Origin of the sequence: Flavobacterium ardleyense (genome assembly GCF_042686085.1) — a bacterium.
Classification (GTDB): Bacteria; Bacteroidota; Bacteroidia; order Flavobacteriales; family Flavobacteriaceae; genus Flavobacterium; species Flavobacterium ardleyense.
Window position 1 is genome coordinate 634384 of record NZ_JBHUOL010000012.1, and the last position, 57671, is coordinate 692054.

57 protein-coding genes and 1 tRNA gene (2 of these 58 only partly in view) are annotated in these 57671 nt (G+C 33.2%); 25 read left to right on the top strand and 33 right to left on the bottom strand.

Going from position 1 to position 57671, the window contains the following annotated elements:
• The 5 genes from ACFSX9_RS08580 to ACFSX9_RS08600 all read right to left on the bottom strand — a co-directional run.
• Positions 1-2002 carry the 5' portion of an efflux RND transporter permease subunit gene (locus ACFSX9_RS08580; protein WP_379806645.1) on the bottom strand. 1166 nt of this gene lie to the left of the window's left edge, so the window shows 2002 of its 3168 coding nt (coding positions 1-2002); it begins with the start codon at positions 2000-2002; its stop codon lies beyond the left edge, outside the window.
• A gap of 21 nt (positions 2003-2023) precedes the next feature.
• Positions 2024-3091 carry an efflux RND transporter periplasmic adaptor subunit gene (locus tag ACFSX9_RS08585; protein ID WP_379806647.1) on the bottom strand — a complete coding sequence of 356 codons (1068 nt, stop codon included), beginning with the start codon at positions 3089-3091 and terminating at the stop codon, positions 2024-2026.
• Between the two features lie 69 nt (positions 3092-3160).
• Positions 3161-4498 carry a TolC family protein gene (locus tag ACFSX9_RS08590; protein ID WP_379806649.1) on the bottom strand — a complete coding sequence of 446 codons (1338 nt, stop codon included), beginning with the start codon at positions 4496-4498 and terminating at the stop codon, positions 3161-3163.
• On the bottom strand, positions 4488-5102 hold the full coding sequence (locus ACFSX9_RS08595) for a TetR/AcrR family transcriptional regulator (RefSeq protein ID WP_379806651.1): 615 nt from the start codon (positions 5100-5102) through the stop codon (positions 4488-4490). The genes ACFSX9_RS08590 and ACFSX9_RS08595 overlap by 11 nt, the downstream gene beginning before the upstream one ends.
• Positions 5103-5104: 2 nt before the next feature.
• The gene (locus ACFSX9_RS08600; RefSeq protein WP_379806653.1) at positions 5105-5617 is read right to left on the bottom strand and encodes a YceI family protein; all 513 of its coding nucleotides are present in this window, start codon (positions 5615-5617) and stop codon (positions 5105-5107) included.
• 141 nt (positions 5618-5758) lie between these two features.
• Between ACFSX9_RS08600 and ACFSX9_RS08605 the strand changes: the two genes are divergently transcribed.
• Both ACFSX9_RS08605 and ACFSX9_RS08610 read left to right on the top strand, forming a co-directional pair.
• Positions 5759-6733, top strand: coding sequence for a polyprenyl synthetase family protein (locus ACFSX9_RS08605; RefSeq protein WP_379806655.1), 975 nt, complete (start codon positions 5759-5761; stop codon positions 6731-6733).
• Positions 6734-6808: 75 nt separating this feature from the next.
• Positions 6809-7162: a hypothetical protein gene (locus tag ACFSX9_RS08610; RefSeq protein WP_379806657.1), complete on the top strand. Its 354-nt coding sequence runs from the start codon at positions 6809-6811 to the stop codon at positions 7160-7162.
• On the opposite strand, the gene ACFSX9_RS08615 is transcribed toward ACFSX9_RS08610, so the two are convergent.
• Both ACFSX9_RS08615 and ACFSX9_RS08620 read right to left on the bottom strand, forming a co-directional pair.
• Positions 7159-7518, bottom strand: coding sequence for a hypothetical protein (locus ACFSX9_RS08615; protein WP_379806659.1), 360 nt, complete (start codon positions 7516-7518; stop codon positions 7159-7161). The two genes, ACFSX9_RS08610 and ACFSX9_RS08615, sit on opposite strands and share 4 nt — an antisense overlap.
• Positions 7519-7528: 10 nt before the next feature.
• Positions 7529-8074 (bottom strand): hypothetical protein, encoded by a 546-nt coding sequence (locus tag ACFSX9_RS08620; protein ID WP_379806661.1) that lies wholly within the window; start codon positions 8072-8074, stop codon positions 7529-7531.
• Positions 8075-8190: 116 nt separating this feature from the next.
• Between ACFSX9_RS08620 and ACFSX9_RS08625 the strand changes: the two genes are divergently transcribed.
• From ACFSX9_RS08625 to ACFSX9_RS08635, 3 genes are all read left to right on the top strand, one after another.
• Positions 8191-10962 carry a 2-oxoglutarate dehydrogenase E1 component gene (locus tag ACFSX9_RS08625; protein ID WP_379806663.1) on the top strand — a complete coding sequence of 924 codons (2772 nt, stop codon included), beginning with the start codon at positions 8191-8193 and terminating at the stop codon, positions 10960-10962.
• 61 nt (positions 10963-11023) lie between these two features.
• Positions 11024-12244, top strand: coding sequence for a 2-oxoglutarate dehydrogenase complex dihydrolipoyllysine-residue succinyltransferase (odhB, locus tag ACFSX9_RS08630; protein WP_379806665.1), 1221 nt, complete (start codon positions 11024-11026; stop codon positions 12242-12244).
• Between the two features lie 107 nt (positions 12245-12351).
• Positions 12352-13572 (top strand): TCR/Tet family MFS transporter, encoded by a 1221-nt coding sequence (locus tag ACFSX9_RS08635; protein WP_379806667.1) that lies wholly within the window; start codon positions 12352-12354, stop codon positions 13570-13572.
• A 6-nt stretch (positions 13573-13578) separates the two neighbouring features.
• Here ACFSX9_RS08635 and ACFSX9_RS08640 read toward each other — a convergent pair whose 3' ends face one another.
• From ACFSX9_RS08640 to ACFSX9_RS08665, 6 genes are all read right to left on the bottom strand, one after another.
• Positions 13579-14016 (bottom strand): retropepsin-like aspartic protease, encoded by a 438-nt coding sequence (locus ACFSX9_RS08640; RefSeq protein WP_379806669.1) that lies wholly within the window; start codon positions 14014-14016, stop codon positions 13579-13581.
• Positions 13976-16579, bottom strand: coding sequence for a CHAT domain-containing protein (locus ACFSX9_RS08645; protein WP_379806671.1), 2604 nt, complete (start codon positions 16577-16579; stop codon positions 13976-13978). Before ACFSX9_RS08645 ends, ACFSX9_RS08640 begins: the two co-directional genes overlap by 41 nt.
• A complete protein-coding gene (locus ACFSX9_RS08650; protein ID WP_379806673.1) occupies positions 16542-18539 on the bottom strand; it encodes a PKD domain-containing protein in 1998 nt (665 codons plus the stop codon). The genes ACFSX9_RS08645 and ACFSX9_RS08650 overlap by 38 nt, the downstream gene beginning before the upstream one ends.
• An 82-nt stretch (positions 18540-18621) precedes the next feature.
• A complete protein-coding gene (locus tag ACFSX9_RS08655; protein ID WP_379806675.1) occupies positions 18622-19629 on the bottom strand; it encodes a hypothetical protein in 1008 nt (335 codons plus the stop codon).
• A gap of 68 nt (positions 19630-19697) precedes the next feature.
• Positions 19698-20399, bottom strand: a complete 702-nt coding sequence (locus ACFSX9_RS08660) for a fibronectin type III domain-containing protein (protein WP_379806677.1) — start codon at positions 20397-20399, stop codon at positions 19698-19700.
• Between the two features lie 22 nt (positions 20400-20421).
• Positions 20422-21012, bottom strand: coding sequence for a hypothetical protein (locus ACFSX9_RS08665; RefSeq protein ID WP_379806679.1), 591 nt, complete (start codon positions 21010-21012; stop codon positions 20422-20424).
• A gap of 193 nt (positions 21013-21205) precedes the next feature.
• Here ACFSX9_RS08665 and ACFSX9_RS08670 point away from each other — a divergent pair, with 193 nt between their 5' ends.
• The 11 genes from ACFSX9_RS08670 (at position 21206) to ACFSX9_RS08720 (ending at position 28868) form a co-directional block, all read left to right on the top strand.
• Complete coding sequence (locus tag ACFSX9_RS08670) at positions 21206-21787, top strand: RNA polymerase sigma factor (protein WP_379806681.1); 582 nt, start codon at positions 21206-21208, stop codon at positions 21785-21787.
• Between the two features lie 4 nt (positions 21788-21791).
• Positions 21792-22517 (top strand): tetratricopeptide repeat protein, encoded by a 726-nt coding sequence (locus tag ACFSX9_RS08675; RefSeq protein ID WP_379806683.1) that lies wholly within the window; start codon positions 21792-21794, stop codon positions 22515-22517.
• Positions 22518-22553: 36 nt separating this feature from the next.
• Positions 22554-23321 (top strand): TatD family hydrolase, encoded by a 768-nt coding sequence (locus tag ACFSX9_RS08680; protein WP_379806685.1) that lies wholly within the window; start codon positions 22554-22556, stop codon positions 23319-23321.
• Between the two features lie 61 nt (positions 23322-23382).
• Positions 23383-24519, top strand: coding sequence for a 1-acyl-sn-glycerol-3-phosphate acyltransferase (locus tag ACFSX9_RS08685; RefSeq protein WP_379806687.1), 1137 nt, complete (start codon positions 23383-23385; stop codon positions 24517-24519).
• Positions 24509-25537: an asparaginase gene (locus ACFSX9_RS08690; protein WP_379806689.1), complete on the top strand. Its 1029-nt coding sequence runs from the start codon at positions 24509-24511 to the stop codon at positions 25535-25537. Before ACFSX9_RS08685 ends, ACFSX9_RS08690 begins: the two co-directional genes overlap by 11 nt.
• Positions 25538-25612: 75 nt before the next feature.
• Positions 25613-25700, top strand: a tRNA-Ser gene (locus ACFSX9_RS08695).
• 81 nt (positions 25701-25781) lie between these two features.
• Positions 25782-26576 carry a MotA/TolQ/ExbB proton channel family protein gene (locus ACFSX9_RS08700; protein WP_379806691.1) on the top strand — a complete coding sequence of 265 codons (795 nt, stop codon included), beginning with the start codon at positions 25782-25784 and terminating at the stop codon, positions 26574-26576.
• Positions 26577-26596: 20 nt separating this feature from the next.
• Positions 26597-27028 (top strand): hypothetical protein, encoded by a 432-nt coding sequence (locus tag ACFSX9_RS08705; RefSeq protein ID WP_379806693.1) that lies wholly within the window; start codon positions 26597-26599, stop codon positions 27026-27028.
• Positions 27029-27031: 3 nt separating this feature from the next.
• Positions 27032-27649: an ExbD/TolR family protein gene (locus tag ACFSX9_RS08710; protein ID WP_379806695.1), complete on the top strand. Its 618-nt coding sequence runs from the start codon at positions 27032-27034 to the stop codon at positions 27647-27649.
• 14 nt (positions 27650-27663) lie between these two features.
• Positions 27664-28140, top strand: coding sequence for an ExbD/TolR family protein (locus ACFSX9_RS08715; protein ID WP_379806697.1), 477 nt, complete (start codon positions 27664-27666; stop codon positions 28138-28140).
• 71 nt (positions 28141-28211) lie between these two features.
• Positions 28212-28868 carry a porin family protein gene (locus ACFSX9_RS08720; protein WP_379806699.1) on the top strand — a complete coding sequence of 219 codons (657 nt, stop codon included), beginning with the start codon at positions 28212-28214 and terminating at the stop codon, positions 28866-28868.
• Here the strand turns inward: ACFSX9_RS08720 and ACFSX9_RS08725 are convergent.
• The 8 genes from ACFSX9_RS08725 to ACFSX9_RS08760 all read right to left on the bottom strand — a co-directional run bounded on the left by ACFSX9_RS08725 (position 28863) and on the right by ACFSX9_RS08760 (position 39861).
• Positions 28863-29474: a hypothetical protein gene (locus ACFSX9_RS08725; protein WP_379806701.1), complete on the bottom strand. Its 612-nt coding sequence runs from the start codon at positions 29472-29474 to the stop codon at positions 28863-28865. The genes ACFSX9_RS08720 and ACFSX9_RS08725 overlap by 6 nt on opposite strands.
• Before the next feature lie 6 nt (positions 29475-29480).
• Positions 29481-30947 (bottom strand): RNA polymerase factor sigma-54, encoded by a 1467-nt coding sequence (rpoN, locus tag ACFSX9_RS08730; RefSeq protein ID WP_379806703.1) that lies wholly within the window; start codon positions 30945-30947, stop codon positions 29481-29483.
• An 85-nt stretch (positions 30948-31032) separates the two neighbouring features.
• Complete coding sequence (asnS, locus tag ACFSX9_RS08735; RefSeq protein WP_379806705.1) at positions 31033-32478, bottom strand: asparagine--tRNA ligase; 1446 nt, start codon at positions 32476-32478, stop codon at positions 31033-31035.
• A 116-nt stretch (positions 32479-32594) separates the two neighbouring features.
• The gene (locus ACFSX9_RS08740; RefSeq protein WP_379806707.1) at positions 32595-35006 is read right to left on the bottom strand and encodes an efflux RND transporter permease subunit; all 2412 of its coding nucleotides are present in this window, start codon (positions 35004-35006) and stop codon (positions 32595-32597) included.
• A gap of 75 nt (positions 35007-35081) precedes the next feature.
• Positions 35082-37565 (bottom strand): DUF5686 family protein, encoded by a 2484-nt coding sequence (locus tag ACFSX9_RS08745; RefSeq protein ID WP_379806709.1) that lies wholly within the window; start codon positions 37563-37565, stop codon positions 35082-35084.
• A 103-nt stretch (positions 37566-37668) separates the two neighbouring features.
• A complete protein-coding gene (frr, locus tag ACFSX9_RS08750; RefSeq protein ID WP_379806711.1) occupies positions 37669-38232 on the bottom strand; it encodes a ribosome recycling factor in 564 nt (187 codons plus the stop codon).
• A gap of 25 nt (positions 38233-38257) precedes the next feature.
• The gene (gene pyrH / locus ACFSX9_RS08755; protein ID WP_379806713.1) at positions 38258-38965 is read right to left on the bottom strand and encodes a UMP kinase; all 708 of its coding nucleotides are present in this window, start codon (positions 38963-38965) and stop codon (positions 38258-38260) included.
• A gap of 113 nt (positions 38966-39078) precedes the next feature.
• Positions 39079-39861 carry a patatin-like phospholipase family protein gene (locus tag ACFSX9_RS08760; RefSeq protein ID WP_379806715.1) on the bottom strand — a complete coding sequence of 261 codons (783 nt, stop codon included), beginning with the start codon at positions 39859-39861 and terminating at the stop codon, positions 39079-39081.
• A gap of 64 nt (positions 39862-39925) precedes the next feature.
• Here ACFSX9_RS08760 and ACFSX9_RS08765 point away from each other — a divergent pair, with 64 nt between their 5' ends.
• Positions 39926-40531 carry a thioredoxin family protein gene (locus tag ACFSX9_RS08765; RefSeq protein WP_379806717.1) on the top strand — a complete coding sequence of 202 codons (606 nt, stop codon included), beginning with the start codon at positions 39926-39928 and terminating at the stop codon, positions 40529-40531.
• Here the strand turns inward: ACFSX9_RS08765 and ACFSX9_RS08770 are convergent.
• The 8 genes from ACFSX9_RS08770 to ACFSX9_RS08805 all read right to left on the bottom strand — a co-directional run bounded on the left by ACFSX9_RS08770 (position 40523) and on the right by ACFSX9_RS08805 (position 44985).
• Positions 40523-41137 (bottom strand): YiiX/YebB-like N1pC/P60 family cysteine hydrolase, encoded by a 615-nt coding sequence (locus ACFSX9_RS08770; RefSeq protein ID WP_379806719.1) that lies wholly within the window; start codon positions 41135-41137, stop codon positions 40523-40525. The two genes, ACFSX9_RS08765 and ACFSX9_RS08770, sit on opposite strands and share 9 nt — an antisense overlap.
• A 1-nt stretch (position 41138) precedes the next feature.
• On the bottom strand, positions 41139-41675 hold the full coding sequence (locus tag ACFSX9_RS08775) for a hypothetical protein (protein ID WP_379806721.1): 537 nt from the start codon (positions 41673-41675) through the stop codon (positions 41139-41141).
• A 3-nt stretch (positions 41676-41678) separates the two neighbouring features.
• A complete protein-coding gene (locus ACFSX9_RS08780; RefSeq protein WP_379806723.1) occupies positions 41679-42011 on the bottom strand; it encodes a type II toxin-antitoxin system RelE/ParE family toxin in 333 nt (110 codons plus the stop codon).
• Complete coding sequence (locus ACFSX9_RS08785) at positions 41987-42151, bottom strand: hypothetical protein (RefSeq protein ID WP_379806725.1); 165 nt, start codon at positions 42149-42151, stop codon at positions 41987-41989. Before ACFSX9_RS08785 ends, ACFSX9_RS08780 begins: the two co-directional genes overlap by 25 nt.
• A gap of 78 nt (positions 42152-42229) precedes the next feature.
• On the bottom strand, positions 42230-42922 hold the full coding sequence (gene truB, locus ACFSX9_RS08790; protein WP_379806727.1) for a tRNA pseudouridine(55) synthase TruB: 693 nt from the start codon (positions 42920-42922) through the stop codon (positions 42230-42232).
• Positions 42922-43737, bottom strand: a complete 816-nt coding sequence (locus ACFSX9_RS08795) for an undecaprenyl-diphosphate phosphatase (protein ID WP_379806729.1) — start codon at positions 43735-43737, stop codon at positions 42922-42924. Before ACFSX9_RS08795 ends, truB begins: the two co-directional genes overlap by 1 nt.
• An 84-nt stretch (positions 43738-43821) precedes the next feature.
• Complete coding sequence (locus ACFSX9_RS08800; RefSeq protein ID WP_379806731.1) at positions 43822-44064, bottom strand: DUF3098 domain-containing protein; 243 nt, start codon at positions 44062-44064, stop codon at positions 43822-43824.
• A 45-nt stretch (positions 44065-44109) separates the two neighbouring features.
• Positions 44110-44985, bottom strand: a complete 876-nt coding sequence (locus ACFSX9_RS08805) for a cell division protein FtsX (RefSeq protein WP_379806733.1) — start codon at positions 44983-44985, stop codon at positions 44110-44112.
• Positions 44986-45176: 191 nt separating this feature from the next.
• Here ACFSX9_RS08805 and ACFSX9_RS08810 point away from each other — a divergent pair, with 191 nt between their 5' ends.
• The 4 genes from ACFSX9_RS08810 to ACFSX9_RS08825 all read left to right on the top strand — a co-directional run bounded on the left by ACFSX9_RS08810 (position 45177) and on the right by ACFSX9_RS08825 (position 50352).
• Positions 45177-48161 (top strand): leucine--tRNA ligase, encoded by a 2985-nt coding sequence (locus ACFSX9_RS08810; protein ID WP_379806735.1) that lies wholly within the window; start codon positions 45177-45179, stop codon positions 48159-48161.
• Between the two features lie 232 nt (positions 48162-48393).
• Positions 48394-48999, top strand: a complete 606-nt coding sequence (locus tag ACFSX9_RS08815) for a hypothetical protein (protein ID WP_379806737.1) — start codon at positions 48394-48396, stop codon at positions 48997-48999.
• A 101-nt stretch (positions 49000-49100) separates the two neighbouring features.
• Positions 49101-49523 (top strand): hypothetical protein, encoded by a 423-nt coding sequence (locus ACFSX9_RS08820; RefSeq protein ID WP_379806739.1) that lies wholly within the window; start codon positions 49101-49103, stop codon positions 49521-49523.
• Between the two features lie 133 nt (positions 49524-49656).
• Positions 49657-50352, top strand: a complete 696-nt coding sequence (locus ACFSX9_RS08825; RefSeq protein ID WP_379806741.1) for a zinc metallopeptidase — start codon at positions 49657-49659, stop codon at positions 50350-50352.
• Positions 50353-50459: 107 nt separating this feature from the next.
• On the opposite strand, the gene ACFSX9_RS08830 is transcribed toward ACFSX9_RS08825, so the two are convergent.
• Together ACFSX9_RS08830 and ACFSX9_RS08835 are read right to left on the bottom strand one after the other, a co-directional pair.
• Positions 50460-50930: an Lrp/AsnC family transcriptional regulator gene (locus tag ACFSX9_RS08830; RefSeq protein WP_379806743.1), complete on the bottom strand. Its 471-nt coding sequence runs from the start codon at positions 50928-50930 to the stop codon at positions 50460-50462.
• Between the two features lie 103 nt (positions 50931-51033).
• Positions 51034-52404: a saccharopine dehydrogenase family protein gene (locus ACFSX9_RS08835; RefSeq protein ID WP_379806745.1), complete on the bottom strand. Its 1371-nt coding sequence runs from the start codon at positions 52402-52404 to the stop codon at positions 51034-51036.
• A gap of 124 nt (positions 52405-52528) precedes the next feature.
• On the opposite strand from ACFSX9_RS08835, the gene ACFSX9_RS08840 reads away from it, so the two are divergent.
• On the top strand, positions 52529-52915 hold the full coding sequence (locus ACFSX9_RS08840; protein ID WP_379806747.1) for a DUF423 domain-containing protein: 387 nt from the start codon (positions 52529-52531) through the stop codon (positions 52913-52915).
• 69 nt (positions 52916-52984) lie between these two features.
• On the top strand, positions 52985-54613 hold the full coding sequence (gene pckA, locus ACFSX9_RS08845; RefSeq protein ID WP_379806749.1) for a phosphoenolpyruvate carboxykinase (ATP): 1629 nt from the start codon (positions 52985-52987) through the stop codon (positions 54611-54613).
• Between the two features lie 128 nt (positions 54614-54741).
• On the opposite strand, the gene ACFSX9_RS08850 is transcribed toward pckA, so the two are convergent.
• Both ACFSX9_RS08850 and ACFSX9_RS08855 read right to left on the bottom strand, forming a co-directional pair.
• The gene (locus tag ACFSX9_RS08850; protein WP_379807073.1) at positions 54742-55491 is read right to left on the bottom strand and encodes a uroporphyrinogen-III synthase; all 750 of its coding nucleotides are present in this window, start codon (positions 55489-55491) and stop codon (positions 54742-54744) included.
• Positions 55492-55508: 17 nt separating this feature from the next.
• Positions 55509-56177, bottom strand: coding sequence for a DUF4271 domain-containing protein (locus ACFSX9_RS08855; protein ID WP_379806751.1), 669 nt, complete (start codon positions 56175-56177; stop codon positions 55509-55511).
• Between the two features lie 104 nt (positions 56178-56281).
• Here ACFSX9_RS08855 and ACFSX9_RS08860 point away from each other — a divergent pair, with 104 nt between their 5' ends.
• Both ACFSX9_RS08860 and ACFSX9_RS08865 read left to right on the top strand, forming a co-directional pair.
• On the top strand, positions 56282-57004 hold the full coding sequence (locus tag ACFSX9_RS08860; protein ID WP_379806753.1) for a polyprenol monophosphomannose synthase: 723 nt from the start codon (positions 56282-56284) through the stop codon (positions 57002-57004).
• Positions 57004-57671 carry the beginning of a dihydroorotase gene (locus ACFSX9_RS08865; protein WP_379806754.1) on the top strand. Its footprint extends 679 nt past the window's final position, so the window shows 668 of its 1347 coding nt (coding positions 1-668); it begins with the start codon at positions 57004-57006; the stop codon falls past the right edge of the window. Before ACFSX9_RS08860 ends, ACFSX9_RS08865 begins: the two co-directional genes overlap by 1 nt.

Genomic DNA, 57671 nt, shown 5'->3' on the forward strand with positions numbered 1-57671 from the left:
CTCCTAATAAACCCATAGGAACTGTTTTTACTTTTGCGCCAACCAATACGCTTTCTAATTGACGTTTGATTTTTGCAGCATATATAAAGGAGTTGTCATCACGTTTCGATTTTTCAACTAACGAAATTAAAATTTCAGATTTATAAGCTGTTGATTGTGAAGCTCCCATTCCACCACTGGTTTGACCCACGGTGGTAATCATATCTACAATATTTTTATCTTTCTTTAGGTATTCTTCTGCTTTTTGAGTCATAAAGTTCGTTTGTTCAACCGAAACGTCTTTTGGCATTTCAATTTGAACTAAGAATTCACCCTTATCGGTTTTAGCGAAGAATTCACCTCCAATAAAGCCGCCACCTAATAAGCCAAACACCGAACCAAAGAATACAAGAGCAATCAATGCTAAAGTCGTTTTCTTGTGGTGTAATGCCCATTTTAAAATAGTCGTTACAGTATCTGTAAAACGTGCTAAATATGCTTCGAAACCTAAAATAACTTTACCAAATATTGATTTGTTATTCAAAGCTTCTAATTTTCCATATCTTGAGAATAACCATGGCACAATTGTAAAAGAAGTCAGTAAAGAAAGCAACGTAGCAATAATTACCGTTACACAGAATTGTGTAATTATATTAGAAACTAATCCAGTACTTAATGCAATAGGTAAGAATACCACCACAATTACTAAAGTAATAGCTGTAACAGTAAATCCAATTTCTGCTGCACCATCATAAGCTGCACGCACTTTGTTTTTACCCATTTCCATATGACGGTGAATGTTTTCTAATACAACAATAGCATCATCGACCAGAATACCAACTACTAATGATAATCCCAATAAACTCATTAAGTTTAAAGTATAGCCCATTACGTAAATTCCAATAAATGTTGCAATTAACGAAGTAGGAATACAGACCATTACAATAATAGCGTTTCTGAAACTGTGTAAGAAAAACAACATTACAATCGCCACTAAAATAACAGCTAAGAATAAATCGTGCATTACAGAGTTTGCAGCCGTTAAAGTAAACTGACTGCTATCATTTGCTACTTTTAATTTTAATTCCGATGCTTTATAATCGTTTTCAATTTTAGCAATTGCTTCATTAACTTTTTCACTTACTGCAACCGCATTCGCATCGGATTGTTTAATAACTTGCAGTAAAATTGAACTCTTTTGGTTAATTCTTGAAATTTTAGAAACATCTTTTTGCGCATCTTGCACATCAGCTACATCACCTAAACGTATTTGAACACCTTTATTTGAAGCAATTACTAAATTTCGTAATTCTTCAATCGATTTATATTTTCCAGACAAACGAATTGTTGTGCTGTTTTCTCTCGTTTTAATATTTCCGGTTGGAAAATCTAAATTTGAAGATAAAACGGCTTGTTGAATTTGCGGAACAGACAAGCCGAAACCTTGTAATTTTGTAGCATCTAAGCTTACTTTAATTTCTCTTTCTTGACCACCTATTAAATTTACTTGCGCAACACCAGGAACACGAGAAACAATAGGTTGGATTTTTTTATCCAATAAATCATAAAAAGTACTTTCGTCCATTTTTGCAGTCGCACCAATAGTCATAATCGGTAAATCACTTAATGAGAATTTACTCAAAGACGGCGGATCTACATCATCTGGTAAATCTTTTAGTACGGCATTAATTTTACGTTGTGCATCATTTAAAGCATTATCAGCATTAGCATCCGAAGTTAATGTAATCATTACAACCGAAATACTTTCATATGATTTTGACTCTAATTTCTTGATGTTTTCCATCGTGGAAACGGCATCTTCAATCTTCTTAGTTACTGTGTTTTCAACTTCACTTGGCGAAGCTCCTGGATAAATAGTGGAAACAGTAACCACATTGATTTCAAACTTTGGAATCAATTCATAGCTCAACTGATTGTAACTAAATAGTCCACCTAGCAATAATATTGTGAACAATACAATGATTATTGAAGGTCTTTTAATTGATATATCTACAATTTTCATAGTTCTACTTTAATTAGGATCTTATTTTACAATAGAAACTTTAGTGTTATCACTCAAGTTAATTTGACCACTTGTTACTACTACATCGTTATTTTTTAAGCCACCTAATATTTCTACTTTATCCCCAAAAACTCTTCCTGCTGTTACTTTTTTCAAAATAGCAATTTCGTTTTCAACAACAAATACTTGATTACTGCTCACACTTCCCACAAATGCATTTCTTGGAATAGTCATTAGTTCTGCTTGTTTTTCATTGTTCGAGCCAAATAAAACTGAACCATACATTCCTGCTTTAATATCATTATTAGGATTGTTTGTAATAGCAACTTCAATAGGGAAATTCAAAGAAGCATCAGCTTTTGGAGCAATAAATGTAACTTTACCTGTGAATTCTTTATCAGGATACACACTAGCTTTTACTTTTACTGATGAGCCTACTTTTAATTGTGCAATTTGGCTTTCACTAACCGCAACTTTTAATTTTAATGAACTTAAATTTACGATCTCAAACATTTGCGTTGGAGGCATTGCTGACAACATTGTTCCTACTTCAATATATTTTTTATTGATGATGCCGCTAAATGGCGCTTTTACTCTTGTGTCTCCCACATTTATATTCGCCTGCGTTAATCTAGCTTTTGCATTCACCATATTAATTCTCGCTTGGTCTAATTGTTGTTTTGTTACACCACCAGTACTAAAAGCACTTTCAAAACGATTGTAGTCATTTAATGTGTTTTGGTAGTTAGCATTTGCAGTTTGAGCTTCAACGTTTACAACATCACCTCTAATTACTGCTAAAGTCTGCCCTTTTGCCACAGCATCACCTTCTTTTACTAAAATACTAACCACTTTTCCAGAACGTTCCGCAGCAAAGTTTAATTCTTGTGCAGGTGCAAAATTTCCATTTGCTATAAAGTTATCTTCAATAGGTCCTGTAGCTACAGAAGCTACGCGAACTGCCACAGTACTATTTTCTTGCGCTACAATTGCAGTTGCAGCAGCATTTTCTTTTTTGTTATTTATTAGCGTAAAGACAGCTGCTCCAACTAATAATACAGCTAAACCGATATAAATTATTTTTTTCATTGGTATTTTTTTTATTTGTTTGAAAGAGTGTAGCGTATCAATAGTTGAAATCTACAATTCAATAGTAGGTTAGTTTAATAAGGTTTTTAATTCTCCTTTAGATTTGATAATTTGAATTTCAGCTAATTTGTATTCTAATTGTGCTGCTGTATAATTGTTTTGAGATTCTGTTAAAGCATTTTCAGCATCTAACAACTCCGTTAAAGAAGCTAATCCGTTGACATAGTTATTTTGTGTGTTGTCTAAAACTTCTTTGGCCAATTTCATGTTTTGTTCCTGAGTGCTTAAATTGATAACACTGTTGTTAATTTGCGTTTTGGCATTTTCAAATTGATAGTTTAAAGCTAATTTGGCATCATTAATATCTTCAGCAATTTTTTCTAAACTAATGTTAGCTTGATGCACTTTTGAACTAGTAGAAAAACCGTTAAAAAGAGGAATTCTTAAGCTTAATCCAATAGAGGAGAAGTCAGACCAATAAACGCCGTCAGAAGGTTTTGCTAACCAAGGAAATTCTTTACCTAAACCTTGATAGCCATAATTAGCATTTAAAGAAAGCGTTGGATAATATTCAGCCTGAAACGCTTTTTTTTGGTAACTTAATAAGGTTTCTTGTTTTTTTAATAAAGCCATTTCTGTACGATTAGAAACATCTGTATTTTTTTCGAAAACAACAGCGGTAACTTCCATAGTGTTTTCTGGTAATTTTATGGCTTGCTCAATTGCCATTCCTATAAAAAACTTTAGCGTATTTTCTTGTAATTGAACAGCATTTATCAATTGTTGTTTTGCTGCTTCAAGGTTACTGACTTTTACAGAAATTCGATCTAAATCGATTTTTCTAGCTAAACCATTTTTGAATTGACCGTCAATAATATTTTTTACTTTGTTCGTTGATTCTAAATTGCTTTCTGCAATTTTTAGCTTTTGTTGGTACACATAAACTTGGTAATAGCTTGAAGATACTTTTTCAATCAATTGTTCTTCTGTTAATAATTGATTGATTTGATAAAACTCACGAGTAGATTTAGCAGCTTTTAATCCTGTAAATACCTGTTGATTAAATAAGTTTTGAGAAAAGCTTGCTACAGCATTACTATTCCATTCCTGACCAAAAGGCACTAAAATTACTTGTCCAGGTTGTCCAAAAAACTCTCCAGGTAACGCGCTTTCTTGTAAAATTGGATTATACGTTAATCCTCCTGATAAATTTATTTGCGGTAAAGCCATTGCTCTAACTTCTGCAATTTTATACTTGCTATTTTCTACTTCTAACTTCGCTTTTTTTGCATCGGATTTATTTTCAATGGCATATTGCAAAGCATCTTTTAAAGTAAGTTCTTTCACATCTTGCGCTTTTAAAACAAATGCAAATAGCATAAATGCGATTATAAAACTATTTTTCATTTTTGATATTGTTATTTATTTGTTTTTCTAATTCTTGTATGCCTTTTTCTGTTGCAATAGCTCGAGTATGATATTCTAAAGCCTTCAATTCTAAAACGGTTGCTTCTCTTTCTAAAAATGTATTTTCATTGATGTGAAAAAGAATTACATAATAAAATTCTACAACGGTTTCAATGTCAATATTCGTCCTGTAAAAACCTTCTTTTATTCCTTTTAGAACGTTTTGTGAAAAAGCGGTGCGGTAGGTTTTAATTTCATCGTCCATCATTTTTTTATAAATTTCAGGATAATGTTTTTTTAGTTGGAAAGCTGGAGAATGGTCAACTGCTTGAAATATCTCTTTAAATTTTTTACGCATTTCATAATTCTCTTCAATAGCATTGAAGTTTTGTTGCGTGACTGCGCTCATTAAGTCGCGAATCTTCTTTTTTACTACTTGAGTTCCTTCCTCAATTAACACTTCTTTATTGCTGAAATATTTGTATATCGTTTTTTTTGACATACTCATTTCCGTTGCAATATCATCCATAGTGACGCTCTTAAAACCAAGTTTCAAAAACATTTCGGTTGATTTTGCTATAATTTTATTTTTTATTTCACACATAGTTAATCGCTTAAAAATTCGAAGTTTCCTGTTGCATTTATATTTTTTCCAAAGGCTAAACCGTTGATACTTATCTGTTCGTCAACGCCTAAACCGAAATCTTTTTTATCAATTTCTGTTACGATTTCAAAAACAACTTTGGATGGTCCAGTTTGATGTATTTCAGTTTTTACAAAAGCTTCTAGTTCCACGATTTTTGTGATATCGTTTAAAGTCACAGAGACTTTTAAAAAACTAAGATCATCATTGATTCTTTCATAGGAAAGAGATTTGAATTGAAGGAATGTTTCTTTTCTTCGCTTCGACAAACCTTGAGAATCTAATCGTGTAATTTTATTGTCGTCCTCTAAGATTAAGTCAAATTGTAAAGAAACACTTGATACAGTATTGTCTTTTACAACTACAAATCCAGATGAATTGTCAATTTTATTTTTTAAATAGGAATCAATGTTTTTTCTAATCTTGATTAAGAAGTAGGATTGATCTTTGTTTAGTTTTAGAGTTAGCGCTTGCATTTTGATTTATTTTAACGGTACAAATGTATGAAGGAAACTTTAAACACCAAAATAGTTTCCAATGTTTTTTAATAAATTTAACATTTGTGTAATCTTGGTTGTGCGCATTATTTGAAGTAATTTAGCCAAAAATTAAATTCTATGCATTCGATCTCCTATTATCAAGAGAAAATGGCTAATCATTTTTCTCAAATTGTAGCTAATAAAGAGCCTAAAAATTTATATGAGCCTATTTCATATATTTTATCGCTTGGCGGAAAAAGAATGCGTCCGGTTTTGACATTGATGGCTACAGAAGTTTTTAATGCAGATTGCGAGCAAGCTATTCCGGCAGCGACAGCAGTTGAGGTTTTTCATAATTTTTCTTTGATTCACGATGATATTATGGACGATGCGCCTTTGAGAAGAGGCCATCAAACAGTACATGAAAAATGGGATTTAAATACCGGGATTTTGTCTGGAGATGCGATGTTAATTTTAGCTTACCAGTATTTTGAGGAATATGAACCAAGTGTATTTCAAAAATTAGCTAAATTGTTTAGTAAAACTGCTTTAGAAGTTTGCGAAGGACAACAATATGATGTGGATTTTGAAATACGTGATGATGTTACGATTCCAGAATATTTGAAGATGATTGAATATAAAACCGCAGTTTTAGTGGGTGCGGCAATGAAAATGGGAGCAATTGTAGCTAAAACGTCAGAAGAAAACGCAAATTTAATTTATGATTTCGGACTGAATTTAGGCATTGCCTTCCAGTTGCAAGATGATTATTTAGATGCTTTTGGTGATCCAGAAACTTTCGGGAAACAGGTTGGTGGTGATATTATAGAAAACAAGAAGACCTATTTATATTTAAAAGCAATAGAATTTGCAAAGCCAGAAGATAAGCAACAATTAGTGCATTTGTTTTCGATTCAACCAAACGATAGTACAGATAAAATTGAGTCAGTGAAAGCTGTTTTTAATAGCTCGGGAGCGAGTGAAGCGACGAAAGGAGCAATTAAGAAATTTACTTTTAAAGCTTTTGATACGTTAGAAAAAATGGATATTGAAGCCGAAAAGAAAGCAATTTTGAAAGCTTTTGGAGAGAATTTAATGGGAAGAAACGTATAAAACTTCAATTATTTAAATCCCAAATTCCAATGGGAAAGTAAATGTTTGGAATTTGGAATTTAACTTTTGCAATTTATGAATTACAATCCACCAGTAACTATTGATGCTTTGATTTCGCAGGCAGAAGAAGAGCATTTGTACTTCAAACTGATTGAGCAAGCCAATAAAGATTTTAATTTGGCCAATGAAGCATTAGACGCTCCAATGGATATTTTTCCATTCGAATTTCAGCATTTGGTAAAAGATAAAATCTACAAACTCCTGCAACATAAGTTTACTGAATATCTAAATTTACTCTACATTATCGATGTTTCGGAAGCAGAAATAAAAAACTTAGACGGATCTGATTTGATGGAATTAGCTGAGCAAGTCGCTTTTTTAGTGCTAAAACGCGAATGGCAGAAAGTCTGGTTCCGAAACAAATATTAATTCTTCTGTAAAATTAAATTTAGAGTTCCCATAATTAGAGCTGCTCCAATATTAGTGGAACCATATGGATTGAAGGAATCAATTCGATTTAAATCCATTATATTAATTGTCGAAAACGTTTTTGTATTGCTTAAAAAATAATTATCACCCACTTTTGTGTAGTTACTGTTAATCCGGGTAGCTGAATTATAACTACTGAAGCTATAATTGTTGTTGGCAAATGAGGATTTCCAAATAAATGGCTTGAAAGTCGTTTGATCATTAAGTTTATAGCTTTTTAAATTTGCATGAAGTGTGTCACTTTGTGCAAAACCAAAAGTGCAAACAAAAAACAGTAAGTATAATATAGATCTCATAATTTATTCTTTAAAAAAACACGCGTACAAAAGGCATAAAAGCTTGTCCGTAAATGTTGTCACTGTCTTTATGTAAAACATTATAGCGAATACCAAACGTAACGTTTTGATTGCGATAACCAGCACCTATAAATAAAGCAGTGTTCCAGAAATCCTCTGAAGCGCTTCCGAAATTGTCTTTAAAAGTTCGGTTGACTCTAAGTTGTTCTAATTCAGTTGAAAGCTGTAATTCTTGAATTGGGTTAAATAACGCTATTAAACTTCCTCCATACATATTAGCTTGGTAGAAATCTTTTTGTTTTACGTAGTTGTACTGCGCGCCTAAACCTGCTGCTATATAGGGATTAAAGTTGTAGATAGCTGATGGCGCTACCATAATGTCAGTATAGTTATTTCCCAGCCCTAAACCTAGTCCGCCACCAAACTGAACACGATTCCAAAAATCTCCTTTTGTGCTGATTTCTGGAGTTTCTTGTGCAGAAATTTCAGATTTAATTCCAAATAAAAACACAATAGTAAGTAAAACTGTTAAATTAATTGTGAAATTCTTTTTCATAATTCGATTTTAAAAAAATTAATACTATAAAAGTATGAAAATCATTGATAGATTGACATAAAATGTTTTACTTTTGCGTAACATTTTTAATTAAAAGGTCTTTCAAACAACACAATATGGATAGGTTTTCCTTTTTAAACGCAGCACATACAGCATTTTTCGCAGATTTGTATGAACAATATCTTCAAAACCCAGATAGCGTAGAGCCAAGCTGGAGAAGTTTTTTTCAAGGATTTGATTTCGGACAAGCCAATTATGGTTCTGAAGAAGTAGGACAACAAGTAGCTTATATTGCCTCTGGTGATTCGGCTGAAGTTTCTGAAAAAATGCAAAAAGAATTCAATGTTCTTAAATTAATTGAAGGATATAGAACTCGAGGACATTTGTTTACCAAAACAAATCCAGTAAGAGACCGAAGAGTTCACGGACCAGCTTTAACCTTGGAAAACTTCGGATTATCACAATCTGATTTAAATACGGTTTTTGATTCCGCAAAAATGGTGAATATGCAACCAAGTACTTTGGCAGCTATCATCAAGCATTTAGACCGCGTTTATTGCGAGTCAATCGGTGTTGAATTTGCTTATATCCGTGATGAAAAAGCGCAAGAATGGATTAACAATAGATTATATATAAACGATAATCACCCTTCTTTTTCTTCAGATCAGAAGAAAAATATTCTTAAAAAATTAAACGAAGCAGTTTCTTTTGAAACTTTCTTACATACCAAATATGTTGGTCAAAAGCGTTTTTCATTAGAAGGATGTGAGGCTGCAATTCCTGCTTTAGATGCATTAGTAGAAGCTGCTGCAGAAAAAGGAGTGGAGCAATTCATAATGGGAATGGCACATAGAGGTCGTTTGAATGTTTTAGCGAATATCTTTGGTAAAAACACTCAAAACATCTTCTCTGAATTCGACGGAAAAGACTATGATGAAGATGCTAATTTCGATGGTGACGTTAAGTATCACTTAGGATTAACATCAGACAGAGTAACTTCTTCAGGTAAAAAAATAAATTTAAATTTAGCACCAAATCCTTCGCACTTAGAAACAGTAGGTGCCGTTATTGAAGGAATTGCTAGAGCAAAACAAGATAGAAATCATCCAGATGATTTTTCAAAAGTATTACCTATTGCCGTTCATGGTGATGCTGCAATTGCAGGTCAAGGTATTGTTTATGAAATTATTCAAATGGCAAACTTAGATGGTTATAAAACCGGTGGAACAATTCACTTAGTAATTAATAACCAAGTAGGATTTACAACAAATTATTTAGATGCTCGTTCATCTACTTATTGTACGGATATTGCAAAAGTAACAATGTCGCCAGTATTACACGTTAATGCGGATGATGCAGAAGCTGTGGTGCACGCAATGTTATTTGCTTTAGATTATCGTATGGAATTTGGCAGTGATGTATTTATTGACCTTTTAGGATATAGAAAATACGGACACAACGAAGGTGACGAACCTCGTTTCACACAGCCAATTCTTTACAAAGCGATTTCAAAACATAAAAACGCAAGAGATATTTATGCAGCGAAATTAATCGCAGAAAATGTTATTGGTGCTGATTATGTAAAAGGACTAGAAGAAGATTATAAAGCGAAGCTAGACGAAAACTTAGAAGCTTCTCGCAAGAAAGACTTAACTTTGATTTCTCCATTTATGCAAAATGTATGGGAAGGTTACAAAAAAGTTTCTGACGATGTAATGCTTCAAAAATTTGATACTACATTTGATAGCAATCAACTGACTGAAATAGCTAAAACTATAACAGAACTACCTGCTGATAAAAAATTCATTAGCAAAATCACTAAGTTAATTGGTGATCGAAAAAATATGGTTGAAACCAATAAGTTAGACTGGGCAATGGGCGAATTATTAGCTTATGGTTCATTAATTTCTGAAGGTTTTGACGTGCGTATTTCAGGACAAGATGTGGAAAGAGGAACATTCTCTCACCGTCATGCTGTGATTAAAGTAGAGGATTCAGAAGAAGAAGTAATTCTTTTAGATAATGTAAAAAATAAAAAAGGAAACTTCCATATTTATAATTCACACCTTTCAGAATATGGAGTTTTAGGCTTTGAATATGGATATGCATTAGCATCGCCAAAAACCTTGGTAATTTGGGAAGCACAGTTTGGAGATTTCTCTAACGGTGCTCAGATTATGATCGACCAATATATTTCTGCAGGCGAAGACAAGTGGAACAACCAAAACGGATTGGTAATGTTATTGCCTCATGGTTATGAAAACCAAGGAGCAGAACATTCATCAGGTCGCATGGAGCGTTATTTACAAAGTTGTGCAAAACACAATATGTATATCGCTGATGTAACTTCCCCAGCTAACTTCTTCCACTTAATGAGAAGACAGTTAAAAACAGAGTTCCGTAAGCCATTAGTAGTTTTCTCTCCAAAAAGTTTATTACGTCATCCAGATGTTGTATCTTCAATGGATGATTTAGCAAATGGACAATTCCAAGAAGTAATCGATGATCCGAAGATGGCTGATAAAAAAGCAATAAAATCATTGGTGTTCTGTACTGGAAAAGTATATTTCGATATTATTGCTGAAAGAGAAGTATTAGGAAGAAATGACGTTGCGGTTGTTCGTTTAGAGCAATTGTTCCCATTAGCAGTAGATCAAATCAAAGAAATTATAGCAAATTATCCAAATGTGGATGATTATGTATGGGCACAAGAAGAGCCTAAGAATATGGGAGCTTATAGCTATATGTTAATGAATTTTGATTTAGTAAAATTACGTTTAGCTTCGCCAAAAGCATATAGTGCTCCAGCGGCAGGAAGTTATGAACGTTCTAAAAAACGTCAGAAAAATGCAATAGCAATGGTTTTTGATAGAACATTATTTCAATAAAACAACAACTCAAACATTACCCGAAGCTAGTCTAAGGGTAAACTTTTTAAACTAAAAAGATATGATTTTAGAAATGAAAGTTCCTTCTCCAGGGGAATCAATTAAGGAAGTAGAAATTGCTACGTGGTTAGTGAAAGATGGTGATTATGTAGAGAAAGACCAAGCAATTGCTGAGGTTGATTCTGACAAAGCAACATTAGAATTACCCGCAGAAGCAAGCGGAATTATTACATTAAAAGCAGAAGAAGGTGATGCAGTAGCAGTTGGTGCAGTTGTTTGTTTAATCGACACAGCAGCAGCGAAACCAGCAGGTGGAACAGCTCCTGCTAAAGAAGAAGCAAAAGTGGCGGAAGCGCCAAAGGCAGAAGCTCCAAAAGCGGCTCCAGTAGCAGAAAAAACATATGCTTCGCAAGCGCCCTCTCCAGCAGCTAGAAAAATATTAGACGAAAAAAACATCCAGCCTTCAGAAATTGTAGGAACTGGAAAATCAGGAAGAATCACTAAAGATGACGCTGTAAATGCAGTTCCTTCAATGGGAACGCCAACAGGCGGAAGTCGTGGTTCTGAAAGAACAAAATTATCAATGTTGCGTAGAAAAGTAGCTGAACGTTTAGTGGCTGCTAAAAACGAAACGGCAATGTTAACAACTTTTAACGAAGTTAATATGACGCCAATCAACATGATTCGTAATCAATACAAAGACGAATTCAAAGCAAAACACAATGGTGTTGGTTTAGGATATATGTCTTTCTTTACAAAAGCAGTAACAAGAGCTTTACAATTATATCCAGATGTAAATTCAATGATGGATGGTGATTATAAAATAGCTTATGATTTTGCCGACATTTCAATCGCGGTTTCAGGACCAAAAGGATTGATGGTTCCTGTTGTTCGTAATGCTGAAAACTTAACGTTTAGAGGTGTTGAAGCAGAAATCAAAAGATTAGCAATTAGAGCTCGTGATGGTCAAATTACGGTTGATGATATGACAGGTGGAACCTTTACTATCACAAATGGTGGTGTTTTCGGATCTATGTTATCTACTCCAATTATTAATCCACCTCAATCTGGGATTTTAGGAATGCACAATATTATTGAGCGTCCAATCGCAGTAAATGGAAAAGTTGAAATTCACCCAATGATGTATGTGGCTTTATCCTATGACCACAGAATTATTGACGGTCGTGAGTCTGTTGGTTTCTTAGTGGCTGTGAAAGAAGCATTAGAAAATCCAATGGAACTTTTATTAGACAACAATCCTAAGAAAGCTTTAGAATTATAAAAGCAGCATTGTCATTCTGAATTTATTTCAGAATCTAAATAAAAAAATCCCAAATCCCAATATGGAGTTTGGGATTTTTCGTTTCTTTGTGTTCCCAAAAATTTTTTATGCAAAAATCTAAAAAACAAGCAGCAGTAGGTTTCATCTTTATAACAATGCTGATTGATATTATCGGATGGGGAATTATTATTCCGGTGATCCCAAGTTTAATCAAAGAACTAATTCATAGCGATATTAGCGAAGCAGCGAAATATGGTGGCTGGTTGACATTTTCTTACGCGATTACTCAATTTGTTTTTGCACCAATCGTTGGGAATCTAAGTGATAAATTTGGACGAAGACCTATTTTATTAGTCTCTTTATTTGTATTCTCATTAGATTATATGTTATTAGCTTTTGCACCTACCATCACTTGGTTATTCATTGGTAGAATCTTAGCCGGAATTACTGGAGCGAGTATCACCACAGCATCTGCTTATATTGCAGATATTAGTACTTCGGAAAACAGAGCGAAGAACTTTGGGTTGATTGGCGCTGCTTTTGGACTAGGATTTATTATTGGACCTGTAATTGGGGGTTTATTAGGCCAATATGGATCAAGAGTTCCATTTTATGCGGCAGCAGTTTTATGCATGCTAAATTTCTTATATGGTTATTTCATTTTACCAGAATCGTTAGACAAAGAAAATCGTAGAAATTTTGAATGGAAACGTGCAAATCCTATCGGAGCATTTCTGCATTTGAAAAAATATCCGAATTTAATCGGACTAATTATTGCCATTTTTATTTTGTACGTGGGTTCTCACGCCGTGCAAAGTAACTGGAGTTTTTATACCATGTATCGTTTCAATTGGGATGAAAGAATGGTAGGGATTTCATTGGGAATTATCGGATTATTAGTTGGTCTTGTACAGGGTGTTTTAATTCGATGGATTAATCCAAAAATCGGAAATATAAAAAGCATTTATGTAGGACTTTCACTTTATACGGTGGGAATGTTTTTATTTGCTTTCGCGTCAGAAAGTTGGATGATATTCCTGTTTTTAATACCCTATTGTCTAGGAGGAATTGCGGGTCCAGCCTTGCAAGCCGTAGTTTCAGAAAATGTAAAACCATCAGAACAAGGAGAGATTCAAGGAACTTTAGCAAGTTTAATGAGTGCTTCGGCAATTATTGGTCCGCCAATGATGGCTTATGTGTTTTATTTTTTTACGCATGACGATGCTCCTTTTAAATTTCCAGGAGCTCCATTTGTTTTAGGTGGAACTTTAATGTTAGTCAGCACAGTTTTGGCTTATCGAACTTTAAGAAAAAACCATCGTAAATAATTAAAATTATTTCAAATACAAGTATTGACTGCTATAATCAATAATAGCTTCTCCTTTTAAAAGTATATCAGCACCAATTATTCCATCAACAGGTTTGGTTTTATATTGTTTAAGCGCTTCGTTAACATGACTCATATCAAAAACGATAAGATGAAACTTGTCGTCTTTCCAGCGTCCGAGTTGAATTTCATTGTTTTTAGCTAACCGCGTTTCCATTCCTGTTGCACCAGCTCCAGCCGCTTTTGTGTCGGAAAATTCAGCATTCAGTAAAAACCGTTCAATACTTTCGAAACCTGCACAACTGGTACTAGCACCGGTATCTAAAATAAATTTCCCTTTTACGCCATTTATTTTAGCTATAATTAGTAAATGCTGGGTTTTTAATACCTGGAATTTTATTTTTTTATATTTTTTTTCCTTTAAAAAGTCTTGAAGTTCTTCCATAAATCAAAAATAGAATAATAATTGCGATAAGTCCAAAAATCAGATAATAAAGATTGTAGTTTTCGTCGGAATCAACTGCGCCATAATATACAAAAGCACTCCAATAATAAGGAGATTTTTTAGCATTTACAATGTCCGAATTCTCTAAATACGCTATTTTTGAATTGTAATTGGCTTCAAAAAAGGAATCGCTTTCTGCATAATCTTCATAGAAATTCGTCATCAATTGGGCGGAAGCATAATCGTTAATTTTCCATAAACTAAACAAAATATTCTCGGCACCCACATATTGAAAAGCTCTAGCAATACTCATTGCACCTTCTCCTTTTTGCAGTTTTCCAATTCCGGTTTCGCAAGCACTCAAAACAACCAGTTGCGGATGACAATCTTGTAAAGCATACAATTCGTTCAGCAACATTAAATCATCATAAAAAACCAAAGTTGCTGGTTCCGAGAAAGAACCACTTGTTCCATGCGTCGATAAATGAAGAATACTAAATTGACTAGAATTTTTTAAGAAGTTGGCTTTCGTAGCCTTTTCGTTCATAAATAATTTCGCCTTAAACGGAATTAATGCTTTTGCTTCTTGTTTAGAATATAGTAATTCGGCATTGCTGTTTTCGAAAACCGGAAAAAATCCAACGATAGTATTTTGCTTTTCTTTTGGTGTGTTTTTGATGTAAAAAGTAGCGTTGGTTTGATAAGCCAATTTATTTTGACGGACCAAAAAAGGAATTTCAGTATAGTTTTTTGAAGTAGTTTTTTGCGTTACTAAAGCATCAAAAGCGACAAAATTGAGTAAACCATCAGGAATGATAATGGTATTTTTGTTCTTTTCTAAATCCGAAAAATGCAAAGCATCAAACAATTCGAAACTCGTTTTAGTAAACAACTGGATATTGTTATTAATAAGCGAAGCATCATCAAAAAAGTGAATGAAGCTTTTTAGGTTCTCAGCAAATTTACCTTCTAATTTTATCTGGTTCCAAACCATTTTATTGTCAGAAACTTGAAACTGATAAACCGATTGATTTCCCCAAAAGAAATATACCAATTGGGCTTTGTCCTTTTTAATTTTAGAATACAATTCGGAAATAGAAAGCTCTTTTTCAATCTCCGTTTTGAATTGCTTCTGAATTTTCTCGTTGCAATTTTTCAATTCAATCGTTATAGCAGCTAATTTTGAATTGATATTTTCAATTTCATTCGGGTTTTCACCTGTAATTTGTAAACGGATTAGCTGATTGATTAGCGTTTCTTGCTGACCAATCAATTGCTTTTGAAGTTGTAAATCTTTATTTTTTGGATGTAATTCTGCTAATGTTTTTAAATTGGATTGTTCTTTTAGAATTACGTTTGTACTTCTTTCGGCATACAAAAAAGCTTTATCGATGTAGGAATTGTCTCTTGTTTTTTGATAAGTAATCCAGAAAGTGTTCAAACATTGTTCGGTACGTTTTCGATCTTCAAATTGTTGAATAATTAGCGATTCCTGAGAAACAAGGTTTTCTTTTATCAAATCACTAACATAAAAACTCAAATCATAATAGTCGATTTTCTGTTTTGAGTTGGTTTCAATTTCGGCTAAAGCATCAAATATCGTCAAAAATGTATTTTCGGGATATAAACTAGTTTTTTTGGGTAAACCCGAATTTTTTTCTAGTGGTAATAAGGTTTTTAAAGCTTGATTCAAGAGTTTTCTTTCCGAATTTAAATCATTCTTAAAGCGATAAATCGAAGCTTCTTCCACATATAATTTTGCCACATCACGAGCTGAGAAGTTTTTGGATTTGAAAAATGAAACTTTTGCTTTCGCGAAATAACTTATCGCTTCGGTAAAATTATTATTTTGAAGAGCTAAAAAAGATTTGGTTTTTAAACTTTGATAATCATTCGAATCAGTTTGGCTTTGAATTAATGAATTCGCATTGGAATAATTCTTTAAACCAATATAATTCACGCTAAGTTCTTCTTTAATTTTTTTATTTTGAAGCGAAGTAACTTCTTTGTTTTTCGATGCTTTTTGAAGTAAATCAATCGCTGTTTGATGGTTGCCAATGCTTTTGTAAACAATTGATAAATTAATATAACCTGAAATTATAGTCGCTTGATCTTTTTGTTTTTCGGCAATGAAAATATATTTTTTAATGATATTTTCGGCTAAAGTATAATTTCCGGTTTTCGTATATAATGTGCCTAGTGGTTTTAAGCAATATTCAATAATGTCGTAATTGGAAAGTTTATTCGTATCGTATAATTTCCAAGCTTTTTCATAAGATGAAATGGCATTTTTCTGTAGGTTATTATTCATTTCGAACGAACCTTTGTTACAGTTCAATATTACTAAAGCTAGCTTTTCGTCTGGTGATTTTACTTGTTTCGAAAATTCGTTTTCTTTCAAATTCAATAAAATAAAAGCCGATTTCGAAGGATTCGCAACAAATGCATCAACCGCATCATAAATTTGGTCTTCTAAAGTTTGGGATGAAACTATAGAAGTGAAAAAGAAAACTAGAAAAAGTAATTTAAAATTTCCAAATCGCATAAAACTGCCACGAATCAAAATCGTTTTTAAAGTTTTTATAATATCGAACGCCTAAACTTGGACCAATTCGTGCAAATCCAAAGGTTACATCCGCAAATAATTGGGTTTGCACTTCTGATTTTTCTGTGGTTGAACTATTAGCTTCTTTTTTCAATGGTACAATTTCTTCACCAGGACGAAAACCAGTTGACTTATAATATTGAAATGTCTCTGTTGACACTACTTTTGAAGAAACTACCGTTGATATTTGTGGTCCAAATCCCACACCAATGTTATTATTTATGTTGTATCGAATTGAAATAGGAACAACTTCGGTAACGATTCTACTAACTTCGCTCGATGTCGATTTTCTCTGGAAACCAATATCAATAACATCGCCATTTGGATCTTGATAGGGTGGATTAAATTGATATTCTGTAAAATCGGAAGTTGTGGAATTGCCGTTATAATTTAGTTTGTTGAAATAAAGTTCGGATTGCCAGTACCAGCGATAGGATTTGAAAGGCGAAACAGTGGCGCCCACAAAATAACTTTTGGCATGATCTAATTTTGGAAAATAATTGTATCCCGTTTTAGCGCCAATAGAAATTCCAGGATTAAATCGGGTAACCGAATAATTTGTAATAATTGGATCGTTTTTGTCAAAAATAATTGCTGTTCGACTCTTGGTTTTTATCTTATGGAAATCTTCACCGAATTTCAAACTATAAGCAACAAAACCTTTAGTAGAATCTTTTTCGGTAACATTTTTTTGTTCACTTCCGGGAATATAAATATTCTTAAAAGTAAAAATAATTTGTTTTGAATTCACAATCGTGTCTAAACAACTGTAGCGTACTTCCTCATTTTTGGGACAAATTGGACATTCAGGATATTGTTTTTCTATTTTGAGGGTTGTTTTGTTAAACATATCAGGAACATCGGTTTCCAAGCGAATCATTCGTGCCGGACCTTCACCATTATTTTGAAAACGAGTTTTGAATTTCACTCTTTTAAATCGGACCAAGCGGTAATTGATAAATAAACCATTAGTCGACATTTTATTTGGATCGTGAGAAGTCACAATCTCCATCTCCATATCTTTTACTTTGTGATTTTCATAATTAGAATTCGGAACATAAATACTTCGTACTTTTAAAATAGCACTTGTATCTTTTATCATTTCCGGAGTAGTTTTTAGCGTGAAAAAGATTGTACGTTGTTCATTCGGACTCATATTGTTGAACGTAATCGTTTTTCCTTTTTTGAATTTTTGTTTAGCCTCTTCTAGAGAAATTGCCAGGTTTTTTCTTGAAGTAGTATCTTGAAAATTTTTAGTTGAATAAACTAAATTTTCAACAGAAGCATATGAAGAACTGTTGGGTTCAAAATTTTCATTGTACACCAAATCGCTTGCCATTTCTTCAATGGTTTCGTCGTTATAATTTCGAGTTTCAATCAAATTGAAGTTGTCGTTTTTGAATTCTTTTTCATTGTAATAGAAATATATTTTTCCATTGGCAACGTAATTTTTATCATTTTTGTAGCTCAAAATCACTACAAAATCTTCATTTGGTAATGGTTCTCTGTTTCTTTTTAAAACAATGTTATCATCCATAGACTGAATTTCATTTTCAGAAGTATCAGCTTTGTCATTTGTTTTGACTTTTTGTGGTCGAGTAGTAGGTGTTTTTCCGGAATCATAATTGTTGGTTGCCCATAATTTTACTTCATATTCACCTGGTTTTTTGTAAGTGTGTTTTGGTTCGTCTTTTGTAGAATAATTACCGTCGCCCATTTCCCAATAATAACTATAAAATGCTTTTGGAGCACCAGCAATTTGATTTAATTCTGGTTTGTCAGATTTAAAAATAAAGGTATTGTTGTTTTGAACTGGAAGTATTTTTGCGACACGAGTAGTGGTGTCTTTTGCAATAGTTTGCGAAAAAATAATACTAGAAGACATTAAAAGTAATGTTATGAAGATATTTTTCGGCATAATTAATTTTTTAGAAACATTAAATATAAGAAAAAGTGATGAACAAATCATCACTTTTCCAGTAAACATATTCATAGCAATATTATGGTAGAGCATTTATAGCTGCTATTAGTTGGGCTTCTGAACCTACAACGGTTTCAGACAAAGTAAAGTTATAAACCGCATTATCAGAAATTGTAACTGATTTTATGGCATAACGCCATTGACCATTGTCCTCACTTGCAAAAATGATATGACATGGTAAACCAACAGGGATTTGACCATAATGTTCTGAGAATAATTTTGTCGTGGCACTATAAGTATCTAATTTAGCTAATGCATTTCCTTCTCCGTCATAGTGAAGATAAACTGCGCTGTTGTCGTAATTATATCCGGCAGGAACGCTTGCTAAGATTTGAGTTTTTGGTCCGGAAAAATCATAAAATTTATCTACGTTTGTCCAGCCGAAGCTATTGAAAAAAGCGTAATATGTTGGGTTCCCTGCTGGTCCTTCTAAAAATAAATTATCACGTCCAGTTGCATCTTGACCTTGTTCTTCCCAAACTAAATCACCGGCAGCATTAATCGTTCCATCCCATAAAATCATATCTGGGTCTGGTGCAGTTAAATTTGCAGGAATTCTTAGATTCATGCCACAATTTAAAACCAATTGTTGGCCGTTTTGTGTTGCATTAATATAAAAAGCTCCACCTGTTATAATCATTGCCATATCACCATTTGGTAATTTTCCCATTGTAGTTTTATTGGTAACTAACATATCGCCACCGTCGAAAATCTCAATGTACTTAATATCTATTAATCCGTTTACAGGGTTGCCGTTCAAAGTAAGGCAACTTGCATTGATGTCAATTTCAACTCCATTAGCAGAATTTAAAGTCGTTGTACCATTTGCGGCAACAATTTGAAAGTTTTGCGTAGCATTATCTAGTGCAATTTCTCTTATTGAATTAAATTCCATTGCTGTTGGAGGCGTGTTCGTAACATCATTGTCGTCGTTGGAGTCGCAACTCATAAAAGTAAATGATAAAGCAAATAGCATTGCAAATATTGGTTTTGCTATATAAAGTTTGTTTAATTTAATAGTTTTCATGATTTTTTTAATTTATTTGTTATTGTATAAGTATATTAATTTAGCTGTTTTTTTGTCGCATTTAGCGCTTAATATTCTACTGCACTAAATATTTGATCTGGGTAAGATCCAAAATTATAAGTACCAGTCATAGTATTATTTAATAAAGTACCTGTAAATTGATAGCTAGTATTAGTATTCTCGGAAGAATCCATATCATACGTTAGCGTATTACCATTTAAAGACCAAGTTCCATATGTTGTATAAGTTCCAGGGGAAGAAGGTTCGTCATAGACAGTTGTTCCATCAGTGTTAAATGTAACATCTGCGTTCCAAGTTTGACCTGAGTTAGTTAATAAGAAATTCCAAGTTGAAGCATTTAAAGTAGATGTGCTAAAATTTTGATTTAATCCATAACTTGTACCCGCACTATTTGTTGCATATACTCTAAAATGATAATTTGTATTTGCAATTAAATTATTTATTGTACTTGAATAAATATTTGAAGTCTCGGTTGTTTTACTGTCATTTATCGTTGGATTACTGTTCGTACTCCAACAAACACCTCGAGCTATGACAGTGCTACCTTGGTCAGAAGTAACCTCGCCATCAATTTTAATAGAAGTATAAGTAATTGCTACATTTTCATCTGTAGTTGTACTAATTACTAAAGGAGCTTGACTTTCATTGTTGTCATCATTATCGCAACTCATAAAAGTAAATGCTAAAACAAATAGCATTGCAAATAACGGTTTTGCTACAAGGTATCTTTTTATTTGATTTGTTTTCATAATTTCTAAAATTTACTTTTTATTAATTTAATTTAAAGCCTACTCCAATTACGGGAATCGCAAAGTCATTGCTAGGTCCACCTGTTCCATAGAAACTTGTGCCTATAAGTGTAGCGTTTGGATTAAGAGCAATAGGGAATACAATTGGGGCGAAGCCTGGATGTCTGTAAAGATTTCCGATAATTTCATCTGCCGAAGTATAGGTATTTGTAAATGTGCGTCTTACTGCAATTGTATCTCCAGCGTTTAATACTAAAGGAACAGCTAAAGGTTTATATTCAATAGCGGTTTGTGAAAAGCTTAGTGTTTCAGTAACTGTCACGTTAGTCGTCATGTTTTCAACTTCCATTTCATAAGTTCCAATGTAAGCCGCTGCGTTTTGGTAACCAATGCTGCAAATTTCTCCAGAAGCATTAACAATCATTGTATATTCATGCGTTAATAAATCCATTGTTTCTTCAAGTTCATAGCCATTAGCTGTAGTAAAAACATTTGAACCTGCTAAACTCAAGTACGTTTCATCGCATACATTATTGGTTGGATCATTGTCATTGTCGCAACTTGTGAAAGAAGAAACGATTAAACATAATAGAAGTGATTTTAAAGTTTTCATAATTTTCAATTTTAAAGTTTATACTAATAGATCAACTGAACTGTACAATTGTTACCCTCTTTTTTCAGTTATTTTTTTTACGCTTTATTTGTTGAGCGTTTACACCTTTATATAAACAGTATATAATATTTGTTACCCCATAAAATCATTATTTTTTTAATTCTTTATATATTAGCTGATAATTAGACACTTTATGACATTTAAAATAGTACATCAAGATCAAATTTATATTGAAGGACTTGCGAATAACAATTCGGAGGTCATTGCACGTATATATAAAAAATTTGCTCCAAAGGTCACTTATTATATAAAGTCAAATTCTGGAAGTGAAGATCAAGCGCAAGATGTAATTCAAGAAGTTTTAATTGCTATGTATAATCAGGCTAAGACCAAAGGATTAGAATTGACCTGTCCGTTTGATGCTTATTTTTTTCTATTGTGTAAAAGAAGATGGCTTAACGAATTAAAAAAATCTTCTAATAGGGAGGTAACAATTGCGGATGAAAATGTATCTATAGACAAAGACGTTGAAAAATTAGCCATCGAAACCGAAGAGCAAGACGAACGACAATCCTTATTTGATGAAATGTTTCAAAAATTAGGAGAAAAATGTCAAGAAGTACTCAAGCTTAGTTTTGTAACAAAAACAATGGAAGAAGTGGCAAGTAAAATGAAGGTTACTTATGCTTACGTGCGAAAGAAAAAATCTATTTGCACTGGACAATTGACCCAAATGATTCAAGCGTCTAATCGGTACAAATCTTTAAAAAAATAACGCAATGCAAGAAGAATTATACATAGAGTTTGAAAAGTATCTTCTTAACGAAATGACTACTCAAGAACAATCTGAATTTGAAAATAAACTTCAAACGGATGATAGTTTTAGTGAACAATTTCAAATTTATAAAGAAACCACTCAATTTTTAAAACTCAAGTTTTCTAAAGAAGCTGGTGATTTCAAAGAAAATGTACACGTAATTGGATCAAGTCATTTCGGAAAACCAGCGAGAAGAAGATCAAAAGTAATCTCATTACAGTCAAAATGGTTTGCCGTTGCAGCAATGTTGGTTGTTTTTATGGGAGTTTGGTACTTCAACCAATCGGGCAATCCTAATTTTTCAGATTATAACAAGTATAACGAAGCCCATTTTATTGAAAGAAGCGATACTAATCAAAATTTAGTCGATGCCCAAACATTTTTTAATGCAAAAGACTATAAAAAAGCATCTCAATCGTTTGCTAAGATTGAAGATTTAACGAATCCTGAATTGCAATTGTATTATGCGATAAGTTTAATTGAATCTGATGATTATGCAAAAGCTTCGGTATTATTAAAAAACATTAGTCAAGGAAATTCCGTTTATAAAGAAGAGGCGATTTGGTGTTCGGCTTTATCTTCATTGAAACAAAAAGATTATAAAACGTGTAAAAAGCAATTGGAACTAATTTCTCAAGAATCAGAAAAATACAATCAAGCTCAAAAACTTTTAAAGGAATTGGATTAAATTGTATTTTTGCAGTTCGCAATTGCCACAATTAAAATGATACTTACCGATACCCATACCCATTTATATTCAGAAGAATTTCAAGAAGACCGTAACGAAATGATGCAAAGAGCTATCGATGCCGGTGTTTCTCGTTTTTTTGTTCCTTCCATCGATTCTAGTTATACCAATAAAATGTATGATTTGGAATCACAATATCCCGAAAATGTATTTTTAATGATGGGATTACATCCTACTTATGTCAAAGAAAATTATTTAGAGGAATTGGCACACGTTGAAAAACAACTAGATTCGAAAAAGTTCTATGCTGTTGGCGAAATCGGAATTGATTTATTTTGGGATAAAACATTCTTGAAACAGCAACAACACGCTTTTCAGCACCAAATCCAATTAGCTAAAAAACACAAATTAGCAATAAATATTCATTGTCGTGATGCATTTGACGAAGTTTTCGAGGTTTTAGAAAGCGAAAAAGCGACTGATTTGTTCGGAATTTTCCATTGTTTTACGGGTGATTTGGGTCAAGCCCAAAGAGCGATTTCGTTAGGAATGAAATTAGGAATTGGTGGAGTAGCCACATTTAAAAACGGAAAAATCGATCAATTCCTGAATCAAATTGATTTGCAACACATTGTCCTTGAGACTGATTCGCCTTATTTAGCGCCAGTTCCGAACAGAGGAAAACGTAATGAAAGCAGTTATACACTTTTAGTTGCTCAAAAATTAGCAGAAATTTATAACCTTCCGGTAGAAGAAATTGCTAGAAGAACGACTGAAAATTCAAAACAAATTTTCGGAATTTAACCTAAATTAAAGTTACAAGTCATAAATATTTTGTTCTTTTGTAGATTGTTTTAAAATTAGTATGACAAGATTCGATTCTATTCGTCCGTATTATGATTCTGAGGTTAATGAAGCATTAAAATCTTCGTTACATCATCCTATGATGAAGGCCATAATGGAATTTACATTTCCAGAAGTTGAAGAAGAAGTTTGGAAAGAACAATTGAGTAAAATAAATTCAATTAGAGAATTCCAAGTTACCTGTGTATATCAATCCCTTCAGCGTATTTTAGAAAGAAGTTCGGAAGGTTTGACTACTTCAGGTTTTGAAAAATTAGCTCCAAATACCTCATATTTATATATTTCCAATCACCGCGATATCATTTTAGATACGTCGTTGCTGAATGTTGCGCTTTATGACCACGGTTTGGTTATGACGGCTTCTGCTATTGGTGATAATTTGGTTCAAAAAGATTTTTTGCTGAAATTATCGAAATTAAATAGAAATTTTTTAGTTCAAAGAGGCTTATCGCCAAGAGAGTTATTACAAAGTTCTAAATTAATGTCGGAATACATTTACCATTTATTGGCGGAAGAAAATCGTTCTGTTTGGATTGCCCAAAGAGAAGGAAGAACTAAAGACGGTAATGATGCCACGCATCCAGGTGTGTTGAAAATGCTAGGAATGGCTTCTGATGAAAAAAGAGGAATGGACTTTTTTAAGAAATTAAAAATAGTTCCTGTTTCTATTTCCTATGAATATGATCCTACGGACGCTTTAAAAATGCCTCAGTTGTTAGCGCATTCAAAAGATGAAGTATATATTAAGGAGAAAAACGAGGATTTCATCACTTTAATGAGCGGAATTATCGGTCAGAAAAAAGGAATTCACATTCATATTGGCGATGTTTTAGATAGCGAATATGAAAAAATAATCGCAGAAACAGATAATAATAATAAGCAAGTTCAAGCTTTGGCCCAAGTAATTGATGATTCTATTTTGCAATCGTACAAATTATGGCCAACAAATTTTATTGCTTACGATATTTTATATAAAACAGATCGATTTACGCATTTATACGACGAAAAAGAGCGTCAAATTTTCGAAAGAAGATTAGAAATGCGAATTGATGTTGATAATGACACCATGAGAGAAGGGTTTTTAGCCATGTATGCTAATCCGGTGGTGAATAAATTGAAATACACAAATGATCTCTAAAGCAAATATATTACTGATCTATACTGGTGGAACCATTGGTATGGTGAAGGATTTTAAAACAGGTGCATTAATTGCATTCGACTTTAAAGAGTTGCTAAACAGAATTCCTGAATTACATCTTTTAGATTGCTCCATTGAAACTTATTCGTTTGAAGTTCCTATCGATTCATCCAACATGAACATTTCTGATTGGCAGAAAATGGCTACGGTTATAGAGGAGAATTATGATAACTTCGATGGCTTTGTAGTGCTTCATGGTTCAGATACTATGTCGTATTCTGCTTCTGCTTTAAGTTTTATGTTGGAAAATTTAGCTAAACCAGTGATTTTTACGGGTTCTCAACTGCCAATTGGCGATCTTAGAACTGATGCAAAAGAAAATCTAATTACAGCCATTCAGATTGCATCTTTGCAGAAAAATAAAAAGCCAGTTATTCAAGAAGTTGGGCTCTATTTTGAATATAAATTATATAGAGGAAATAGAACAACAAAGATAAGTGCAGAACATTTTAATGCGTTTACCTCTCCGAATTTTCCCGAATTAGCAGAATCAGGAGTGCATTTGAAAGTGAATTCTGATCTTTTATGGCAGAAAAAAGCCACTAAAAAGTTAAAAGTTCACACCGAATTTGACGATAATGTTGTAGTTTTGAAATTATTTCCAGGAATTAATCAAGTAGTTTTTAATGCTTTTTTTACTATCCCGAATTTAAAAGGAATAGTTTTAGAAACGTATGGTTCTGGAAATGCCCCTACAGAAAAGTGGTTTGTAGACACGATCGAAAAGGCGATAAATGAAAATATTCACGTAATTAATGTGACACAATGTAGCGGAGGAAGCGTGGCTATGGGGAATTATGAGACGAGTACGCAGTTGAAAAAGATTGGTGTAATCTCAGGAAAAGACATTACTACTGAAGCCGCAATTACAAAATTAATGTATTTATTAGGTCAAAAAGTGTCTGATAATGTGTTCAAAATGATATTTGAAACAGCCATTAGAGGGGAATTGACATAAAAATAACATATTTAATTTTTATACCTGAATTTTTTTACGTTATTTAGCGCCCTTAAAATATAGTGTTATTCTGATAGAGAGGTGGCCGAGCGGTCGAAGGCGCACGCCTGGAAAGCGTGTATACTTCAAAAGAGTATCGAGGGTTCGAATCCCTTTCTCTCTGCTAAATAATAATAAATTTTAAAAAAATTACAAAATTTTTATATCTTTACCCATTAACTAATTAAATTTAAGAACAAAAGCGATGAAAAGATTATTTTCTATTTTAGCAATCACTGGGCTTATGACTTTTGGAAGTGTTCAAGCTCAAGATTCAACAGCAGTAACTGCAACAGAACAAGTGGAAGAAGTAGCGGCATCAGATGATGTAGTTGCAATTTCAACAGATGACGTAGCAAAAGAAGAAGTTACGTTTACTCAAGCAATTAAGAAACGTTTTATTGAAGGAGGTCCTGCGTTCATGGGGATTGTATTATTGTGTTTAATTTTAGGATTAGCAATTGCTATCGAAAGAATCATTTACTTGAACTTATCGACTACAAACACTAAAAAATTAGTTAACGATGTAGAATCAGCTTTAAACTCTGGTGGTGTAGATGCTGCTAAAGAGGTGGCAAGAAATACTACAGGTCCAGTTGCATCTATCTTTTACCAAGGTCTAGACAGATACTCTCACGGTTTAGAATCAGCTGAAAAATCAGTTGTAGCTTACGGTGGAGTTCAAATGGGTCAATTAGAGAAAAACGTGTCTTGGATTTCATTATTCATTGCTTTGGCTCCGATGTTAGGTTTCATGGGAACGGTAATTGGAATGATTGAAGCGTTTGACCAAATTCAATCTGCAGGTTCTATGGAGCCATCATTAGTAGCAGGTGGTATTAAAGTAGCTTTATTAACTACTGTATTTGGACTTATTGTTGCTATTATCTTACAAATTTTCTATAATTACATCACGGCTAAGATTGACTCAATCGTGAATGATATGGAAGATGCATCAATTAGTTTGATTGATATCTTGTCTGATTACAGTAAAAAATAATTTTAAAATATATAACAGTTATGAATTTACACAAAGTGACTAAAATAGCAGCTGTTATTGTCGCAATACTTAGTGTGGTATTCCTTGGAGGCTTAATGGCCACAAGTAATAGCGGAGACTTAGACAACAGTTGGCTTAATCCTCTTATATACTTAGCATATGTGATTCTATCTGCTTGTTTAGTAGTAGTATTATTATTTGTATTAAAGAATTTATTTTCAAACAAAGAAAATCTAAAGAAGTCCTTAATTATGATTGGTGCTTTTGTTGGTTTACTAATTATTTCATATATTTTAGCTGATGGTACGGAAGTTAGATCAGTTACTAACGAAATAATTTCGACTGAAAGCACATCGAAATGGGTAGGGACTGGTATAATGTTGACCTCAATTCTATCTATTATTGCTATTGGCAGTGTAGTGTGGGGAATGTTTACTAAAATTAAAAAATAAACTATGGCTAGAAAAGGAAGAGGTGCACCTCCAGAAGTGAACGCAGGTTCAATGGCAGATATTGCTTTCCTACTTTTGATTTTCTTCTTGGTAACTACAACTATTGGAGTGGACCAGGGAATCAATAGACTCCTGCCGCGTTATGAACCAAATCCAACTATACCGGATATTAATGAAAGAAACATCTTAACTGTTCTAGTAAATAAGGACAATCAGTTGTTAGTCAATGAAAAAATAGTAGCATTAAAGGATTTACGTGAAACTGCTATTGCATTTATTGAAAATAACGGAGATGGAAGTTGTACTTATTGTTTAGGAAAGAAAGATCCTACTTCATCAGACAATCCTAAAGATGCTGTTATTTCATTAAATAATGATGCGCAAACATCTTATGAAACTTATATTGCTGTACAAAATGAATTAGTAGGCGCTTATAATTTTCTAAGAGATAGAGAGAGTAAGAAACGATACGGTATCGCATTTTCAGAGTTGGATTATATTTATAATGATCCAGCTTCTAAAGCGAAAGAAGGACTATTAGAAGATTTGAAACCAAAAGTGGAAAGAATACAAGAATTAGTGCCATTGAGACTTTCAGAAGCAGAACCAAAAAAGAACTAAAAAAGTTATAAACTATGTCTAAATTTAGAAAGAAAAAATCAGGTGACTTACCTGCTATTTCGACGGCCTCATTGCCAGATATCGTATTTATGCTTTTGTTTTTCTTCATGACTGCAACTACTATGAAAGACAGTGATTTGAAAATCGAAAATACGTTACCAAAAGCGAATCAAACGGCTAAGTTGCATAAGAAAGAATTCCTTATGTATATTTATGCAGGTAAGCCAAACGCTAGATATCAAGCATCATTAGGAAGCACAGACCGTATTCAATTATCGGATAAAATGGCTTCTCCTGCAGATATCAGAAATTTTATTATATCTGAGAGAGCAAATAGAGATTCACAAAATGAAAAATATTTGACTGCTTCTTTGAAGATTGATAAAAATGTTAAAATGGGTCTAGTGACTGCAATTAAATTAGAATTGCGTAAAATTGACCAATTAAAAGTGAATTATACTACTGCTCAAGGTGATCCTTTAAACAAGTAGTTTACACATAAATTTTTAAAAAGGTACGCAATAGCGTGCCTTTTTTTATTACTTTTATAAAAAAATAGTTGATGCGTTTTTTAATTGTGTTTTTTATCTTTTTTAGTAGTTTAGGATTTGCGCAATCCAGTGAGAAAGTGGTGGATTCTTTGTTTAGAGAAGATCAAATATATTTTTCTATTTCCTATAATTTTCTTCAGAATAAACCGGAAAACTTCAGTCAATATTCTTTTTCTGCAGGACTTACAACTGGAGTGCTGAGAGATTTTCCAATTTCTAAAAACAGACATTGGTCAATTGCACCTGGAATAGGTTATTCTTACAATGACCTAAAACAAAATATCGACTTTTTAGATGCGTCTTCTTCCTCATCAGATGTAATAGTTCGGAGTAAATTAACTTTGCATTATTTAGAAATGCCGTTAGAAATTAGATGGAGAAATGCTACACCGGAAAGTCATAAATTTTGGCGCATTCACACTGGTTTTAAAGTAAGTTATCTGGTTGGTGGAACATTTAGATATGAATCAAGTACAATTGGAAACGGAAGCTTTAAAGCAACAGAAATTGCCAATAGGTTTCAATATGGAGCTTATGTAGCGTTTGGATTCAACACTTGGAATCCGTACATATACTATGGTCTAAATCCTATTTTTGATAAAAATAAAACAACATTAGAAAATAATGTTACCGCATTCAATGTGGGTCTTAAGTTTTATATTCTATAACCAGAAGCGGTATAAAAATAATTGGGGAAGTAATCCGATTAGTAAACCAACAACTAATTCAGTGTAAGTATGAGCTTTCATGTACAATCGAGATGAAGCGACTAATCCCATACAAACAATACAAAAAGCGAATAAACTTACAAACGGTAATTTATAATAAACGCTAAGACCATATATAAAAGCAGTTAATGCCGTAATGCCAATCATGTGCAAACTGCATTTAAAATTGAGGAGCACAGACGTTAGCGATAGCACAGCGCTAATTAATGCACCTATGAAAAAGTAATACAGTTCAACTGTAATTTCTTTCGAAACACTAAACCTTAGTAAAACCAATAGTAAAACTGCCTGGATTGCAATTGGCATTCTACGTTCTTTTATTGGAGCTTCAGTAAATGAGGTGACTAATCCCAACGAACGGAACAAAAAATAGATAGAAAGAGGTAGCAACAATGTTATTATTGTTATCTGCACTAACATTACATAAATCTGATTTGGGTAAAAGAAATTTTGGGTAATTAAAAAGTAAAACAAAGCGCCATAGACCGAAATAAATATGGGGTGAAAAATATACGAGAAAACAGGTAATATTTTTTTTAAATCCATAATTTGCTATATTTTCTTTCTCAATCGCGCTACTGGAATATCTAATTGTTCTCTATATTTTGCAATAGTTCTTCGTGCAATAGGATAGCCTTTTTCCTTCAAGATATCTGCCAATTGATCATCTGGCAAAGGCTTCTGTTTATCTTCTTCCGAAATTACTTGTTGTAATATATTTTTAATTTCAATGGTTGAAACCTCTTCACCTTGATCGTTAGTCATTGATTCACTAAAGAATTCTTTAATCAACTTCGTGCCGTAAGGTGTGTCTACATATTTGCTGTTTGCAACACGAGAAACAGTTGAAATATCTAAGCCAACCATATCTGCAATATCTTTTAAAATCATAGGGCGAAGTTTAGTTTCTTCGCCATCTAAAAAATATTCTTCTTGGTAATGCATAATTGCATTCATAGTAACATATAAAGTTTCTTGACGCTGTTTAATTGCATCAATAAACCATTTTGCTGAATCTAATTTTTGTTTGATAAATTGAACGGCATCTTTCTGAGCAGTCGATTTATCAGAGGTGTCTTTGTAGCTTTGTAACATTTCTTGGTAATCTTTAGAAACGTGTAATTCTGGAGCGTTTCTTCCGTTTAACAATAATTCCAATTCGCCGTCGACAATTCTGATCGTAAAATCAGGAACGATATGTTCAACCATTTTCTGATTTCCGTCGAAACTTCCTCCTGGTTTAGGATTTAATTTTTCGATTTCATTGATGGCTTTCTTTAATTCTTGTTGTGTTACATCAAACTTCTGCAGTAATTTATCATAATGTTTCTTGCTGAAAGCCTCGAATTGATCGGTAATCAAATTCATAGCCAAATCAACCTCTTCCGAAGGTGTTTTGTGCTTTAATTGCAACAATAGGCATTCTTGTAGATCTCTTGCACCAACTCCAACTGGCTCTAATTCTTGTACCAATTGCAAAATACGTTCTACAGTAGGTTCATCGGTATAAATTCCTTGGGTAAAAGCTAAATCATCAACAATATCCTGAACCGTACGTCTGATATAACCCATATCGTCAATACTACCTACTAAAAACTCAGCGATAACACGTTCAGAATCATTTAAGATAAACGTATTTAACTGATTAATTAAATCTTGGTGAAAACTTACCGCTGCCGCTATCGGCATTGTTCTGTCTTCATCATCGTCGCTATAATTATTACTTTGGTATTTATAATCAGGCGTTTCATCGTTACTTAGGTATTCATCAATATTGATGTCGCCCGTATCGATTTGATCGTTATCATAATCGTCATAATCATCAGTTTCGTTTCCGAAATCATCATCGTTGTCATAATCATCCTCCGACGCACTTTCTTCCAAAGCCGGATTCTCTACTAATTCTTCCTGAAGACGCTGTTCAAAAGCTTGCGTAGGCAATTGAATTAGCTTCATCAACTGAATTTGTTGAGGCGATAATTTCTGAGATAATTTGAATTGTAAACTGTGTTTAAGCATTTTTTTTGTTTAAAGTTTGAAGTTTCAGGTTTCAAGTTGCTTAACTAAAACAACTTGAAACCTGAAACTTGAAACAAATATTTTTTTAGAATTCTGCGTTGTGAGGTGTTCTTGGAAATGGAATTACATCTCTAATATTAGTCATTCCGGTTACGAAAAGCACTAATCTTTCAAATCCTAAACCAAATCCTGAGTGCACTGCAGATCCAAATCTTCTCGTATCTAAGTACCACCATAATTCTTCTTCGTCAATTCCTAAAGCTCTCATTTTTTCTACTAAAACATCGTAGCGTTCTTCTCTTTGAGATCCTCCAACAATTTCTCCGATTCCTGGGAATAAAATATCCATTGCTCTAACGGTTTCTTTTCCTGGTTCAGTATTGTCATTCAAACGCATGTAAAATGCCTTAATTTTTGCTGGATAATCAAACAAGATTACCGGACATTTAAAGTGTTTTTCTACTAAGAAACGTTCGTGCTCACTTTGTAAATCAGCTCCCCATTCGTTAATAATATATTGGAATTTTTTCTTTTTATTCGGAGTTGAATCTCTTAAAATATCAATTGCTTCAGTATAAGAAACACGTTTGAAATTATTTTCTAATACAAAGTTTAATTTTTCTAAAAGAGCCATTTCACTTCTGTCTGCTAATGGTTTTGATTTTTCTTCTTCTAAAAGTCTTCCTTCTAAAAACTTCAAATCATCTTCACATTTTGCAACGGTATATTTAACTACATATTTAATGAAATCTTCGGCTAAATCCATATTGTCTGCCAAGTCATTAAAAGCAACTTCTGGTTCAATCATCCAGAATTCTGCTAAGTGACGCGAAGTGTTTGAGTTTTCAGCACGGAAAGTAGGACCAAATGTATAAATTTGACCCAAAGCCATTGCGAAAGTTTCTCCTTCTAGCTGACCAGAAACCGTAAGATTTGTATGTTTTCCGAAGAAATCTTTTTTATAATCGATATTTCCTTCTTCGTTTTTTGGTAAATTATCTAAAGGCAATGAAGTTACTTGAAACATTTCACCAGCTCCTTCAGCATCAGCACCCGTAATAACTGGTGTGTTTACATAAAAGAAACCTTTCTCTTGAAAATATTGATGCACAGCAAATGCTAATGTAGAACGCACACGCATAATCGCACCAAAAGCATTCGTACGCACACGTAAATGTGCATTCTCACGTAAGAATTCTAAAGAGTGTTTCTTTGGTTGCATCGGAAATTTATCAGGATCACTATCACCTAAAATAGTGATTTTTGTCACTTGGATTTCAACATTTTGACCAGCACCACGACTTTCAGACAACATTCCGGTTACGCAAATAGCAGCACCAGTTGTGATTCTTTTTAAAGTTTCATCCGGTGTGTTTTCAAAATCTACAACACATTGAATGTTATTAATGGTCGAACCATCGTTCAATGCGATAAATTGATTGTTTCTAAATGTTCTAACCCAACCTTTAGCGGTTACTTCGTGTAAAGTGTTTGTGCTTTTTAAAAGGTCTATAACTTTTGAGTGCTTCATCTCTATTATTAATTTAATGCAAACCTACATAAAATTTCAAAATTTATCTAGGGCTTGGCTTGTTAATGTAGGTTCTTTCTTTCCTTAGGCAAAATAATACTAATTGAAAAAATATACTATTTCTTGTTTGATTTTTCCTCGTCTTTTCCTTGTGCTAAAATATCAATTTTCGGCTCAATGAATTCTTCTTTGTTTGCAATTGTTTTTTCCAGTGCAAGTAATAAAGCGGGCAATAAAATTAAGTTGGATAACATTGCGAACAAAAGTGTTGTTGCTACTAATCCTCCTAAAGCTACGGTTCCTCCAAAACTTGAAAGTGTGAATACCGAAAACCCGAAAAACAATACAACCGAAGTGTAAAACATACTAATTCCGGCTTCTTTTAAAGTAGCATAGACCGAACGTTTTATTTTCCAATTATTGGCTATTAATTCCTGACGATATTTCGCTAAGAAGTGAATGGTATCATCTACCGAAATTCCGAAGGCAATACTAAAAACCAATATGGTTGAAGGTTTGATGGGAATTCCAAAATACCCCATTAATCCAGCTGTCATTATCAAAGGTAATAAATTTGGAATCAACGAAACGATGATCATTTTGAACGAACGGAATAAATATGCCATCAATAAGGCGATTAACAAAATAGCAAATAATAACGATTGTACTAAATTACCAATTAAATAATGCGTTCCCTTTTCGAAAACATAAGCTTTTCCAGTTAATGTAACTTCATAGCGTTCTTTTGGAAAGATATGATCGATTTTATCTTGCAAACGCAATTCGATTTTTTCCATTTTATCGGTTCCAATATCACGCATAAAGGTGGTAATTCTAGCGTATTGTCCGGTGCTGTCCACATAGCTTTTAAGCATATTTTCGTTTCCTTTTTGAACCGAATTCTTGATGTAAGATAAAATAAAAACTTCTTCTTGCTTAGTTGGTAATTCGTAAAAATCTGGATTTCCGTTGTAGAATGCTTGTTTGGAATATTTTACCACATTTACAATTGAAACCGGTTTTGATAATTCCGGAATTTCTTCAATAGTTTCCTGAAGTTCTTCAATTTTCAGCAAGGTAGCAGCTTTCAAAGCACCTTTCGGTCTTTTCGTGTCTACTACAATTTCTAGTGGCATTACACCATCAAATTCCTGCTCATAGAAAACAATATCTTCGAAAAAAGCAGCTTTCTTCGGCATATCTTCGATAATACTTCCAGAAACTTTTATTTTTGTTATTCCGATTACGCCTAATACTAAAAGTGAGATTACGAATGCGAAAATAGTAACTCTGCGGTTTTTAACCGTGTTTTCGATCCAATTTAAAAACGAAGCCATGTAGTTTTTACCTAAATGTGCTAAGTGTTTTTCCTTTGGTAATGGCATATAACTATAAGCAATCGGGATGATTATTAAGCACAAGAAAAACAAGAAAACAATGTTTAATGAAGCTACGACTCCGAATTCTTTCAGCAATTTACTATCGGTAAAAATGAAAGTTCCAAAACCAGCAGCCGTAGTTAAATTAGTCATCAAAGTAGAGTTACCCACTTTTGCAATTACACGTTGCAATGATTTGGCTTTGTTTCCGTGATTTCTAATTTCACTTTGATATTTATTAATCAAGAAAATACAATTGGGAATTCCAATAACGATAATTAACGGCGGAATAATTGCAGTTAAAACCGTGATTTCATAGTTTAATAGTCCAAGTGTTCCAAAAGACCACATTACACCAATAATTACAACTGACATTGAAATTAATGTTGCTCTAATACTTCTGAAAAAGAAGAAAAACAGCAATGAAGTGATTCCTAAAGCTGCACCAACGAATAATCCAATTTCTTCAGTGATACTATTCGCGTTAAGCGTTCTGATATAAGGCATTCCCGAAACACGAAGATCCAAGTTGGTTTCCTGTTCGAAAGCATTTATTTTTTCAGCACTTAGATATTTCTCAATGAACTCTTTCCTAGCTTTTGTGTTTACGATTTTCTTATCCAAATAAATAGCAAAACGAACAGCGCCACTTTTTTTATTGAAAAGCATGCCTTCGTAAAAAGGTAAATCGGTGAAGAATTCGGCTTCTTTCTGCTTTAAATAAGCATCTGAAATACTATCATTGTTAATGAACGGAACTAATTTGAATTTTTGCGCAAGCGTGTCTTTGCTTAGCACTTTTAAATCTTCTATAGAAATCGTTAGCTCAACAGCTTTATCTTTTCTGATGTTGCTAACAAACTTCTCCCAGGCTCTTATGTTCTTTTCGGTGAAGAATTTCTCGTCTTTAAAACCAAGCACAATCAAATTTCCTTCTTCGCCAAATTTATCTAAGAACGAATTGTATTGAATATTTACTTCATGATCGTCTGGTAATAAATTGGCTTCGGTAAAGGTAAAGCGTATATTTTTCCACTGAAAAGCCATGAATAGGGTGAAAAGCAAAACTAGAACTAATAAGAAAATGCGGTTTCTTAAAATTTTACTTGCTATATAATCCCAAAAACTGGTGTTTAACCACTTTAACATCTCTCAAAATTTAGGCTGCAAAGGTAAGAAAAAATGCTTAATTTATTGACTTTGAGCGAGAGTTTTAAGATAAATTTAAAATCCTAAATCTAAGAAGTAAGAAACTTTTATAGCAATATTGTCCTCGAATTTAGCTAGCTGATTAGGTCCGTATCTATAGAATGTTACTAATCCAAAGCCTTTGAAAATTTTATTGAACTCAACGCCACTTTCAAAGAAACCATCTTCCATCGTTTTGTACGAAATTCCTAAATGCTGATTGTCTTTGTTGTTAGAACCAATCGCCATTCTTGTCACAATTGTTAATTCAGGATTAATTTTATAGCCAAATCTGATTTTATTAAACGTATGTTTTAATTGCAAAGAAGCATATTTGTTAGAGAAGAACTCGTTAAAATACATGGTTTCAAAACTGTTTTTTCCGGCAAAAGTAATACGTTTTAAAATAGCATCTCGGTTCAAGTTATTCGGGACGATACTGTATAAATGGGTAATCGGCACATCGCCAAAAGCAATACCAGTTTGCAATAAAAGGGAGCTTTTCTGACCCGACAAATATGGCAATTCATAATAGGTTTTAAAATCTATTTTTGAAAACACAAAATCATTTCCTAGTAAATTAGGAAGCGTTTGCGTTAACTGAAGTGTAAATTTAGGATGTCTTTTTTCATATTCAATTTTACCGATTGGCGTTTGCATATAATTGCTAAACGGATTCCACTGGAAAGCCAATTGAACTGCTGTGATTGTATAATCAGTATATGATTTAGCGTCATTCACAAAAGTATAATCAAAAAGAGGCTGGATTTGATTGTGCGAAACACCAAAATAACTGCTCGTTTTTGCGAGCATCTTACTTTCAACATACGCCAGACCCAATTTGTTGTTATAGAATGTGGAAATATTAATTGGCCTTGGATCGTAGATTTTAAATCTTCTTGAATCAGTAACAAAATTAGTTTGTGCAATTTCGTAAATATCATCAGAATAAGAAGCGCCAACCCACGTTTCAGTTTCTTTATGTAGCAAATAAGAAGGCGTAATTCCATATTTGAACTCTCGGTCCTTCAAGCCATAAGCACCATAAAAAGCAACGCGATAGTTTTCCGATAACTTGTCATTTGTGATACCGCCAATTCCAACTCTAAAACCTTCAAAGTTGTTAAATTTTACGATACTTCTTAAATCGAGATCAATAATGTTTATAGGAAAATAGCCGTTGAATATTTTCCGACCTAAGAAAACTTTATGTTCTATCTTTTCTGACAAAGACAAACTATCAATCGTTGTATAGGTTCTAAGTTTTCGCTTATCGATGGTGTCTTTTGCGAAAGTACGCCAATACGCATCGGGCTTATTTAAACTGCTTTCAGGAACTTCAATCTTAACTCTCGGCTTTGTAATTGTAATAGGTTGGTTGATTTCGATGTCAAAAGGAGTTGATTCAATATGTAAATACGCTTGATCTGTTGCGTTTTTACTTTCGACATTATCTAAGGAAGAACTGAATTTAATTGTACCACCTAAAATTTTTAAATCTTCGTAATTGTTTCCTTTTAAGACTTTAAAATCTCTCTTTTTAGGAAACCAGATTTGTTCGTTTTTTCTATAATTGAACGTGTAAGTCGCATTGATGTTTACCACACCATAAATGCGATAAAATGCTTTTGCAATAGCGAAAGTTTCAGTGTCGATATAGAGTAAACCTCTTAATTTGTTGGAATTTAATTTCTTTGGTTGGAAATAAACACGAAACGCTTTTCTACCTTGAATTGAAACGGTGTCAATTAATTTATAAGAATATAATTTACGACCATAATTTGAAATCGGATTTTGAACCGGAATTTCCAAAATCTTAAAAGGATTTTCATAAGCTGAATAGGAAACCAATTTCAATCCTAAATATTCATACAATGGTGTTTCAAAACCAGCCATTCTAGTAGCTAAAACAGTTTCTTTGTACTTTTTGTTTGAATGTTGTATTAAATTTACTTTCTCAGTTTGATACAAATGGTGCTTTTCAACGACTTTTTTGAATTTATAATTGACGGAGTCTAATTTGATAACTGTTTTTCCAAGAAGACGTTTTTTGTAAATTGTGTCAATTTTACTCGAAATACTATCGGGATTTGCGGTAACTTGAAGATATTCGTAATTTTTATATTGAAAACTAGCCAACGCCTTTTCTGGATCGTTATTTTTCTTGTTTTCAATTACTTTTTTAATGATGTTATTAACCTTAATTTCAGAATAGATCTCTGCTTTTTTATCGTTTAAATCCGTTACCAATTTAATAATCATAACGGTTTTAGAATCGGAGACATAAACGGCTTTTTCATAATAGCCTTTGTAATTAATTTTTATCGGAAGTTTTGTATCGTTAACTTCCACTGAAAATTTGCCTTCCCAGTCTGCTGTAATGGTATTTTTGTTGTACGTGACAGAAGCAAATGCAATAGGAACTGCATTGTCAATATCGATAACTTGCCCTTTAATTTTGGTTTGCCCAAAAAAAGTTGAAGATATTATAAAACACAAAAAAAGCCAGAAATATTTCATACGCAAAGGTCTATATTTTTTTAATAGCGATACACCATTTAATCCTTGTTGAATTACAAAGATATTTAAAATAAAAATCCCGACGGTTAATCGGGACTTAAAATTATACTTTCATTATTTCAGCTTCTTTAACGACTAATAGTTCGTCTACTTTTCTAATGTATGAATCGGTTAATTTCTGAACATCTTCTTCTGCTTTTTTGCAAATGTCTTCTGCTGTTCCGTCTTTTTCTTCTTTTTTGATATCAGTATTGGCATCTTTTCGGTGATTTCTAATTCCGATTTTTGCATCTTCCGCTTCTGATTTCGCCTGTTTTACTAAATCGCGTCTTCTTTCTTCCGTTAAAGCAGGAATATTGATGATGATGTTGTCTCCGTTATTCATCGGGTTTAACCCTAAATTAGCAATCATAATCGCTTTTTCTATAGGATGTAACATGTTTTTCTCCCACGGTGTCACTGTTAAAGTTCGGGCATCAGCCGTATTTACATTGGCAACTTGCGATAATGGAGTTTGAGAACCATAATAATCTACAAAAACGCTACCTAGCATTTGAGGCGACGCTTTCCCAGCTCTAATGTTTAAAAATTCTTTCTCTAAATGGGCAACAGAATCTACCATAGCTTCTTTTGCACTGTCTAAAATAAAGTTAATTTCTTCTGTCATTTTTATATTTTTTTACTTCGTACTATTATATTGTAACCGTTGTTCCGATCGTTTCTCCGTTGCATACTTTTAATAAATTACCATCTTTGTTCATGTCAAATATAATGATTGGTAATTTATTTTCTTGACTAAGTGTAAAAGCTGTTGTGTCCATTACATTCAATCCTTTTGCTAAAACGTCTTCAAATGAGATGAAGTCAAATTTAACAGCGTCTGCATTTTTTTCAGGGTCAGAAGTATAAACACCATCTACACGTGTTCCCTTTAAAATTACATCAGCTCCAATTTCAACACCTCTTAAAACTGCAGCGGTATCTGTTGTAAAATATGGATTTCCTGTTCCTGCGCCAAAAATTACGATTCTTCCTTTTTCTAAATGACGAGTTGCTTTTCTTTTGATGTAAGGTTCCGCAATAGCTTCAATTTTTAAAGCAGTTTGTAAACGTGTTTGCATTCCCGCTTCTTCTAAAGCGCCTTGCAAAGCCATTCCATTAATTACAGTGGCAAGCATTCCCATATAGTCACCTTGTACTCTGTCCATGCCGTTACTAGCACCTGCAACACCTCTAAAAATATTTCCACCACCAATTACAATAGCAATTTCTATGCCTGCATCGTGAATTTGTTTGATCTCATCAGCGTATCCAGCCAAACGTTGTGGGTCAATTCCATATTGTCTATCGCCCATTAAAGCTTCACCGCTTAATTTAAGAAGAATTCTCTTGTATTTCATGCTAGTTTATATTTTTACTGAGTTTTGCTTATGCAAGCTCAATTCATTTGTTGTGTGTTTTGTGGTGCAAATATAGTTAATTGCTTTTTTTGAAAAAAAAATGTTTTCAATAATTATAGCTCTAAATGTTCAAACGCTTTTTTAGCTTCGTTATAGCCAATTTCAAAAATCAAATCCATTTTAGCTTTATTGGTTTCAAAAGTACTATAATTCGTTAATTCTTTTGGTTCAATAATTAGATCACAATGGTTAAACTTCAGCATATTTGAATTTGCAGTTAATAACTCAAAAGCTCTATAAGTTACTGATTTTATTGACTTTAAGTTTTTAGCTTCAATATTTTGCACCGGACTTACATAAACCCCAATAATTGATTCACACTTGCCTTGTAGCAAATCTGCAGGGAAATGATTTAAAATCCCACCATCATTGTACATTTTGCCTTTTATAACGTAAGGTGAAATCATTCCTGGAACTGCTGTAGAAGCTAATAGTGCATCTACTATTTTTGTTTCGGGACTAAAAATTTTTAATTTTCCTCTAATCATATCTGTCGCGGTTATGTACGACGGAATTTCTAATTCTTTAAGCAAGGTATTTGCACCAAAAATGCCTTCAAAATATTTTTTAAAGGATTCTGAATCAACGATTCCTGCTTTTTTAAATGTGAAATGCCTCCAGTGGAAAAAATATATCGACTTGAAAAATTCTAATATCTCTTCAGGTTTTTTACCATAAGCATACATAGTCCCTACGATTGCTCCAGCGCTTGAACCTGAAACGCAACACGGTTTAATACCTTGTTCGGTTAAAAACTTTAAAACACCAGCATGTGCAATCCCTTTTGAACCACCTCCTGAAAGAGCCAATCCAATCGATTTTGATGCTAAATCCATTTGTAACATTTCTTACATTTAATTTCCAAAATTAAGGCTAAATTTGTGGATTAAAGATAATATGATGAAAAATACAATAGAACAAACGTTACAAAATAGTTTTTCTTATTCAGATTATAGAAAAACGATCACTGAGTTGATTGAACAAGGTAAATCTACAGGGCACGAACAATCAGAAGACTTGTTGAATTACTCAAAATTAAATGAATCAAGATTGAATCGTTTAGAAAAAACAATTGCAGTTACTGAAGAAGTAAAAAGTGATTTAGAAAAATTAGACAAGAAGTATATTTGGTTAGTTTTAGCAGAAGGTTGGTGTGGTGATGCTGCGCAAATAGTTCCTGTAATATATAAAATGAGTGAAGTTGCAGAAAATGTTACTTTAAAAATAGCTTTGCGCGATGATAATGATGCCTTAATGCAACATTTCTTAACTAATGGAGGAAAAGCAATTCCAAAATTATTGATTTTAGATGCAGCTACTTTAGAAGTTTTAGCCGATTGGGGGCCAAGACCTCAAGGCGCAAAACAGTTGATTTTAGATTACAAAGCAGCACACGGAGTTGTTGACGAAACAGCTAAAATTGAATTACAAAAGTGGTATTTACACGATAAAGGTGTTGCGATTCAAAATGAGATTATGGCTATGCATAAGAAAGTATTAGCGTAACGTTCCTATTATCTTCAATTTATCAGAAGTGGAAATTCCTCCAGGATTGCAACCAAGTTGTCCTTCAGGGATTTCCATTTTTAGGTTTTTATAATAAGTTTCCCAAACTTTGAAATATTCATTTGATTTTGGAGATTTGAAAGTCATCGGTACCAAATCAAATAATGGTTTTTTATACGAATGTAAAAACGCATCATAAATTAATTCAGAACAATAGTATTTCCCGTTGTCATAAAGATATTCCTCGTCATAAGGAACCCCAATTTGCTGCAAGGAAAAAGTAATTGCTTCCGGAATATATTTTCGATATTTACTTTTTAATCTTCCGACAAACATTTCCTCTGAAGTATACGTTTTAAAGGTTTCGTAAGGTGTCATTTTCACTTCTTTTCCACCAGCTTCAATTACATAGATGCTGCCATTTTGAATGTAAACCATTCCTAAATGACTACAATCTCTCCCTTGATAACCTTCTGTAACTTCGTTAATGGCTTCACAAAGTGGTCCACAGTTCATGGATTGAAATATAATATCTCCGGTTTTTAGTTTTACATTTTGTGCAAAACTAGAAACAACAACAAACAATACAACTATAAATTTTTTCATATTAAAAAGTAACTAATGCGATGCCAAGACTAATACTTCCTTGACTATTATTATGCAAATCGATGCCATAAGAAACCAATTCAACGAAAAGTTGCAATTCATCTGCTTCTAAATTCAGTTTGACTCGTTTGAAAGTTCCTGATAAATCGCCTCTTCCAAGAGCGAATGTTTGTCCAAAACCTAAGTCGATTCCTAGTCGGGTTTCTTCTCCTATTTTTGGCATAATTCTTAGATTTGCAAAAACGGGTGTCATTATCAATTTCTCAGATAATTTCATGCCAATCCCAGTATTTGCAGATAATCCAATCCATTGCTTATAATGATAACCGTAGCCGAAATTAACATTAACGCCATCAGGCAAAAACCAACTGTCATTTGTGCTTCCGTCAGGATAAACTTCGCCTCGATTTTTATTTCCTTGCAATGGGACTGAAATTTCAAATTGAGTAAAGTCACCAAAAGGTGAAGGTTGAATTGTTTCTTGTGAAAATCCCGCAAAAGTAAAAAGCAGGGTTAGAATGGAAATAATATACTTCATTATTTATACTGTGATTTTTTTTATGGCTTTTATATATTTAGGGGATCGACTTCCGTGGAAAGCTCTTAAAACTTCAATTTTATGGGCTTTGATTCGATATGTAATTAAGTAAGAACCTAAAATAATATTGCGATACATCTTGGTTTTAGTTTCCAAATGTCGGCATTCGGGATGAAGTAGATATTGTGTTTCTAAGGAAAGAACCATTACTCTAATATCTTCATAAAAAAATAAAGCTGCTTTTTCTCCAAAAGTAGCTTCTCCATATTCGAAAACATCTTGAATATCAGCCAGGTAAAAGGTGGATCTTACTACTTCTTTCTGCTTAATCTCCACGCTTCAAATTTATTATGGAAGTCTTCATCACTCAGAAACTCACCTTCTTCTGCCTCTTTTATTAAGCAAGCAAAATCCTCCTCAGACATTGGTTTGCCCGGAGTTGCAAGGTTTTTAGATTTTTTATCATCCGTTTTCATTGGATTTGAAATTTAATTGGAATAGTAAAAATAAGAAATATTACTTTAAAAACAGCTAATCCTTAACGATTTAAGTTTTTATTCTTTCTCGAAATCTTCGGGAGAAATTCCGTCTTCCACACAATAATCGCCAATTTTAGTACGACGAAGTGCCGATAAATGTCCGCCCGATTGTAAAGCCATTCCAAAGTCATAAGCTAACGAACGAATATAAGTTCCTTTACTACAACTTACTCTGAAATCAATTTGAGGTAATTCAATACGTGTAATTTCAAATTCGTGAATTGTAGTTTTTCTAAATGCAATTTCTATTTCTTCACCTGCACGAGCGTGTTCGTATAAACGTTTTCCATCCTTTTTTATGGCTGAGAAAACAGGTGGTTTTTGATCGATTTCACCAATAAACTGTTTGGTGGTTTCTAAAATTAAAGCTTCGGTAATATGATCTGTTGGAAAAGTAGCGTTAATTTCCGTTTCTAGATCGTAAGATGGAGTAGTGGCTCCGACAGTAATTGTTCCGGTGTATTCTTTGGCTTGCGCCTGAATCTCTGTGATTCTTTTAGTGAATTTCCCAGTACAAATTATTAAAAGTCCGGTAGCTAATGGATCTAATGTTCCTGCGTGTCCGATTTTAAATTTTTTAGGGAGTCCAATTTTATTAATTAAAGTGTATTTTAATTTGTTGACGGCCTGAAATGAAGTCCAGTTCAAAGGTTTGTCAACTAGTAAGATCTGACCTTCTTCGTATTGCTCTATTGATATTTTTGACATTACTTAGTATAAAAATAAATTAACAAAGCAGTTCCGATGATGATTCTGTACCAACCCCAGAATTTAAAACCGTATTTTGTAAGAACGTTAATAAAAGTTTTCACCGCTAACAAGGCGACAACAAATGCTACAACATTTCCAATAAGGAATAAATTAATGTGATTTTGGTCTTGTAAAATCATTTCGTAACCTTTCATTTCAGTCAGCGTTCCTTTACCCCATGTTTTTACAAAAACCGAATAAACAGTTACGGCTAACATTGTTGGGACAGCTAAAAAGAATGAAAATTCAGCAGCAGCTTTTCTGCTTAAACCTTGTGTCATTCCTCCAATTATTGATGCTGCAGAACGCGAAGTTCCCGGCATCATCGCTAAACATTGCCAAAAACCAATGATAACCGCTTTTTTGATAGTAATCTCTTTTTCGTCTTGAATCGTTGGGTTTTGAAACCATTTGTCTACAAATAAAAGGACAACTCCTCCTAAAACTAAAACGGTAGAAATAGCTATTTGATTTCCCAAAACAGCTTCAATTTTATCATCGAAAAGATATCCTAAAACCAATGCAGGTATTACCGCAAATACCAATTTTAAATAGAAATTAAAATTGCTAAAATCAAAGAATCTTTTCCAGTACAAGACTACGATGGCTAAAATGGCTCCAAGTTGTATGGAAACTTGAAACATTTTTAGAAATTCGCTTTCCTCCATTCCTAAAAGAGAACCGAAAAAGCCCATATGGGCAGTTGAGGAAATAGGTAAAAATTCGGTTAATCCCTCTATAATAGCAAGGATTATGGCTTGTAGTGTAGTCATTTATTTTATTTTCAGAGTTCAGATTTTGGCGCTAGTTTTCTATCAGGCATACTGAAACTGAAAACCGCAACTGTGTAATGAAAACTATTTTTTATTTGGATTTTTTAATATGGAGTAAATCGTAATGCCAAAGCCGATTAATACAACGGTTGGTGCTAAACGAATTCTTCTAAAATTAAAGATCTCTTCATTGAAAACGTTCGGGTCTTGGCTACCGCCACCGCTCATTAAAATAAATCCAAGTGCAATTACTCCTAATCCTATTAAAAGTATTTTATAATTTAAAGTGCTGAAAAGAAACTCAGGCTTATTGTTATCGTTTTTCATATTTTTTATTTTACTTCTCAGAAATCATTAATCGAAAACATTAAATTAATACAAATCGTCAGTTTTTAAATTCAAGAAACGTTGGGTTGCAAAGAATGTGCTAATCCAAGTTATAATAATTCCTACTCCTAATACTCCTAAAATTACAATTCCAATAGAAACGTAATCTTTCGCAATACCTAAACTTGGAAACAAGCCATCAACATAAGCTACAACGCCAAGTATTCCGAAAATTGCTAAAGCCGAACCAATTAATCCTAATTTGATGCTCGTCCAAATGAAAGGTTTTCTAATAAAAGATTTTGTTGCGCCTACCATTTGCATCGTTTTGATTGTAAAGCGATGTGAATATACTGAAAGTCGTAATGAACTATTAATTAATAACATTGCCACAACAGAAAGAAGTCCGCTCACAATTAAAATCCAGAAACTAATTTCTTTCACATTGTCGTTAACCAAATCCACTAATTGCTTGTCGTAAATGATTTCGGTAACCATTTCATTTTTACGAATTGTCTTTTCAATTTTTGCGATGCTATCCGTATTCACATAATCTCCTTTCAAATGAATGTCAAAAGAATTTTGCAGCGGATTGAAGCCTAAAAACTCCATGAAATCTTTTCCTACAATATCAACGTTATTTTTAGCGGCGCTGTCCTTGTGAACGAAGGCGTAATTTTTAATGAATTTTGAATTCTTAATGTCTGTGTCAAAAGCACTCAGTGCGCTATCATTCGCTTCATTTTTAAAGAAAACTGTCATTGGAATATTTTCTTTAAAATCATTTGATATTTTTTTAGAATTAATAACAAATAGACCTAATGTTCCCAAAAGGAATAAAACTAAAAAAATACTTAAAACTACCGAAAAGTAAGACGAAATTAAACGTCGCTTGTTGTAATTTTCAAATGATGATGCCATAGAATTCAATTTAAGCTGTAAAAATAGGAAAGATATTTTGTTTACACAGAATATAACAACAAAGTTTTAACTTTAGTATTATAAAACGTAAATTTGCACCTTAAATTCTGTTTTTAGTGATCATTCGCAGTTTGTAGTCAAGTGCGCAATCTAATAATGAAAATTAATAACTAGCTATTGAAAATTGATATATGAAATATTTTCCAAGTGAAATCGAAGCCAAATGGCAACAATATTGGGCAGAAAATCAAACATTTGCTGCATCAAACCAATCAACTAAACCGAAATATTATGTGTTAGATATGTTTCCTTATCCTTCTGGAGCGGGTCTACATGTTGGGCATCCGCTTGGTTACATTGCTTCGGATATTGTGGCACGTTATAAAAGACACAAAGGTTTTAATGTTTTGCATCCACAAGGTTATGATTCATTTGGTTTACCAGCGGAACAATATGCAATTCAAACTGGGCAACATCCTGCTGATACAACGCGAATGAACATTGAAGGCGGTGTAGACAAGGCGGGAAATGTTATTCAAGGATATAGAAATCAACTAGATAAAATCGGATTTTCATTTGATTGGAGTCGTGAGGTCCGCACTTCAAATCCTGATTATTACAAACATACCCAATGGATTTTCATCCAATTATTCAATTCTTGGTACAATAAAGACACCGATAAAGCGGAAGATATTTCGACTTTAACGGCTGTTTTCGAAAAAGAGGGAAATGCTACTGTAAATGCGGTTTGTGATGATCATATTTCACCTTTTGAAGGTTCAGAATGGAATGCTTTTTCATCAGAAGAACAACAACAAATACTTTTACAATATAGATTAACCTATTTGGCAGAAACCGAAGTGAATTGGTGTGCTGCTTTAGGAACAGTTTTAGCGAATGACGAAATCGTAAACGGCGTTTCAGAACGTGGTGGACATCCAGTTGTTCGTAAAAAAATGACACAATGGTCAATGCGGATTTCTGCTTATGCCGAAAGATTATTACAAGGTTTAAACGAAATCGATTGGAGTGAATCTATTAAGGAATCGCAAAGAAATTGGATTGGGAAATCAGTAGGAGCACACGTTGAATTTAGAATTCAGAATTCAGAATTTAGAATTCCGGTATTCACTACTCGTCCTGATACAATTTTCGGAGTTACGTTTATGACTTTAGCACCAGAACACGATTTGGTTGCGAAAATTACAACTTCGGAACAAAAAGCAGCAGTTGAATCGTATGTTGAAGCGACTGCAAAACGTTCGGAACGTGAGCGTATGGCGGACGTAAAAACGATTTCTGGAGTTTTCACTGGAGCTTATGCTGAACATCCGTTTACTAAAGAACCGATTCCAGTTTGGATTGGCGATTATGTATTGGCAGGTTATGGAACAGGTGCTGTGATGGCGGTTCCGTGTGGCGATGAACGTGATTACGCTTTCGCGAATTTCTCCAAAGGAACAAACGGAATGCCCGAAATTAAGAATATTTTCAATCAAGATATTTCAGAAGCAGCTTATGGCGAAAAAGGTGGCTTCGAGCTAATAAATTCTGATTTTTTAAACGGATTAGATTATAAAACTGGTACGAAAAAAGCCATAGAAGCTTTAGAAAATATGCAAGCTGGAAATGCTAAAATAAATTACCGTTTGCGTGATGCTGTATTTTCGCGTCAGCGTTATTGGGGTGAACCTTTTCCAGTGTATTATGTGAATGGTTTACCACAAATGATTGATAAAAAAAATTTGCCAATCGTATTGCCAGAAGTAGAAAAATATTTACCTACAGAAGATGGTCAACCGCCATTAGGAAATGCAATAAATTGGGCTTGGGACAGCGAAAAGTGTTATGTGGTTAGTAATCAGTTAATAGATAATGTAACCGTTTTTCCATTAGAATTGAACACGATGCCAGGTTGGGCAGGTTCGTCTTGGTATTGGATGCGTTATATGGATGCGAAAAACGAAGAAGATTTCGCAAGCACCGAAGCCATAAATTATTGGGAAAGTGTCGATTTATATATTGGTGGAAGCGAACACGCAACAGGCCATTTATTGTATTCTCGTTTTTGGAATAAATTTCTAAAAGATAAAGGTTTCGCACCAACAGAAGAACCGTTCAAGAAATTGATCAATCAAGGAATGATTTTGGGAATGAGTGCATTTGTTTATAGGGTTTTGTGGTCAATAAATGGGACTGACGATTTTGATAATTCAATCTTGCCAAATGTTTTAGTTTCTTCATCTCAAAGAAAAGAAATTGAGTTATTAAAGTTAGAATTAAATAAAATTCTTCTTAAGACATATCCAAATCGTAATGATTTACTGGTTAGAGAAATATCTTTTAGCCCTATCCACGTTGATTTATCATTAATCAATGACATTACTAATGAATTAGATATTGAAGCATTCAAGAAACATCCATTATATACGGATTACGCAAATGCAGAATTCATTTTAGAAGATGGAAAATACATTGTCGGTCGTGAAGTAGAAAAAATGTCCAAATCAAAATACAATGTAGTCAATCCAGATGATATTTGTAATGAATATGGAGCCGATACTTTACGTTTATATGAAATGTTTTTAGGGCCGTTAGAACAACAAAAACCTTGGAGCACTTCAGGAATATCTGGTGTTTTTGGCTTCCTTAAAAAATTATGGCGTTTGTATTATGACGAAAATGGTTCGGTTGTTAAAGACGAAGAACCAACGGCTGAAATGTACAAATCGCTACACAAAACCATCAAGAAAGTAACGGAAGATATTGAGAATTTCTCTTTTAACACTTCGGTTTCACAGTTTATGATTTGTGTCAACGAATTGCAACAATTAAAATGCAACCACAGAGCCATTTTAGAGCCATTAGCAATTTTGGTTTCGCCTTACGCACCTCATATTGCAGAGGAATTATGGCATGCTTTAGGTCATTCAGGTTCTGTAGCTTTAGTAGATTTTCCAATTTTCGAACCTAAATATTTGGTAGAATCTGAAAAGGAATATCCGGTTTCGTTCAATGGAAAAATGCGTTTTACTATTAAATTATCTTTGGATTTAAGCGCAACACAAATTGAAGAAATTGTTATGGCAGACGAAAGAACCATTGCACAATTAGCTGGAAATACGCCTAAAAAAGTAATTATTATCCCTGGAAAAATCATTAATTTAGTAGGATAATTAAGATAAATTCATAGAAATTGATTAAAACCCAACATTTTGTTGGGTTTTTTTGTTAAAAATAAAAGGGTTTTGTATTTGAGTAACATGCTGATATTTAAAATTTTATACAATTTTTTTAAAAAAGTGACGTTTATATTTTGAGATTTTATATATTTGAATTTCAAACAATTAGTTTGTAAAACGTATAGTAACATTCTATTAGATTTTATTAACCCCAAATCGATAAACTATGAATAGAAAATTTAGCACACTTGTTTTGCTGTGCAGTAGTTTTATGCTACTACAAGCAGAAGAAGTGAATCAAAATTTTGTTTCCGGCGAAAAATTGTTGGATCAGTTTTCAGTATTAAGAAATAATTCTTTGCCTTATAAAAATTATAAGGTAGTTGAGGAAAATTGGATTGTGAGCTTTCAGTCTAATTTAGGGAATTATGTAGCGCATGAAAAGACGCAAAAACAAGCTACTCAAAAGCAATTAAAAGCAAAGGAGAACACTATTGCTACATTGCAAAGTCAAGTTGTGGCACTTCAGAATACCAATACGGTTTTGTCAGGAGATCTTAATAGTGTTAGTTTTTTAGGAATGGATTTTAATAAAAAATCATTTACCACTTCTGTATGGCTACTTGTATTTGGCTTTCTTGGTCTTTCCACATTTTTATTTTTTAAATTTAAACGTGCTAATAGTATTACTAGCAGTTCAAAATTAACACTGCAGGAGCTGGAAGATGAATATGAATCTTTCCGAAGAGTAAGTATTGAACGAGAACAAGCTATAAAAAGAGATTTCTTTAATGAAATGAAAAAAATAAAAAAGCTAGAAACTGCTTCTTAGATAAATAACCTTCAGTAATGGAGGTTTTTTTATATTTTTATTTTAAAATTGTAACTTTTTTCAAATTCTGCGTATAATAGAGGAACTAAAACTAGTAAGAAATGGAAAAAATTAATTTTGGAAAATACGCCTTCGGTCTTGTCGCTGTTGGAATTGCATTTGTAGCTTTATTAATGTTTGGTTTGCCACGATATAATGTTTGGCAACAAGAAATGGTAGGAAAAGCAGAAATGGCAAAAGCGGAGCAAAATCGAAGAATTTTAGTAGAAGAAGCTAAAGCCAAATTGGAAGCTGAAAAATTAAACGCTCAAGCTGAGGTGGAACGTGCTAAAGGTATGGCCGAAGCAATGAAATTAGAAAATGGAACTTTGAGCGAAACGTATAACCAATATTTATTCATTAGAACCTTAGAAAAATTAGCGGATAAAGGTAGTTTACCGCAAATTATATATGTGCCTACTAATGGAATGGTTCCTGTAATGGATGTTTCTAAAACATCGCCCGTAAAACAAATGCAAAATTAATAGCAATTATCAGACTAAAGAATTGGTGGCGTTTATTACATCCAGTCGATAAATTGTCAATTTGTCATTTGTGTATTTTGGCTTGCAATTTGTAATAGATTATAGTAAATTTAGAAATTAAAGAAAAACAGCTATGTTAGAATATTATATTATGATTGGAGCAATTGCTCTATTCAGTTGGTTGGTCAGTAGAAAACTGAAAAGCAAGTTTGAATTCTATTCAAAAATTACATTGCGTAATGGAATGAGTGGTGCCGAAATTGCAGAAAAAATGTTAGCTGATCACGGTATCACGGGAGTTCAAGTGATTTCTACGCCGGGGCAGTTAACGGATCATTACAATCCAGCTAATAAAACCGTTAATTTGTCAGAAGCAGTTTATAATCAAAGAAATGCAGCAGCAGCAGCAGTTGCGGCTCATGAATGTGGTCATGCTGTTCAACATGCTCAAACTTATCAATGGTTGACTATGCGCTCTAGAATGGTACCAATGGTAAATGTTTCTTCAAGCATGTCGCAGTGGTTAATTATGGGAGGATTGATTTTAGGTTTTGCGTCAAAATCTGGAATTGGTTTTTATGTGGCAATCGCAGGTTTGGTTTTGATGACAATCGCAACTGTATTTAGTTTTATTACGCTTCCTGTTGAATATGATGCAAGTAATAGAGCATTAGCTTGGTTGAAAAACAAAAACATGTTAAGCCAACAAGAATATGCTGGAGCTGAAGATTCACTAAAATGGGCGGCTAGAACTTATGTAGTAGCGGCTTTAGGAGCATTAGCTTCGTTATTGTATTGGGCAGTTAGAATTTTAGGTTCAAGAGATTAAGTACAAAGTTTTTAAAAATATAAAATCCAAATTCCAATTAAGGAGTTTGGATTTTTTTATTTGTGCACTTCTTGAAGTTTTGAATTTAGAATTTCCGTTTTAGAATTTTACAATTGTATTTGTCTTTCAATTTGTTGGTCCAAAGAAATATAGGTTTCAGTTCTCGAAACACCTGCAATAGGTTGAATTTTCTTATTCAATAACAACATCAAATGTTCGTTATCTCTACAGATGATTTTGATTAAAATACTCCAATTTCCGGTAGTATAATGACATTCTAAAACTTCGGGTATTTTCTTTAATTCTTTTACTACTTCCGGATTATTAGATGCTTTTTCTAAATAAATTCCAATGAATGCCATCGTACTATAACCTAAAACTTTAGTATTGACAATGAATTTTGAGCCTGAAATTACGCCTGCATTTTCTAATTTTCGCAAGCGTTGATGAATCGCAGCTCCCGAAATTCCAATTTTATTCGCAATCTGCAAAATAGGCTTTCGAGCATCTTCCATCAAATCTCTCAGGATTTCCTTGTCGATTCCGTCAATTTCAATTTGTAAGTGATTTATCTTCATTTGCTTTTCTTTGAAAGTAAAAATACAAAATTGATTCGAATTGAAACAAAAAATCCGAAATCAATTAAGCTTTCGGATTTTAGAATATAATTTATTTTTTAAACTAAATCTTAATATTAAGTGGATTGTAGCCCAGATATAAGGTATCCATTTCTTTAAATACGATACCATAAGATTCCAATTCTTTCAAAATAGGTTCGTAAACTTCTTTTGTTATTGGCATTTGAACGCCAGGCGTTGTAATTTCTTTATTTAATATTTTTACTGTAGCTATTGCTACTGGTAATCCAACTGTTTTTGCCATTGCTGTGTAGGTTTGATCGTCTCCTAAACAAACCATTGTAGCGTCGATTTGTTTCTTTTCGCCATTTAATTCGTACCCAAATTTATGATACATAACAATCATATCTTTATCATTTGGTTGCAATGCCCAGCTTTCATGAAGAATTTTCTCCAAGATCTGAGCAGGAGTAGCTTTAACTAAACCAATCTTTTTAGTAGGATTAAATAGATCTAATTCTACTAATTTGTCCCAAATGATATCGTCTTGCTCAATTCTTTGAATGTATCGCAACTTAATTTCAACGGTATCTGTGGGGTGGTAAGGTAAAAATGAATTTGTAAATTCACGATATGTCATTTCTTCAGAATTATCGATCGTATAAGAATCATCAGTCATTCCTAGTTGAACTAAGATATCCCAAGCTCTAGAATATCCAACTCTTCTAATTGTTCCACGATAACAGGTTAATGCATTGTCTAAGCCGTAAACGCTTCTGTATTTTAAGGAATCTCTATTTGCATAGGCTTCAAATCTTCCGTAATTTTCTACATCTAAAAATTCAGTTCTTCTGAATAATTTCGAATACGGAATATATTTGTAATCGCCTTCTTGAATAAATTTTGCAGCTCCACCTTGACCTGCTAAAACTACGTTTCTAGGATTCCATGTGAATTTATAGTTCCAAAGATTTGTGTCGCTTTCTGGGGCTACTAAACCGCCACAAAAGGACTCAAATAAGATTACTTTACCGCCTTTAGCACGAATTTCGTCAATTACCTTCATGGCACTCATATGATCTACTCCTGGGTCAAGCCCAATTTCGTTCATAAAAACCAAACCGTTTACTTTTGCAGCAGTGTCTAATTCTTGCATTGCAGGGCTTACATAAGAAGCAGTAACCATGTGTTTTTTGAACACTACGCAATCTCTGGCAACTTCAATATGTAAATGTGCTGGAAGCATTGAAACGACTATGTCTGCTTTCTGAATTTGGGCCTGGCGTTGTGATTCATTGAAGATATCAAACGCAATGGCAGTAGCATTTTTATGATTTTTTGTTTTTTGTTTGGCTAGTTCTTCGGACAAATCGCCAATAGTTATGTGAAGATTTTCCTTTTCAGAATGTTCTAATAAGTATTTTATAAGTGATGATGCTGAACGACCAGCACCAATTACTAAAATATTTCTCATCTTGTAGTGTGTTGTAAATATAACACGAAGATAATAAAATGTTATATTTATGAAAGTTTTTTTCTAATTTATATCTTATTTTAACATTGAAACTTTTATTACCTTTGGTCTCAAATATAAAATAATGGATAAGAAAATTCTTTTAACCGCAGCGATAATAGGTCTTTTGGCAATAGTATTAGGTGCTTTTGGCGCTCATGCGTTAAAAAAGTCACTTTCTTTAGAACAATTACAATCTTTTGAGGTAGGTGTGCGTTATCAAATGTATCACGCTTTGTTTTTATTATTTATTGGAACATTTGCTTTTTTGGATGAAAAAGAACGAATGGTGATATTTTGGTTAACAATTTCAGGAGTGTTGCTTTTCTCAGGTTCTATCTATTTATTAGCGACAAACGGCATTACAAACATGAAAACTAAATTCTTAGGACCAATTACGCCTATTGGAGGATTCTTGTTGATTTCGGCTTGGAGCTACTTGTTTTACACTATTTTAAGTAAAAAACAATAATTTGAAAGGCTATCTGAAATTAAATTTATAATTTTGCACTTTATTAAACATACACATAACACACAACTTATGAATACGAATGCCAATAATACGAAGTCGATTTCGTTAGAAAAATACGGAATCGTTAATGTATCAGAATTAATATACAATCCTTCATATGAGTTTTTATATGAGGAAGAATTAAATCCGGCTTTAGAAGGTTTCGAAAGAGGGCAGTTATCAGAACTTGGAGCGGTTAATGTAATGACTGGGGAATTCACTGGTCGTTCACCAAAAGATAAATACATTGTAAAAGATAGCGTAACAGAAAACACGGTTTGGTGGAATTCTGATAAAGCAGCAAATGACAATAAGCCTATTTCTCAAGATACATGGAATGCATTGAAAGAAAACACGGTTAGTGAACTTTCAGGTAAAAGATTGTTCGTTGTGGATGCTTTTTGTGGTGCAAACGAAAATTCAAGATTGAAAGTTCGTTTTATTATGGAAGTAGCATGGCAAGCGCACTTTGTAAAAAATATGTTTATTCGTCCTACGGAAGAAGAATTAGCTAATTTCGGTGAGCCTGATTTTGTGGTGATAAACGGTTCAAAAACAACTTTCAAGAACTATGCGGATTACGGCCTAAATTCTGAAGTATATGTTGCTTTCAACTTAACCGAGAAAATCCAATTGATTGGTGGTACTTGGTATGGTGGAGAAATGAAAAAAGGATTGTTCTCTATGATGAACTATTATTTGCCTTTACAAGGAATGGCATCAATGCACTGTTCTGCAAATAAAGGCGCTGCTGGTGATGTTGCAATTTTCTTCGGTTTATCTGGAACAGGGAAAACAACTTTATCAACAGATCCAAAACGTGAATTAATTGGAGACGATGAGCACGGATGGGATAATGATGGTGTTTTCAACTTTGAAGGTGGATGCTACGCAAAAACAATCGACTTAAGTAAAGAAAACGAACCAGATATTTATGGTGCTATCAGAAAAGATGCTTTGTTGGAAAACGTAACAGTTGATGCTGGCGGAAAAATTGACTTTAAAGATGGTAGTGTAACACAAAACACACGTGTTTCTTACCCAATTAATCACATTGACAATATTGTAAGACCTGTTTCTAAAGCAGGACATGCTACAAAAGTAATTTTCTTAACGGCAGATGCTTTTGGAGTAATGCCTCCGGTTTCTAAATTGACTCCAGAGCAAACTAAATATTATTTCCTATCAGGTTTCACAGCTAAATTAGCAGGAACTGAAAGAGGAGTAACGCAACCAGAACCAACATTCTCTGCTTGTTTCGGAAAAGCTTTCTTATCATTACACCCTACACAATATGGTGAAGAATTGGTTAAGAAAATGGAAGAGCACAAGGCGACAGCTTATATGGTAAATACTGGTTGGAATGGAACAGGAAAACGTATTTCTATAAAAGACACACGTGCTATTATTGATGCAATTTTAGATGGTTCAATTGAAAAAGCGGATACTAAAGTAATTCCAACATTCAATTTTGTAGTTCCTACATCATTAAACAATGTAAATCCTGAGATTTTAGATCCAAGAGATACTTATGCTTATGCTGCAGAATGGAATACAAAAGCAACAGATTTAGCTTCTAGATTTGTTAAGAACTTTGTACAATATACGGATAATGAAGAAGGGAAAAGTCTTGTTGTGGCTGGACCACAAGTGGGATAATATCCAATTGAATATAATAATGAAAGTCTCGAGAAATCGGGACTTTTTTTATGGCGTATAAATTAAGTGTAAAAAAAATCCCAAACTCTTTTAGAATTTGGGATTTTATCTTTTAAGAACGTTTGGAATTATTTTCCTTTGTTCACTTCGTTGATATATTTTTCTAACGCTCCTGTCATTGAAGGAGTCCCTGGGCTCGGCGCCATGATATCTACTCTAAGACCACAGTCAAGTGCTTCTTTTTGAGTAGAAGGTCCAAAAACAGCAATACGTGTGTCATTTTGCTTGAAGTCAGGAAAGTTTTTGAACAATGATTTGATCCCTGTTGGACTAAAAAACGCTAAAATGTCGTAATACACATCTTTTAAGTCAGATAAATCACTCATTACGGTTTTGTAAAAAGTTGCTTGTGTCCATTCCACCTTTAAGCCATCAAGTGTTTGAGGAACTTCAACATTCAATTGATCAGAAGAAGGTAGTAAGAATTTTTCGTCTTTGTATTTCTTAATCAATGGAGACATGTCTACAAAGTCTTTTTGACCTACATATATCTTTCTCTTTCTGTATACCACATAACGTTGCAAGTAGAACGCAACAGCTTCTGACTGACAAAAATATTTTAAATCTTCAGGTATTTTATAGCGCATCTCTTCTGCCACTCTAAAAAAGTGATCAACAGAATTTCTGCTAGTTAAAATTATAGCAGTAAAGTTGTTTAAATCTATTTTCTGAGCTCTCACTTCTTTTGCAGCAAGTCCTTCAACATGAATAAAAGGTCTGAAATCAACCTTTACTTTCAATTTATTCTGAAGCTCAAAATAAGGAGAATTTTCTACTTTCGGTTCTGGTTGTGAAACTAATATTGTTTTCACTTTCAAATTTGACATATTTCTCTCTAATTTTTTGTAAACCAATTATAAATGAAATAGTACGGAGCTATTTCGAGGGTGCAAAGATACAAAATAAAATAAAATATTTTACGCATCAGCAAATTTTGATATAATTTCAATGCAACAACGTAAGTCGTTAAGTTAATTACGAATAATGCAGCTATTAATATCCAAAAGAATAAATTTGAATCAAATGAGTTGTAAAACAATATGATATTGATGGGGATTAGAATTAAGCCAAAATAAGCCCGGTAGTTTACTTTCAATAAATTAAACTGCTCATTGAACTCTTCCATCTTAAAAGCAGTCGCAATAATCTTTTCAATTAAGAATTTTGACAAGATGAAAACACTTAGAAAAGTAAAAATTTGGATAAAAACGATAAAATCTGCTTTCGATTTCACTTTTCCAAATTGATTCAACACTAAAAGTATGAAAAAAGACAAGGATATAAGTTGAACAAAAAACATAGACATCGTGAACGTACTCATTAGATTACTGCTGTCACGATACATTTTTGTGTACTTGTTAGAATACGCTAAGCGTAAAAACTCGTTAAAACGCACCGATGAAACAGCCTTGTTTACGGCGATAATTCCCACGCAAAAAACAAACAAAATGGTTGCCCAATCTTTGTTTGCAATTATTCGATCATGTAATTCAAATGCTAACATATATTTTGCAAAATTACAAAAAATACTTTCAAAATGATTATTATATAATTATTAAGAATTTAACTGAAGAAATAACTTATTTTTGCAATAAATTAAATCATAAAATGGTTCAAGGAGTTGTCATAATCCCCACTTATAACGAAATTGAGAATATTGAAGCAATCATAACAGCGGTTTTTGATTTGTCCACTTCGTTTCATGTTTTAATTGTGGACGATAATTCTCCAGATGGTACGGCTAGTAAGGTGCGAGAGATGCAAGAGCAGTTTGAAAACAGACTGTTTTTAGAGGTTCGCACTAAGAAATCTGGACTTGGAACTGCCTATGTTCATGGATTTAAATGGGCGCTTTCACGTGGATATGAGTACATTTTTGAAATGGATGCTGATTTTTCTCACAACCCAAATGACTTGGAAAAATTGCTTCTTGCTTGTCAAAATGGAGCAGATTTAGCAATAGGTTCAAGATATTCGAATGGAGTCAATGTAGTAAACTGGCCATTAAGTCGTGTTTTACTATCTTATTTTGCTTCCGTTTATGTTCGAATAATTACTGGAATGAAAATTGCCGATGCAACTGCAGGGTTTAAATGTTATAGAAGAATTGTTTTAGAAACAATAAACTTGGACAAAATTAAGTTTGTGGGATATGCGTTTCAAATTGAAATGAAATACAGAGCCTTTGTCAAGAAGTTTCATATTGTAGAAGTGCCAATTATTTTTACAGATAGAACAAAAGGGCAGTCAAAAATGAGTGGTGGCATCATTCGCGAAGCTGTGGTAGGTGTGATATTATTAAGATTACGAAAAATATTTAATACATTATAATGAATACGTTTTTAATTAGGAATGCTAAGATAGTAAATGAGGGAGTTATTTTTGAAGGTGATATTTTAATTGAAAATGAATTCATCAAAGAAATTGCTGAAAAAATAAGCCCTAAGTCATCTGATTGTATAATTATCGATGCCGAAGGGAGTTATGTAATTCCGGGTGCAATTGATGATCAAGTACATTTTAGAGAGCCAGGTTTAACGCATAAAGGAACTATAGAAACCGAAAGTAGAGCGGCAATAGCCGGAGGGATTACTTCGTTTATAGAGCAGCCGAACACGGTTCCGAATGCAATTACTCAGGAGCTTTTAGAAGATAAATATGAAATTGCTTCCCGAACATCTTATGCGAATTATTCGTTTATGATGGGTGGAACTAACGATAATTTAGAAGAAATTTTAAAAACCAACCCTAGAAATGTTGCTGGGATTAAATTGTTTTTAGGTTCTTCAACAGGAAATATGTTAGTAGACGATAAGGACGTTTTAGAAAAGATTTTTTCGTCTACTAAGATGTTAATTGCTGTTCATTGTGAAGATGAAGCAACGATTAAAGCAAATTTAGAAAAATACAAAGAGGAATACGGCGACGATATTCCTGTAAAATATCATCATTTAATCAGAAGTGCTGAAGCTTGTTATATTTCGTCTTCAACAGCTAT

What these genes read in the sequence shown, in the direction of transcription:
- ACFSX9_RS08585 (WP_379806647.1), bottom strand. Translation starts at nt 3,091, where the DNA reads ATGAAAAAAATAATTTATATCGGTTTAGCTGTATTATTAGTTGGAGCA.
- ACFSX9_RS08590 (WP_379806649.1), bottom strand. Translation starts at nt 4,498, where the DNA reads ATGAAAAATAGTTTTATAATCGCATTTATGCTATTTGCATTTGTTTTA.
- ACFSX9_RS08595 (WP_379806651.1), bottom strand. Translation starts at nt 5,102, where the DNA reads ATGTGTGAAATAAAAAATAAAATTATAGCAAAATCAACCGAAATGTTT.
- ACFSX9_RS08600 (WP_379806653.1), bottom strand. Translation starts at nt 5,617, where the DNA reads ATGCAAGCGCTAACTCTAAAACTAAACAAAGATCAATCCTACTTCTTA.
- ACFSX9_RS08605 (WP_379806655.1), top strand. Translation starts at nt 5,759, where the DNA reads ATGCATTCGATCTCCTATTATCAAGAGAAAATGGCTAATCATTTTTCT.
- ACFSX9_RS08610 (WP_379806657.1), top strand. Translation starts at nt 6,809, where the DNA reads ATGAATTACAATCCACCAGTAACTATTGATGCTTTGATTTCGCAGGCA.
- ACFSX9_RS08615 (WP_379806659.1), bottom strand. Translation starts at nt 7,518, where the DNA reads ATGAGATCTATATTATACTTACTGTTTTTTGTTTGCACTTTTGGTTTT.
- ACFSX9_RS08620 (WP_379806661.1), bottom strand. Translation starts at nt 8,074, where the DNA reads ATGAAAAAGAATTTCACAATTAATTTAACAGTTTTACTTACTATTGTG.
- ACFSX9_RS08625 (WP_379806663.1), top strand. Translation starts at nt 8,191, where the DNA reads ATGGATAGGTTTTCCTTTTTAAACGCAGCACATACAGCATTTTTCGCA.
- odhB (WP_379806665.1), top strand. Translation starts at nt 11,024, where the DNA reads ATGATTTTAGAAATGAAAGTTCCTTCTCCAGGGGAATCAATTAAGGAA.
- ACFSX9_RS08635 (WP_379806667.1), top strand. Translation starts at nt 12,352, where the DNA reads ATGCAAAAATCTAAAAAACAAGCAGCAGTAGGTTTCATCTTTATAACA.
- ACFSX9_RS08640 (WP_379806669.1), bottom strand. Translation starts at nt 14,016, where the DNA reads ATGGAAGAACTTCAAGACTTTTTAAAGGAAAAAAAATATAAAAAAATA.
- ACFSX9_RS08650 (WP_379806673.1), bottom strand. Translation starts at nt 18,539, where the DNA reads ATGCCGAAAAATATCTTCATAACATTACTTTTAATGTCTTCTAGTATT.
- ACFSX9_RS08655 (WP_379806675.1), bottom strand. Translation starts at nt 19,629, where the DNA reads ATGAAAACTATTAAATTAAACAAACTTTATATAGCAAAACCAATATTT.
- ACFSX9_RS08660 (WP_379806677.1), bottom strand. Translation starts at nt 20,399, where the DNA reads ATGAAAACAAATCAAATAAAAAGATACCTTGTAGCAAAACCGTTATTT.
- ACFSX9_RS08665 (WP_379806679.1), bottom strand. Translation starts at nt 21,012, where the DNA reads ATGAAAACTTTAAAATCACTTCTATTATGTTTAATCGTTTCTTCTTTC.
- ACFSX9_RS08670 (WP_379806681.1), top strand. Translation starts at nt 21,206, where the DNA reads ATGACATTTAAAATAGTACATCAAGATCAAATTTATATTGAAGGACTT.
- ACFSX9_RS08675 (WP_379806683.1), top strand. Translation starts at nt 21,792, where the DNA reads ATGCAAGAAGAATTATACATAGAGTTTGAAAAGTATCTTCTTAACGAA.
- ACFSX9_RS08680 (WP_379806685.1), top strand. Translation starts at nt 22,554, where the DNA reads ATGATACTTACCGATACCCATACCCATTTATATTCAGAAGAATTTCAA.
- ACFSX9_RS08685 (WP_379806687.1), top strand. Translation starts at nt 23,383, where the DNA reads ATGACAAGATTCGATTCTATTCGTCCGTATTATGATTCTGAGGTTAAT.
- ACFSX9_RS08690 (WP_379806689.1), top strand. Translation starts at nt 24,509, where the DNA reads ATGATCTCTAAAGCAAATATATTACTGATCTATACTGGTGGAACCATT.
- ACFSX9_RS08700 (WP_379806691.1), top strand. Translation starts at nt 25,782, where the DNA reads ATGAAAAGATTATTTTCTATTTTAGCAATCACTGGGCTTATGACTTTT.
- ACFSX9_RS08705 (WP_379806693.1), top strand. Translation starts at nt 26,597, where the DNA reads ATGAATTTACACAAAGTGACTAAAATAGCAGCTGTTATTGTCGCAATA.
- ACFSX9_RS08710 (WP_379806695.1), top strand. Translation starts at nt 27,032, where the DNA reads ATGGCTAGAAAAGGAAGAGGTGCACCTCCAGAAGTGAACGCAGGTTCA.
- ACFSX9_RS08715 (WP_379806697.1), top strand. Translation starts at nt 27,664, where the DNA reads ATGTCTAAATTTAGAAAGAAAAAATCAGGTGACTTACCTGCTATTTCG.
- ACFSX9_RS08720 (WP_379806699.1), top strand. Translation starts at nt 28,212, where the DNA reads ATGCGTTTTTTAATTGTGTTTTTTATCTTTTTTAGTAGTTTAGGATTT.
- ACFSX9_RS08725 (WP_379806701.1), bottom strand. Translation starts at nt 29,474, where the DNA reads ATGGATTTAAAAAAAATATTACCTGTTTTCTCGTATATTTTTCACCCC.
- rpoN (WP_379806703.1), bottom strand. Translation starts at nt 30,947, where the DNA reads ATGCTTAAACACAGTTTACAATTCAAATTATCTCAGAAATTATCGCCT.
- asnS (WP_379806705.1), bottom strand. Translation starts at nt 32,478, where the DNA reads ATGAAGCACTCAAAAGTTATAGACCTTTTAAAAAGCACAAACACTTTA.
- ACFSX9_RS08740 (WP_379806707.1), bottom strand. Translation starts at nt 35,006, where the DNA reads ATGTTAAAGTGGTTAAACACCAGTTTTTGGGATTATATAGCAAGTAAA.
- ACFSX9_RS08745 (WP_379806709.1), bottom strand. Translation starts at nt 37,565, where the DNA reads ATGAAATATTTCTGGCTTTTTTTGTGTTTTATAATATCTTCAACTTTT.
- frr (WP_379806711.1), bottom strand. Translation starts at nt 38,232, where the DNA reads ATGACAGAAGAAATTAACTTTATTTTAGACAGTGCAAAAGAAGCTATG.
- pyrH (WP_379806713.1), bottom strand. Translation starts at nt 38,965, where the DNA reads ATGAAATACAAGAGAATTCTTCTTAAATTAAGCGGTGAAGCTTTAATG.
- ACFSX9_RS08760 (WP_379806715.1), bottom strand. Translation starts at nt 39,861, where the DNA reads ATGGATTTAGCATCAAAATCGATTGGATTGGCTCTTTCAGGAGGTGGT.
- ACFSX9_RS08765 (WP_379806717.1), top strand. Translation starts at nt 39,926, where the DNA reads ATGAAAAATACAATAGAACAAACGTTACAAAATAGTTTTTCTTATTCA.
- ACFSX9_RS08770 (WP_379806719.1), bottom strand. Translation starts at nt 41,137, where the DNA reads ATGAAAAAATTTATAGTTGTATTGTTTGTTGTTGTTTCTAGTTTTGCA.
- ACFSX9_RS08775 (WP_379806721.1), bottom strand. Translation starts at nt 41,675, where the DNA reads ATGAAGTATATTATTTCCATTCTAACCCTGCTTTTTACTTTTGCGGGA.
- ACFSX9_RS08785 (WP_379806725.1), bottom strand. Translation starts at nt 42,151, where the DNA reads ATGAAAACGGATGATAAAAAATCTAAAAACCTTGCAACTCCGGGCAAA.
- truB (WP_379806727.1), bottom strand. Translation starts at nt 42,922, where the DNA reads ATGTCAAAAATATCAATAGAGCAATACGAAGAAGGTCAGATCTTACTA.
- ACFSX9_RS08795 (WP_379806729.1), bottom strand. Translation starts at nt 43,737, where the DNA reads ATGACTACACTACAAGCCATAATCCTTGCTATTATAGAGGGATTAACC.
- ACFSX9_RS08800 (WP_379806731.1), bottom strand. Translation starts at nt 44,064, where the DNA reads ATGAAAAACGATAACAATAAGCCTGAGTTTCTTTTCAGCACTTTAAAT.
- ACFSX9_RS08805 (WP_379806733.1), bottom strand. Translation starts at nt 44,985, where the DNA reads ATGGCATCATCATTTGAAAATTACAACAAGCGACGTTTAATTTCGTCT.
- ACFSX9_RS08810 (WP_379806735.1), top strand. Translation starts at nt 45,177, where the DNA reads ATGAAATATTTTCCAAGTGAAATCGAAGCCAAATGGCAACAATATTGG.
- ACFSX9_RS08815 (WP_379806737.1), top strand. Translation starts at nt 48,394, where the DNA reads ATGAATAGAAAATTTAGCACACTTGTTTTGCTGTGCAGTAGTTTTATG.
- ACFSX9_RS08820 (WP_379806739.1), top strand. Translation starts at nt 49,101, where the DNA reads ATGGAAAAAATTAATTTTGGAAAATACGCCTTCGGTCTTGTCGCTGTT.
- ACFSX9_RS08825 (WP_379806741.1), top strand. Translation starts at nt 49,657, where the DNA reads ATGTTAGAATATTATATTATGATTGGAGCAATTGCTCTATTCAGTTGG.
- ACFSX9_RS08830 (WP_379806743.1), bottom strand. Translation starts at nt 50,930, where the DNA reads ATGAAGATAAATCACTTACAAATTGAAATTGACGGAATCGACAAGGAA.
- ACFSX9_RS08835 (WP_379806745.1), bottom strand. Translation starts at nt 52,404, where the DNA reads ATGAGAAATATTTTAGTAATTGGTGCTGGTCGTTCAGCATCATCACTT.
- ACFSX9_RS08840 (WP_379806747.1), top strand. Translation starts at nt 52,529, where the DNA reads ATGGATAAGAAAATTCTTTTAACCGCAGCGATAATAGGTCTTTTGGCA.
- pckA (WP_379806749.1), top strand. Translation starts at nt 52,985, where the DNA reads ATGAATACGAATGCCAATAATACGAAGTCGATTTCGTTAGAAAAATAC.
- ACFSX9_RS08855 (WP_379806751.1), bottom strand. Translation starts at nt 56,177, where the DNA reads ATGTTAGCATTTGAATTACATGATCGAATAATTGCAAACAAAGATTGG.
- ACFSX9_RS08860 (WP_379806753.1), top strand. Translation starts at nt 56,282, where the DNA reads ATGGTTCAAGGAGTTGTCATAATCCCCACTTATAACGAAATTGAGAAT.